This is a genomic window from Caulobacter sp. DWP3-1-3b2 (assembly GCF_049896325.1).
Lineage (GTDB): Bacteria > Pseudomonadota > Alphaproteobacteria > Caulobacterales > Caulobacteraceae > Caulobacter.
Genome location: NZ_JAFCUB010000012.1, coordinates 1 through 56748, shown reverse-complemented (window position 1 = coordinate 56748; position 56748 = coordinate 1). Strand labels below are relative to the sequence as shown.

At 67.6% G+C, this 56748-nt stretch carries 50 protein-coding genes; 35 read left to right on the top strand and 15 right to left on the bottom strand.

The features are described 5' to 3' along the window. Positions 1 to 46 precede the first annotated feature (46 nt). Together mutS and ACP7AG_RS10480 are read left to right on the top strand one after the other, a co-directional pair. A complete protein-coding gene (mutS, locus tag ACP7AG_RS10485) occupies positions 47 to 2746 on the top strand; it encodes a DNA mismatch repair protein MutS (RefSeq protein WP_426030760.1) in 2700 nt (899 codons plus the stop codon). A 79-nt stretch (positions 2747 to 2825) separates the two neighbouring features. Continuing rightward, a complete protein-coding gene (locus ACP7AG_RS10480; RefSeq protein ID WP_426010291.1) occupies positions 2826 to 5651 on the top strand; it encodes a [protein-PII] uridylyltransferase in 2826 nt (941 codons plus the stop codon). A 14-nt stretch (positions 5652 to 5665) separates the two neighbouring features. Here ACP7AG_RS10480 and ACP7AG_RS10475 read toward each other — a convergent pair whose 3' ends face one another. Continuing rightward, entirely contained in the window at positions 5666 to 6247 is a 582-nt protein-coding gene (locus ACP7AG_RS10475) for a DUF1176 domain-containing protein (RefSeq protein WP_426030759.1), read from the bottom strand. 1078 nt (positions 6248 to 7325) lie between these two features. Here ACP7AG_RS10475 and murJ point away from each other — a divergent pair. After that, on the top strand, positions 7326 to 8963 hold the full coding sequence (murJ, locus tag ACP7AG_RS10470; RefSeq protein ID WP_426030758.1) for a murein biosynthesis integral membrane protein MurJ: 1638 nt from the start codon (positions 7326 to 7328) through the stop codon (positions 8961 to 8963). A gap of 247 nt (positions 8964 to 9210) precedes the next feature. Then, a complete protein-coding gene (trpS, locus tag ACP7AG_RS10465; RefSeq protein WP_426030757.1) occupies positions 9211 to 10245 on the top strand; it encodes a tryptophan--tRNA ligase in 1035 nt (344 codons plus the stop codon). Between the two features lie 117 nt (positions 10246 to 10362). Here trpS and ACP7AG_RS10460 read toward each other — a convergent pair whose 3' ends face one another. Then, positions 10363 to 11628 (bottom strand): cytochrome P450, encoded by a 1266-nt coding sequence (locus ACP7AG_RS10460; RefSeq protein ID WP_426010285.1) that lies wholly within the window; start codon positions 11626 to 11628, stop codon positions 10363 to 10365. Between the two features lie 135 nt (positions 11629 to 11763). Here ACP7AG_RS10460 and ACP7AG_RS10455 point away from each other — a divergent pair, with 135 nt between their 5' ends. The 15 genes from ACP7AG_RS10455 (at position 11764) to trmB (ending at position 24063) form a co-directional block, all read left to right on the top strand. After that, positions 11764 to 12333, top strand: a complete 570-nt coding sequence (locus ACP7AG_RS10455; protein ID WP_426030756.1) for a NifU family protein — start codon at positions 11764 to 11766, stop codon at positions 12331 to 12333. A gap of 98 nt (positions 12334 to 12431) precedes the next feature. After that, positions 12432 to 13019, top strand: coding sequence for a malonic semialdehyde reductase (locus ACP7AG_RS10450; protein WP_426010281.1), 588 nt, complete (start codon positions 12432 to 12434; stop codon positions 13017 to 13019). 77 nt (positions 13020 to 13096) lie between these two features. Further along, positions 13097 to 13741, top strand: coding sequence for a DUF1131 family protein (locus ACP7AG_RS10445; RefSeq protein WP_426010279.1), 645 nt, complete (start codon positions 13097 to 13099; stop codon positions 13739 to 13741). A 4-nt stretch (positions 13742 to 13745) separates the two neighbouring features. After that, positions 13746 to 14408 carry a DUF1131 domain-containing protein gene (locus ACP7AG_RS10440; protein ID WP_426010278.1) on the top strand — a complete coding sequence of 221 codons (663 nt, stop codon included), beginning with the start codon at positions 13746 to 13748 and terminating at the stop codon, positions 14406 to 14408. Further along, on the top strand, positions 14405 to 15046 hold the full coding sequence (tsaB, locus tag ACP7AG_RS10435; RefSeq protein WP_426030755.1) for a tRNA (adenosine(37)-N6)-threonylcarbamoyltransferase complex dimerization subunit type 1 TsaB: 642 nt from the start codon (positions 14405 to 14407) through the stop codon (positions 15044 to 15046). The genes ACP7AG_RS10440 and tsaB overlap by 4 nt, the downstream gene beginning before the upstream one ends. Further along, positions 15043 to 15486: a ribosomal protein S18-alanine N-acetyltransferase gene (rimI, locus tag ACP7AG_RS10430; protein WP_426010275.1), complete on the top strand. Its 444-nt coding sequence runs from the start codon at positions 15043 to 15045 to the stop codon at positions 15484 to 15486. The genes tsaB and rimI overlap by 4 nt, the downstream gene beginning before the upstream one ends. A gap of 61 nt (positions 15487 to 15547) precedes the next feature. Next, entirely contained in the window at positions 15548 to 15955 is a 408-nt protein-coding gene (locus ACP7AG_RS10425; RefSeq protein ID WP_426010273.1) for a Fur family transcriptional regulator, read from the top strand. 184 nt (positions 15956 to 16139) lie between these two features. Further along, a complete protein-coding gene (gene miaB, locus ACP7AG_RS10420) occupies positions 16140 to 17492 on the top strand; it encodes a tRNA (N6-isopentenyl adenosine(37)-C2)-methylthiotransferase MiaB (RefSeq protein ID WP_426030754.1) in 1353 nt (450 codons plus the stop codon). Next, positions 17489 to 18433, top strand: coding sequence for a PhoH family protein (locus ACP7AG_RS10415; RefSeq protein ID WP_426030753.1), 945 nt, complete (start codon positions 17489 to 17491; stop codon positions 18431 to 18433). Before miaB ends, ACP7AG_RS10415 begins: the two co-directional genes overlap by 4 nt. Before the next feature lie 17 nt (positions 18434 to 18450). Further along, positions 18451 to 18915 carry an rRNA maturation RNase YbeY gene (gene ybeY / locus ACP7AG_RS10410; protein ID WP_426011281.1) on the top strand — a complete coding sequence of 155 codons (465 nt, stop codon included), beginning with the start codon at positions 18451 to 18453 and terminating at the stop codon, positions 18913 to 18915. Positions 18916 to 18927: 12 nt separating this feature from the next. Further along, positions 18928 to 19863, top strand: coding sequence for a hemolysin family protein (locus ACP7AG_RS10405; protein WP_426010269.1), 936 nt, complete (start codon positions 18928 to 18930; stop codon positions 19861 to 19863). Further along, positions 19860 to 21434 (top strand): apolipoprotein N-acyltransferase, encoded by a 1575-nt coding sequence (gene lnt, locus ACP7AG_RS10400; RefSeq protein ID WP_426030752.1) that lies wholly within the window; start codon positions 19860 to 19862, stop codon positions 21432 to 21434. The genes ACP7AG_RS10405 and lnt overlap by 4 nt, the downstream gene beginning before the upstream one ends. Before the next feature lie 45 nt (positions 21435 to 21479). Then, positions 21480 to 21914 (top strand): helix-turn-helix domain-containing protein, encoded by a 435-nt coding sequence (locus tag ACP7AG_RS10395; protein ID WP_426010265.1) that lies wholly within the window; start codon positions 21480 to 21482, stop codon positions 21912 to 21914. A 126-nt stretch (positions 21915 to 22040) separates the two neighbouring features. Beyond that, the gene (gene metK / locus ACP7AG_RS10390; RefSeq protein ID WP_426010263.1) at positions 22041 to 23264 is read left to right on the top strand and encodes a methionine adenosyltransferase; all 1224 of its coding nucleotides are present in this window, start codon (positions 22041 to 22043) and stop codon (positions 23262 to 23264) included. A gap of 118 nt (positions 23265 to 23382) precedes the next feature. Next, positions 23383 to 24063 carry a tRNA (guanosine(46)-N7)-methyltransferase TrmB gene (gene trmB / locus ACP7AG_RS10385; RefSeq protein WP_426030751.1) on the top strand — a complete coding sequence of 227 codons (681 nt, stop codon included), beginning with the start codon at positions 23383 to 23385 and terminating at the stop codon, positions 24061 to 24063. 53 nt (positions 24064 to 24116) lie between these two features. Here the strand turns inward: trmB and ACP7AG_RS10380 are convergent, their stop codons facing one another. From ACP7AG_RS10380 to dapB, 4 genes are all read right to left on the bottom strand, one after another. Continuing rightward, positions 24117 to 24476: a YdbL family protein gene (locus ACP7AG_RS10380; RefSeq protein WP_426030750.1), complete on the bottom strand. Its 360-nt coding sequence runs from the start codon at positions 24474 to 24476 to the stop codon at positions 24117 to 24119. Between the two features lie 13 nt (positions 24477 to 24489). After that, entirely contained in the window at positions 24490 to 24678 is a 189-nt protein-coding gene (locus ACP7AG_RS10375; RefSeq protein ID WP_426010257.1) for a YnbE family lipoprotein, read from the bottom strand. 31 nt (positions 24679 to 24709) lie between these two features. Continuing rightward, entirely contained in the window at positions 24710 to 27913 is a 3204-nt protein-coding gene (locus tag ACP7AG_RS10370) for an intermembrane phospholipid transport protein YdbH family protein (protein WP_426030749.1), read from the bottom strand. Positions 27914 to 28049: 136 nt separating this feature from the next. Beyond that, a complete protein-coding gene (gene dapB / locus ACP7AG_RS10365; RefSeq protein ID WP_426030748.1) occupies positions 28050 to 28841 on the bottom strand; it encodes a 4-hydroxy-tetrahydrodipicolinate reductase in 792 nt (263 codons plus the stop codon). Between the two features lie 253 nt (positions 28842 to 29094). On the opposite strand from dapB, the gene ACP7AG_RS10360 reads away from it, so the two are divergent. The 4 genes from ACP7AG_RS10360 (at position 29095) to ACP7AG_RS10345 (ending at position 36186) form a co-directional block, all read left to right on the top strand. Next, complete coding sequence (locus ACP7AG_RS10360; RefSeq protein ID WP_426030747.1) at positions 29095 to 31383, top strand: NADP-dependent malic enzyme; 2289 nt, start codon at positions 29095 to 29097, stop codon at positions 31381 to 31383. A gap of 894 nt (positions 31384 to 32277) precedes the next feature. Beyond that, complete coding sequence (gene ahpC, locus ACP7AG_RS10355) at positions 32278 to 32841, top strand: alkyl hydroperoxide reductase subunit C (protein ID WP_426010250.1); 564 nt, start codon at positions 32278 to 32280, stop codon at positions 32839 to 32841. Between the two features lie 109 nt (positions 32842 to 32950). Then, positions 32951 to 34555 (top strand): alkyl hydroperoxide reductase subunit F, encoded by a 1605-nt coding sequence (gene ahpF, locus ACP7AG_RS10350; RefSeq protein ID WP_426030746.1) that lies wholly within the window; start codon positions 32951 to 32953, stop codon positions 34553 to 34555. A gap of 242 nt (positions 34556 to 34797) precedes the next feature. Then, the gene (locus ACP7AG_RS10345; protein WP_426030745.1) at positions 34798 to 36186 is read left to right on the top strand and encodes an intermediate filament-like cell shape determinant CreS; all 1389 of its coding nucleotides are present in this window, start codon (positions 34798 to 34800) and stop codon (positions 36184 to 36186) included. A gap of 119 nt (positions 36187 to 36305) precedes the next feature. On the opposite strand, the gene ACP7AG_RS10340 is transcribed toward ACP7AG_RS10345, so the two are convergent. Further along, positions 36306 to 36827, bottom strand: a complete 522-nt coding sequence (locus ACP7AG_RS10340; protein ID WP_426030744.1) for an SRPBCC family protein — start codon at positions 36825 to 36827, stop codon at positions 36306 to 36308. 182 nt (positions 36828 to 37009) lie between these two features. Beyond that, entirely contained in the window at positions 37010 to 37861 is an 852-nt protein-coding gene (locus ACP7AG_RS10335) for a glutamate racemase (protein WP_426030743.1), read from the bottom strand. 123 nt (positions 37862 to 37984) lie between these two features. Between ACP7AG_RS10335 and ACP7AG_RS10330 the strand changes: the two genes are divergently transcribed. From ACP7AG_RS10330 to ACP7AG_RS10315, 4 genes are all read left to right on the top strand, one after another. Beyond that, on the top strand, positions 37985 to 40120 hold the full coding sequence (locus ACP7AG_RS10330) for a M3 family metallopeptidase (RefSeq protein WP_426030742.1): 2136 nt from the start codon (positions 37985 to 37987) through the stop codon (positions 40118 to 40120). Positions 40121 to 40259: 139 nt separating this feature from the next. Then, positions 40260 to 40832, top strand: coding sequence for a PadR family transcriptional regulator (locus ACP7AG_RS10325; RefSeq protein WP_426030741.1), 573 nt, complete (start codon positions 40260 to 40262; stop codon positions 40830 to 40832). Between the two features lie 2 nt (positions 40833 to 40834). Then, a complete protein-coding gene (locus tag ACP7AG_RS10320; RefSeq protein ID WP_426010241.1) occupies positions 40835 to 41173 on the top strand; it encodes a DUF2218 domain-containing protein in 339 nt (112 codons plus the stop codon). A gap of 131 nt (positions 41174 to 41304) precedes the next feature. Continuing rightward, entirely contained in the window at positions 41305 to 41445 is a 141-nt protein-coding gene (locus ACP7AG_RS10315) for a hypothetical protein (protein WP_426030740.1), read from the top strand. 139 nt (positions 41446 to 41584) lie between these two features. On the opposite strand, the gene ACP7AG_RS10310 is transcribed toward ACP7AG_RS10315, so the two are convergent. Together ACP7AG_RS10310 and ACP7AG_RS10305 are read right to left on the bottom strand one after the other, a co-directional pair. Next, positions 41585 to 42667 carry a GNAT family N-acetyltransferase gene (locus tag ACP7AG_RS10310; protein WP_426030739.1) on the bottom strand — a complete coding sequence of 361 codons (1083 nt, stop codon included), beginning with the start codon at positions 42665 to 42667 and terminating at the stop codon, positions 41585 to 41587. Between the two features lie 81 nt (positions 42668 to 42748). Then, entirely contained in the window at positions 42749 to 44902 is a 2154-nt protein-coding gene (locus ACP7AG_RS10305) for a prolyl oligopeptidase family serine peptidase (protein ID WP_426030738.1), read from the bottom strand. 171 nt (positions 44903 to 45073) lie between these two features. Here ACP7AG_RS10305 and dapF point away from each other — a divergent pair, with 171 nt between their 5' ends. From dapF to ACP7AG_RS10285, 4 genes are read left to right on the top strand one after another with little or no spacing between them, the layout of a single operon-like run. Next, a complete protein-coding gene (gene dapF / locus ACP7AG_RS10300) occupies positions 45074 to 45943 on the top strand; it encodes a diaminopimelate epimerase (protein WP_426030776.1) in 870 nt (289 codons plus the stop codon). After that, the gene (locus ACP7AG_RS10295) at positions 45856 to 46785 is read left to right on the top strand and encodes an SDR family NAD(P)-dependent oxidoreductase (protein ID WP_426010236.1); all 930 of its coding nucleotides are present in this window, start codon (positions 45856 to 45858) and stop codon (positions 46783 to 46785) included. The genes dapF and ACP7AG_RS10295 overlap by 88 nt, the downstream gene beginning before the upstream one ends. Then, the gene (gene mtaB / locus ACP7AG_RS10290) at positions 46782 to 48140 is read left to right on the top strand and encodes a tRNA (N(6)-L-threonylcarbamoyladenosine(37)-C(2))-methylthiotransferase MtaB (protein ID WP_426030737.1); all 1359 of its coding nucleotides are present in this window, start codon (positions 46782 to 46784) and stop codon (positions 48138 to 48140) included. The genes ACP7AG_RS10295 and mtaB overlap by 4 nt, the downstream gene beginning before the upstream one ends. Positions 48141 to 48151: 11 nt before the next feature. Further along, on the top strand, positions 48152 to 48595 hold the full coding sequence (locus ACP7AG_RS10285) for a GFA family protein (protein ID WP_426030736.1): 444 nt from the start codon (positions 48152 to 48154) through the stop codon (positions 48593 to 48595). A gap of 101 nt (positions 48596 to 48696) precedes the next feature. Here the strand turns inward: ACP7AG_RS10285 and ACP7AG_RS10280 are convergent, their stop codons facing one another. After that, positions 48697 to 48873 (bottom strand): hypothetical protein, encoded by a 177-nt coding sequence (locus ACP7AG_RS10280; RefSeq protein ID WP_426010230.1) that lies wholly within the window; start codon positions 48871 to 48873, stop codon positions 48697 to 48699. Further along, the gene (locus tag ACP7AG_RS10275; RefSeq protein WP_426010228.1) at positions 48870 to 49496 is read right to left on the bottom strand and encodes a trimeric intracellular cation channel family protein; all 627 of its coding nucleotides are present in this window, start codon (positions 49494 to 49496) and stop codon (positions 48870 to 48872) included. The genes ACP7AG_RS10280 and ACP7AG_RS10275 overlap by 4 nt, the downstream gene beginning before the upstream one ends. A 115-nt stretch (positions 49497 to 49611) precedes the next feature. Here ACP7AG_RS10275 and ftsY point away from each other — a divergent pair, with 115 nt between their 5' ends. The 4 genes from ftsY to ACP7AG_RS10255 all read left to right on the top strand — a co-directional run bounded on the left by ftsY (position 49612) and on the right by ACP7AG_RS10255 (position 52169). After that, positions 49612 to 50556 carry a signal recognition particle-docking protein FtsY gene (gene ftsY, locus ACP7AG_RS10270; RefSeq protein WP_426010226.1) on the top strand — a complete coding sequence of 315 codons (945 nt, stop codon included), beginning with the start codon at positions 49612 to 49614 and terminating at the stop codon, positions 50554 to 50556. Between the two features lie 2 nt (positions 50557 to 50558). Next, positions 50559 to 51221 (top strand): inner membrane-spanning protein YciB, encoded by a 663-nt coding sequence (locus ACP7AG_RS10265; RefSeq protein ID WP_426030735.1) that lies wholly within the window; start codon positions 50559 to 50561, stop codon positions 51219 to 51221. A gap of 95 nt (positions 51222 to 51316) precedes the next feature. After that, entirely contained in the window at positions 51317 to 51901 is a 585-nt protein-coding gene (locus ACP7AG_RS10260; RefSeq protein ID WP_426030734.1) for a MarR family winged helix-turn-helix transcriptional regulator, read from the top strand. A 157-nt stretch (positions 51902 to 52058) separates the two neighbouring features. Then, positions 52059 to 52169 (top strand): hypothetical protein, encoded by a 111-nt coding sequence (locus ACP7AG_RS10255; protein WP_426010221.1) that lies wholly within the window; start codon positions 52059 to 52061, stop codon positions 52167 to 52169. A gap of 18 nt (positions 52170 to 52187) precedes the next feature. Here the strand turns inward: ACP7AG_RS10255 and ACP7AG_RS10250 are convergent, their stop codons facing one another. The 3 genes from ACP7AG_RS10250 to addA form a co-directional block, all read right to left on the bottom strand. Next, entirely contained in the window at positions 52188 to 52475 is a 288-nt protein-coding gene (locus ACP7AG_RS10250; protein WP_426030775.1) for a YciI family protein, read from the bottom strand. A gap of 225 nt (positions 52476 to 52700) precedes the next feature. Continuing rightward, on the bottom strand, positions 52701 to 53036 hold the full coding sequence (gene trxA, locus ACP7AG_RS10245; protein ID WP_426030733.1) for a thioredoxin: 336 nt from the start codon (positions 53034 to 53036) through the stop codon (positions 52701 to 52703). 114 nt (positions 53037 to 53150) lie between these two features. Beyond that, positions 53151 to 56612, bottom strand: a complete 3462-nt coding sequence (gene addA, locus ACP7AG_RS10240) for a double-strand break repair helicase AddA (RefSeq protein WP_426030732.1) — start codon at positions 56610 to 56612, stop codon at positions 53151 to 53153. Positions 56613 to 56748 lie beyond the last annotated feature (136 nt).

Here is a 56748-nt window from a genome sequence, read left to right as displayed (position 1 = left end):
TACATCGCACTTCTGCGATTCAGCGGCAAACGTTAAGTCTTTGAGGATGAACGCCCCCGCCTCCACCACAATCCAGACCTATGACGCCACCGGCGCGACGCCGGTGATGCAGCAGTTCTTCGAGATGAAGGCGCGGCAGCCGGACGCCCTGATCTTCTTCCGGATGGGCGATTTCTACGAGATGTTCTTCGACGACGCCTACGCCGCCGCCGCGGCCCTCGGCATCTCTCAGACCTTTCGTGGAACGCACAATGGCCAGCCGATCCCGATGGCCGGGGTGCCGCAGCACGCGGCCGAGGCCTATCTGTCCAAGCTGATCCGCCTAGGCTTCAAGGTCGCCGTCTGCGAGCAGATGGAAGACCCGGCCGAGGCCAGGAAGCGTGGCTCCAAGTCGGTGGTTCGCCGCGACATCGTCCGGGTGGTGACGCCCGGCACCCTGACCGAGGACGGCCTGCTGGACGCGCGCGGCGCCAACCGCCTGGCCGCCGTGGCCATCCGGGCCGGTCAGGCGGCCGTAGCGGCCGTGGAGCTGTCGACCGGCGAGGTCGAGTGTTTCCTGGTGGCCCGCGACGCCGTGGGGACGATCCTCGCAGCCCTGGCCCCGTCCGAGACCCTGGTCGCCGACCGCCTGCTGGCCGACGACGACCTGGCCCAGACCCTGAAGATTTGCGGCGGCCTGGTTCAGCCGATGCCGTCAGCCCTGTCGGAGCCCCAGGCCTCGGAGACGCGGGTCAAGCGGCTGTATGGCGTCGACACCCTCGACGGGTTCGGCGGACTCTCGTCTGCCGAGATCGGCGCCCTGGGCTTGATCGCGGCCCATCTGGAAATGACCCAGGCTGGCAAGCTGCCCGCCCTGCGCGCGCCGCGCCGCGCCGCCGAGGCCGACGTGATGTCGATCGATCCGGCCACCCGCGCCAGCCTGGAGATCGACCGCACCCAGGGCGGCGACCGCAATGGCTCGCTGCTGGCGGTCATCGACCGCACCGTCACCGCCGCCGGCGCCCGCCTGCTGACCGCCCGCCTGGCCAGGCCGCTGCTTGACCCCCGCGCCATCGACGCACGCCTCGACGCCGTCGAATGGTTCATCGACCACCGACCCCTGCGCGAGCGTCTGCGCGAGGTGCTGAAAGGCGCCGGCGACATGGCCCGCGCCCTGTCGCGGCTGGCGCTGGGCCGGGGCGGCCCGCGCGACCTGGGTTGCCTCAAGGACGGCCTCAAGACCGGTGAGAAGCTGGCCGGCATGGTCGGCGGCTCGGGCGATCCGCTGTCGCCCCCGCCGGCCGAGCTGGAGCTGGCGCTGAAGGCCCTGACCCCAGCGCTGCACGACGGCCTGTCGCGCCTGCTCGATCAGCTGGAGATTGGCCTGGGCGCCGACCTGCCCGCCCTGGCCCGCGACGGGGGCTATGTGGCGTCCGGCGTCCGCCCCGAACTCGACCAGGCGCGAGGCCTGCGCGACGACAGCCGCCGTGTGGTCGCCGCCCTGGAGACCCGCCTCTGTCAGGACAGCGGCGTGCCGCTGAAGATCCGTCACAACGGCGTGCTGGGCTATTTCGTGGAGGCCACGGCCGGCAAGGCCGACCCGCTATTCCAACCGCCATTGAACGCTACCTTCATCCACCGTCAGACCCTGGCCAACCAGGTGCGGTTCACCACCGTCGAGCTGGCCGACCTTGACGCCCGCATCGCCCAGGCTGCCGAGCGCGCCCTGGCCATGGAGGTGGCGGCCTTCGAGGACTGGCGCGCCGAGGCCTGCCGCCTGGCCGAGCCGATCCTGCTGGCCGCCGAGGCCCTGGCGAAGCTGGACGTCGCCGCCGCGCTGGCCGAGTGGGCCGAGGACAGCGGCGCGGTGCGCCCCATGGTCGACAAGTCCCTGGTCTTCGAGGCCAAGGCCGCCCGCCACCCGGTGGTGGAGGCCGCCGTCAAGCGGGCCGGCGATCCCTATACGCCTAACGACTGCTGCCTGGACGCGGCGGGCGAGGCCGGGGCGCGGCTGTCGATCGTCACCGGTCCCAACATGGCCGGCAAATCGACCTTCCTGCGCCAGAACGCCCTGCTGGCGATCCTGGCCCAATCCGGCTGTTACGTGCCGGCCAAAAGCCTGCGCCTGGGCGTGGTCGATCGGCTGTTCAGCCGGGTCGGGGCTGGCGATGATTTGGCCCGCGGCCGTTCCACTTTCATGATGGAAATGGTCGAGACTGCGGCCATCCTGACCCAGGCCAGCCCACGCAGCCTGGTGATCCTCGACGAGATCGGTCGGGGCACGGCCACCTATGACGGCCTGGCCATCGCCTGGGCCTGCGCCGAGGCCCTGCACGACACCAACCGCTGTCGCGCCCTGTTCGCCACCCACTATCACGAACTGGCCACGCTGGAGACGCGTCTGGCCCATGTCTCCAACCTGTCGCTGCGGGCCAAGGAGTGGAACGGCGATCTCGTCTTCCTGCACGAGGCCGCAGCCGGTCCCGCTGACCGCTCCTATGGCGTCCAGGTGGCCAAGCTGGCAGGCGTGCCGCCGGCGGTGGTGGCACGGGCCAAGGAGGTGCTCGACCGCCTGGAAAGCAAGACCGAATCACCGGCCAGGCTGGACGACCTGCCGCTGTTCGCCGCCTTCGCCCCGGCTTCGGCGCCTGCGCAAGTGGCGCCCAGCCGCACCGATGCGGCGTTGCAGGACCTGGATGTCGATGGCATGAGCCCGCGCGAGGCGCTGGACGCGCTTTATCGTCTTAAGGCTCTGCTCAAGCCCTGACATCCTATAGTGAGAGCAGGCTGATCGCCGGTACCGGCTGTCTCTTCGCGATCACGCGCCTGGACACCATATAGCCCTCATGCCCCGCCGCCTTCGCCCCACGCCCCTGGAACATGTCGTCGACGGCCACGCCCTGCGCGCCCGGCTGTCGGCCGCCGCCCTCGACCTGATCGGCGACGAGGCCGCCCAGCGTACCCGCGCCATCGAGATCCTGAAACAGGCGCTGTTTCGCGGCCGGATGATCGCCAAGGAGCGGCTGGAGAACGGGGCCGGTGGCCTTGAAACGGCGCGCCTGCTCAGCGGCGTCACCGACGAGGTAATCACCGCGCTCTACGACTTCACCACCGTCCACGTGTTCCGGGCCCGCAACCCGACCGAGGGCGAGCGCCTGTGCCTGCTGGCCGTGGGCGGCTATGGCCGGCGCACCCTGGCGCCGTTCTCGGACATCGATCTGCTGTTCCTGCGGCCCTACAAGGTGACGCCGCACGTCGAGAGCGTCATCGAATATATGCTCTACGCGCTGTGGGACCTGGGCTTCAAGGTCGGCCATGCCTCGCGGACGGTGGAGGAGTGCGTGCGACTGTCGCGCGAGGACTTCACCATCCGCACCACCATACTGGAAGCGCGCCGCCTGACCGGCGACGAGCGCCTGGGCGATGACCTCAAGCGGCGCTTCCGCGACGACGTCATGAAGGGCACCGGCGCCCAGTTTGTGGCCGCCAAGCTCAAGGAGCGCGACGACCGCCAGGCCCGGGCCGGGGCCAGCCGCTACATGGTCGAGCCCAACGTCAAGGAGGGCAAGGGCGGCCTGCGCGACCTGCACACCCTGATGTGGATCGCCGAATACCTGCATCCGGTGGATCGTCCGGAAGATGTCTTCAAGCTGGAGGTGTTCGACCGCCGCGAGGCCAAGGGCTTCATCCGCGCCTTCGATTTCCTGCATGCGGTCCGCGCCCACCTGCACTTCACCACGGGTCGCCCCGAGGAACGCCTGACCTTCGATCTGCAGCCCGAGATCGCCCGCCGGATGGGCTATGGCGACCGAGGCGACGCGCCCGCTGTCGAGCGCTTCATGCGCCGCTATTTCCTGGTGGCCAAGGAGGTCGGGGCCCTGACCCGCGCCTTCTCGGCCAAGCTGGAGGCCGAGCACTTCAAGCACGAGCCCAAGGGCATTTCCCGCTTCCTGCCCGGCGGCGGCCGGCCCAAGCGCAAGGCGCTGGACGTGCCGGGCTTCTACGAGGACGGCGGCCGGCTCAACATCGCCGGCCCCGAGGTGTTCGAGAACGACCCGGTCAATCTGATCCGGCTGTTCAAGACCGCCGACGAACGCGACCTCGATTTGCATCCCGACGCCTTCACGGCGGTCACGCGCAATCTCAACCTGATCACCTCGAAGGTCCGGCGCGATTCCCACGCGACCAAGGCCTTCCTCGACCTGCTAGCGCGGGGCAAGCGGTCCTACCGCACCCTGACCCTGATGAACGACGCTGGCGTATTAGGCCGCTTCATCCCGGAATTTGGCCGTATCGTCGCCCAGATGCAGTTCAACATGTACCACTCCTACACGGTGGACGAGCACACCCTGCGGGCCGTCGGCCTGATCGGCGACATGGTCGCGGGGCGCCTGGTCGACGACCATCCGCTGGCCGTGTCGATCCTGCCGCTGATCGAGGATCGCGAGGCCCTGTTCCTGGCCATGCTGCTGCACGACACCGGCAAGGGCGGCGTAGGCGGCCAGGAAAAGGCCGGGGCCCGCAGCGCCCGCTCGGCGTGCGAGCGGCTGGGCGTCGACCGGCTGAAGGTCGAGCTGGTGGCGTGGCTGGTCGAGAACCACCTGGTGATGAGCGACTTCGCCCAGAAGCGCGACGTGGCCGATCCCAGCACCGTCGCCGCCTTCGCTCGCATCGTCGAGAATCCCGAGCGCCTGCGTCTGCTCCTCGTCATCACCGTCGCCGACATCCGCGCCGTGGGGCCGGGCGTCTGGAACGGCTGGAAGGGCCAGCTGCTGCGCGAGCTCTACAACGCCACCGAGGCCGTCTTCCGGGGCGGACGCGGCAGCGACGCCGCCGCCAGCGTCAAGCGCCACCAGGAAGCCGCCGCCGAGGCGGCCCGCGAAGCGTTGGTTGAGGCCGACCCGGCGTCCAAGGGCTGGGCCCAGGCCATGGAGGCCGCCTATTTCGGGGCCTTCTCGACCCAGGACCTGCTGGACCACGCCGCCCTGGCCCGCCGCGCCGCCATCCAGGGCGGGGCCGCCGCCGAGGGCCGGGTGCCGGTCGGCGCCAACGCCGCCGAGATCGTCATCGCCGCCCAGGACCGGCGCGGCCTGTTCGCCGACCTCGCTTTGGCCATCTCCGCCTTGGGGGGGAATGTGGTCGGGGCGCGGGTCTTCACCTCCCGCCAGGGCCAGGCGCTGGACGTCTTCCATGTGCAGGACGTCACCGGGGCGCCCCTGGGCTGCGAGAACCCCCGGGTCCTGCGCCGCCTGGCCGACGCCCTGGAGGCCGCAGGTCGCGGCGAGCCCCTGGTCATGGAGGCGAGGCGAGGCGGCGAGCAGTCGCGCACGGCGGCCTTTTCGATCGCCCCCACCGTGGTGGTCGACAACGAGGCCTCCAACGAGGCCACCGTCGTCGAAGCCTCGGGCCGCGACCGCCCCGGCCTGCTCCACGCCCTGGCCCACACCCTGGCCGAGAATGGCCTGTCCATCCAGTCGGCCCATATCGACGGCTATGGCGAGCGAGCGGTCGACGCCTTCTATGTCCAGACCGCCGAGGGCGGGAAGGTGGTCGACGCCAAGAAGGTCACGGTGCTGAAGGCCGATCTGCTGGCGGCGCTGGAGCAGAACGAGGCGGGCGCGCTGAGCGCGCGGCCAGGGCTGAAGCGGGCGCGGGCGAGCGTGGCGCGGTAGGGGGGTGGAAGGATCTACGGATCCACGACCCTGGCTTGATAGGTAACAGGCCAGTGTTCGTGTTTTAGGCCTCTTTTCAGGGTTTGGCCGAGGCTGGAACGCCGGGCGTATCGAAAACGCGAACCCTCCAACACCCATTCGCTACGTTCGCCAGAATCTCGCTGCGGCGTGTCATAAACGGTGGACGTCATTACGCGAGTAGTCGGATCAAAGGCGACGTTCGTTCGACTATCCGCACCCAGGGATCCTTCGATCTCAAGTTCTGAGGTGGGGATCTGATCGTCGTCGACCAGCTCGGCCGGTTTCTTTCCGCGCTCGTCTGTCAGGTAAAGGCGTGACAGCTTGTTGTAGTCGCTGGCACCGCATGTTCTGATCCAAAGCAGCCGGTCCTTGGCGAGGCGCGAGACGCTGACCGCTGGTTCTTCTTTTTCGTAGCGGTCACAGGGTTTCACAAACGGTGGCGGTCGCTTCGGTAGTCCGGCTTGGCTGATCCGCGGGGCTTTGTGGATAAACGATGATTGCGCTTCCGTGGAGATTGGTGTCGCCGCTAGCAGGATGCCGAAGCAGATCGTGGTCCATCTCCCACTTGCGTTCATAGCAGGTCGCCCTTTCATTTGGCGCAAGTCCGCATCCGCCCCGGATGAGGCCGCGCCTTAAAGCCTTGGTGGATCGGAGCTCTGGCGTCTGGCCGTGTCAAGGACGACGCGGAGCGTCGCCGCGACGCGGCCGCCAGAGGCGGTCCTTGACACGGCCAGACGCCAGAGCAGGCTCGCCATCAAGGTTTCAAGGCGCGGCCTCGCCGTTGGCGGGGTCGAGGGGAGGGGGTGTCGATCGCAAGATCCTCTCTCCTCCCCCGCGATGCGGGGGAGGAGAGCGTTTAGGGGGATCCAGCCGCCTCGATCCCCGTCAATCACCGAAAGAACTCCAACGATCTCAACGCCTTGCAAGAAAATCAGCGTCACATCCGCTGCGGCGGTCAGACCGCCCGCATACTGAACAGGTCCCCATCGCGGGGGAGGGCTCTTGGTACCGGCCCAAGCAGGCGATGGGGATGGAACCGAGCGGGGCCGCGCAGGGCCGCGTGCGAGGCAGGTTGAGGGTCTGTTCGTGGATAGATCCGGGACCTTCCGAAACCTCGCCGGGACTTGCGCGGGTTTACGGGGCTGGGATGTCAAACCGGCCTGTTCGAGGATCAGTCGGAGTCGCCGACGGCCCCTTCCGGGCGACTTTGATCCTGCCCGCCTGAGGGGAAACGTCGATCGGGATGAAACAGGCCCTCAATCGCCGTCCCTTGAGAAGAACGGTTTCGCGGAGCGGTCAGGTCTAGCCGAAACGCACATACAAAACCCACGGTCATCCGGGCTCAGCCCGGACCGCTCCGCGCCTCCCCACCCACTCACAGCCGATAGGCGTGGGATCACACCCACTTGCCCCCACCTGGCGGCTTCGCCGCCTGTCCGCCCCCATGGGGGGCGGAGCCTTCGCGTGGCGCTCGCCAGGAAGCTCTTCCCCCTCTGGGGGAAGACGACCGCGAAGCGGTCCGTAGGGGGCAAGGGGTTGCCGCACTGAAAATCCTTTGGAAATCCTTCCCCGACCGCCCCCGAACCGCGCCAACCTCTCGCCCGCCCCAAGCCCTAGCTTGACGCCCCCTCATCCAGCCCGCAGAAGCCCTTCGTGACCGACACCGCGCCCCCCGAACAAACCCCGACCGAAGCTGTCGCCGCCAAGAAGCCCGGCGGCCTGCTGCGCTCGTCGATGATCTATTCGGGCCTGACCCTGGTCAGCCGGTTCATGGGTTTCGCCCGCGACCTGGCGGTCTCGTATCGCATGGGCGCCAGCGCCACCCCGGCCGCCGACGCCTATCAGACCGCCCTGGCCTTCCCGAATCTGTTCCGCCGGTTCTTCGCCGAGGGCGCCTTCGCCGCCGCCTTTGTGCCCGCCTACACCAAGTCCCTGCAGGCCGACGGCGAGGAGGTTGCCGACATCCTGGCCGCCGACGCCATGGCCACCCTGGCGGCGGCAACCATCATCATCACCGTGATCTGCCAGCTGGCCATGCCCTGGCTGATGATGCTGATCAGCCCCGGCTTCGCCGCCGAGCCCGAGAAGTACAAGCTGGCGGTGCTGCTGACCCAGATCACCATGCCCTATCTGCCGTGCATGGCCATCGTCGCCCACCTGTCGGGCGTGCTGAACGCCCGCGACCGCTTCGTGCTGTCGGCGGGGGCGCCGGTGCTGCTGAACATCGCCACCCTGATCTTCATCCTGCCCCAGACCACCGCCGTCGATGCGGCCAAGTGGGGTTCGGTGGGGGTAATCGTCGCCGGCGTCGCCCAGGCGGCCCTGCTGACCTGGGGGGTCAACAAGTCCGGCGCCAAGGTCCATTGGCGCCTGCCGCGCCTGACGCCGGAGGTGAAGGCCCTGATCGGCAAGGCCATTCCCGGGGCCCTGGCGGCCAGCGCCACCCAGGTCAACATCTTCATCTCCGGCGCCCTGGCCAGCCATGTGCCGGGCGGCCGCTCGTGGCTGGCCACCGCCGATCGCCTGTACCAGCTGCCGCTGGGCCTGGTGGGCGTGGCGATCGGGGTGGCCCTGCTGCCGCGCCTGTCACGCGCCGTGCTGTCGAAGGACACCGCCGACGCCCAGGGCGCCATGGACCAGGCCATCACCCTGGCCATGGCCCTGACCCTTCCCGCCGCCGCCGCCCTGACTGCCATGCCCGGCTTCCTGTCGGACGCCCTCTATACCCGCGGCCAGTTCACGGCGTTCGACGCCAGCCAGACGGCCTCAGCCCTGTTCTTCTACGGCCTGGGCACCCCGGCCTTCGTGCTTCAGCAGCTCTATTCGCGGGCCTTCTTCGCGCGCGGCGACACCAAGAGCCCGATGCGGTTCGCGCTGATCTCGGTGGCCGTCAATGTGGGCGTCGGCATCGCCCTGTTCCACCTGGTGGGGGTGAAGGGCATAGCGGCGGCCACCGCCATCGCCTCGTGGCTGAACGTGGCGCAGATGGCCTTCGGCCTATCGCGCAAGGACCATTATAACCCCTCTCTGCAGACTTGGTCGCGGGTGGCGCGGATCCTGGCGGCCAGCCTCGTGATGGGGCTGGTCCTGGCGGCGGCCTCACATTGGCGGCCGCTGGTTGAGGTGCCGCTGGTGGCCCTGGGCCTGAAGGGCCATGTGATTGGGGCCAAGGAGGTCGCCTTGCTGCTGACCGTGCTGGTCGGCGCGGCGCTCTATCCGCCGCTGGTCTTCCTGTTCGGCGGGGTGACCCCGGCGGAGCTGAAGGGCGTGCTGAAGCGGGGCAAGGCCTAGAGGCTGTCTGTCCCCAAGTCTGGGCGCGGCGCTTGCCGACGGGGACACGCCGCAAGGGCATGTCCCCGGCTCGGGGCTTGCGGGTCTTGCCCTTGAACCCCCGGCCCGCTAACCAGCTTCCATGGCTTCGATCGGATCTTCCGCGCCGCGATGGCGCCGCTTCATCTGACCCCGATCGCCGTGCGGCGCGCACGGCCAGCGCATTTGCGCGTCCGCCCTATCCGTTACCCGTTCCAAGGCTGCAGCCATGACCGACCACACCCCCGTTCCCTACACGGGCGCCGCCCGCGTGCTCTCCGGCGTCCAGCCGTCGGGCGCCCTGCACCTGGGCAATTATCTCGGCGCCCTGGTGAAGTTCGCCAAGCTGCAGCACGAGATGGACACCTTCATCTTTGTGGCCGACCTGCACGCCATCACCGTCTGGCAGGCGCCCGAAGCCTTGGCCCAGCAGACCCGCGAGATCGCCGCCGCCTATCTGGCCGCCGGCCTCGATCCCATGAAGGCGACGATCTTTCCGCAGTCGGCGGTGCGCGAACATGCCGAGCTGGCCTGGATCTTCCAGTGCGTGGCCCGTCTCGGCTGGCTGGACCGCATGACCCAGTTCAAGGAGAAGAGCGGCAAGCACAAGGAGCGCTCCAGCGTCGGCCTCTACACCTATCCGGTGCTGCAGGCCGCCGACATTCTGGTCTACAAGGCTACCCACGTGCCGGTCGGCGAGGACCAGAAGCAGCACCTGGAACTGACCCGCGACATCGCCGCCAAGTTCAACCACGATTTCGGTGTGCAGGGCTTCTTCCCGCAGCCCGAGCCGCTGATCCAGGGGCCCGGCGCGCGGGTCATGAGTTTGCGCGACGGCTCGGCCAAGATGAGCAAGTCCGACCCGTCGGACTATTCGCGCATCAACCTGACCGACGACGCCGACACCATCGCCGGCAAGGTTCGCAAGGCCCGCACCGATCCCGAGCCGCTGCCCGAAACCCTCGAAGAGCTGGCGACCCGCCCCGAGGCCGACAACCTGGTCGGCATTTTCGCGGCCTTGTCGGGGACGACCAAGGCGCAGGTGTTGGCCGACTATGCCGGCAAGGGCTTCGGAACCTTCAAGCCAGCTCTGGCCGACCTGGCGGTCGAGAAACTGGCCCCGGTCGGCGAGACCATGCGCCGCTTCCTGGCCGACCCGACGGAGATCGACCGGATCCTGAAGGCCGGAGCCGAACGGGCGAGCGAGGTCGCCGCGCCGACGGTGGCTGAGGTCAAGAAGCTGGTCGGGTTCTGGGGGGCTTAGGCGCCCTGCGTCCTTCGAGGCTCGGCTTCGCCTCGCACCTCAGGATGAGGAATTCAGAGCAACTAAGCTCCTCATCCTGAGGCGCCCACGGAGTGGGCCTCGAAGGACGCACCGCATTTACAGCCGGCTCGGGATCCGCACCGGCAGGGTCTCATACCCCTTCACGAAGCTGGAATAGACCCGCTTCGGCTCGCCCATCACCTCGATTTTCGGGAACCTGGCGAGGATTTCCTCCCAGATGATCTTCAGCTGCAGTTCGGCCAGGCGATTGCCGACGCAGCGGTGGATGCCGAAGCCGAACGACAGGTGGCGGCGGGCCTGGGGGCGGTCGATCAGGAAGGCGTTCGGATTGTCGATCGCGGTCTCGTCGCGATTGCCCGAGACGTACCACATGACGACCTTGTCGCCCTTCTTGATGGTCTTGCCCGACAGTTCGAAGTCCTCCAGCGCGGTGCGGCGCATATAGGCCAGGGGCGTCTGCCAGCGGATGATCTCGGAAACCATGTTGGGGATCAGGCTGGGGTCGGCGCGCAGTTTGGCCTCTTCCGCCGGGTTCTGGCTGAGGGCCAGCAGGCCGCCGGTGATCGAGTTGCGGGTCGTGTCATTGCCGCCGACGATCAGCAGGATGATGTTACCCAGATATTCCAGCGGCGGCATGTTCCGCGTCGCCTCGCCATGGGCCAGCATCGAGATCAGGTCGGAGCCCGGCTCGGTGGCATTGACCCGCTCGTTCCAGAGATTGGTGAAATAGGCCAGGCACTCCATCAGCTCCTCCCGGCGCTGCTCCTCGGTGTCGACGATTCCGGCGCCGGGCACCGCGGTCGAGACGTCGGACCAGCGGGTCAGCTTGCGGCGTTCCTCCCAGGGGAAGTCGAACAGGGTGGCCAGCATCTGGGTGGTCAGCTCGATCGACACCTTGTCGACCCAGTCGAAGGTCTCGCCGATCGGCAGGCCGTCGAGAATCTCGCCCACTCTTTCACGAATAGTGCCCTCCAGGGCCGCCAGGTTCGCCGGCGAGACGATCGGGCTGACGGTCTTGCGCTGGATATCGTGCTTGGGCGGGTCCATGGCGATGAACATCGGCAGGACGAAGTCCTCGTCGAAGTTGCGGATCGTGATGCCGCCCAGGCTGCTGTCGGACGAGAACACCTGGTGGGTGGTGTCGACCGTCATGATGTCGGCATAGCGGGTGATCGACCAATAGGGCCCGTGCTCGCTGTTGGCGCAGTAATGGACGGGATCCTCGGCCCGCAGCCGCTCGAACCAGGGCCAGTGGGCGTCGGCCTGGAACAGGGCCGGATCGGCGACGTCAAACTGGTCGAGCGGCGTGGCATAGGCCTTGGCCCGCGCATCACCGGATAGATCGATTGCCCCGTCGCTCATGGCGCGCTCCTTAAAACACTTGTTTTGATCATGGAGCCACAACGCCGATCGTTTGTCACGATGACGTAAGCGGCAGCCAATCTTCCTGAATAGGGGGCTCTTGTCGCGAGGCTCTTGCGGGTCCATTTCTCCGTCATGTTCATCCAGACCGAAACCACCCCCAATCCCGAGGTCCTGAAGTTCCTGCCCGGCCGCGACGTGCTGGGTGAGGGCGCGCGGGAGTTCAAGACGGAGGAGGAGGGCGACGCCTCACCCCTGGCCGAGGCTCTTTTCCGGCTGGGCGACGTCAACCGGGTGTTCTTCGGTCCCGATTTCCTGACCGTGACCAAGGCGGAGCACGCCGAGTGGCCGCATCTGAAGGCGCCGATCCTGGCGGCCATCATGGACCACTTCACCAGCGGCCGGCCGTTGTTGCTTGATGCGGCCGAGAGCGGTCACGACAATGACGGCGTCTATGACGAGGAAACGACCCAGATCGTCGCCGAGATCAAGGAGCTGCTCGACACCCGCATCCGCCCGGCCGTGGCCCAGGACGGCGGCGACATCGTCTTCAACCGGTTCGAGCCGGCCACCGGCGTGGTGTGGCTGCACATGCGCGGAGCCTGCTCGGGCTGCCCGTCCTCGTCGGCCACGCTGAAGTCCGGGGTCGAGAACATGCTCAAGCACTATGTGCCGGAAGTGACCCGGGTCGAGCAGACGCTCTAGCGACCCAGAAAAACTTCGCGGCTTCGCGCTTGCGAGCGCGCGCGCGAGTGCATACTGTAACTACAGAAGTTGCTGATAGCGCACTTGAGGACTGTCCCATGGCCAAGCTCGACACCGCCGCCCTTTCCCAGCTGTTCACCGAGGCGCGGACGCGGAACGGCTGGAAGCCCGACGCCATCCCCGAGGCGCTTCTGCGCGAGCTGTACGACTTGGTGAAGTTTGGCCCGACTGCGGCCAACACCACGCCGGCAAGGTTCATTTTCGTTCAGACCCCGGAAGCCAAGGCCAAGCTGGCGGCGCTGTCTTCGGGCTCCAATGGCCCGAAGATCCTGGCCGCCCCGGTCACCGTCATCGTCGGCTACGACCTGGACTTTCCCGAAACCCTCGACAAGCTGTTCCCCAATGCGCCGGGCGCGAAAAACTGGTTCGGCGACCCGGCGGCCAAGGAAGTCGGCGCGCTGCGCAACAGCTCGCTGCAGGGCGGCTATTTCATCCTCGCCGCCCGGGCCCTGGGCCTGGACGTCGGGCCGATGTCGGGCTTTGACAATGCCGGGGTCGACGCGGCCTTCTTCGCGGGGACCAATATCAAGTCCAACTTCCTCGCCTCGATCGGTTACGGTACCGACGAAGGCCTGTTCCCGCGCAATCCGCGCCTCGACTTCGAGGAAGCCGCGCAGATCATCTGATCTTCTCAGGCCCGTCTCCGGCTTCGCCGGGAAGACGGGCTTGGGTGCGGATCGAACCCAGTGCTAAAAGACGCGCCATGACCCAGCGCCTCGCTCAGATCGCCGCCCCGCTCCTGCTGCTCGCCGCCTGCGGCCCCGCCAAGCAAGCGCAGACCACCGCCCCGCCGCCCTCGGCCGAGACGCCGAAATCCGGCCCGGTGGCCGTCGCCACCGTCCCCTATAATGGCGGTCCGCTTGAAGTGCGCGCCGACGGCGTCGGTCCGATCACCGGCGCCACGGCCTTCGACATGCCGACCATCGCGGCCCTGTTTCCCAAGGCGGTGGTCAAGAGCGCCTTCATCCACACCGGCGAAGGGCCTCCCGGCCCGATCATCACCGTCGAGCAGGACAATGTCCCGCTGATGGAGATCGGCAAGGGCCCCGACGGCGGCATTGGCGAGATCCGATTGGCCGGCGGGCCGGTCCGGGGTCCGAAGGGCGAAGCCCTTCTCGGAAAATGGGCCGACCTGTCCTTCGACATCGCCCAGTGCCGAGCCGGCGAGGGCCGCACCGTCAACCAGACCGTCTGCGTGCGTCCCGAGGCGCCGAGCGTCGCCTACGTGTTCGGCGCGCCGGGCTGGACCAAGGGCGGCCTGCCGCCGGTAGAGACCCTGAAGGCCAAGGGCCAACTCAACGAGTTCGTCTGGCGCCCGGCCGACAACGCCGCCGTCGGCGCGGCCTGAGGTCATGGCGCCGCGATACGCTCTGCTGGCCGCGACCCTGCTGGCGCTGGCCGCCTGCGGGCCGGCCAAGAAGAGCGGAACCGCCCCAACCAAAGCCCCCGCGGCGGCGGCCGAGGCCCCCGCCCTGGTGACGCGCAAGACCGCTGACGGCCGGATCGACCGCTTCATGCCCCATGTCGGCGGACCGTTGGCGCTGGACGAATTTTCCGTCGGTCCGCTCATGGCCCAGACCGAGTTTTCGATGGAGGCGGTAAAGCCGCGATTCCCAAAGGCCACGGTCCAAGGCGTCTTCATGCGGCAAGATGGAGCGCCCTCGACGCTGATGGGGATCACCGTCACCCAAGGCGGCGGCGTCATCGAGATCCAGGGCAACCCGGGGACCGTGCTGGTGGGCGACATCCGCGTTACGGGCGGGACCCCGGTCGGTCCGCGCGGCGAGACTCTGAGGATGAAGTTCGCCGACGCCGACATGGATTACGAGCGTTGCCGGATGGGCGAGGGCCGCGATCGCCATACGGTGATTTGCTTCCAGCCCGGCGAGGCCGTGCTGCGCTACGTGTTCGACGTGCCGGGCTGGACCACCGATGTCCTGCCGCCCCTCGACGCCCTGCGCCAGAAGGCCTTGCTGAGCGGGTTCATCTGGAAGGGCGGGGCGCCCGCCATATGATCCTCGCCGTCGATACCTGCCTCGGCGCCAGTTCGATCGCCGTGCTGGAGGGCGATGTCGTTCGCGCCGCCCGCAGCGAGCCGATGACTCGCGGTCATCAGGAGCGCATCGCCGTCCTGGCGCGCGAGGTGATGGCCGAAGCCGGCGTCAAGTTCCCCGACCTGACCCGCATCGCCGTCACCGTGGGCCCTGGCTCGTTCACCGGGCTGCGGGTCGGACTGTCCTTCGCCAAGGGCCTCGCCACGGCCCTCTCGATCCCCTGCGTCGGCATCAACAGCCTGGAGGCCCTGGCCGCCACGACCGGCGCGACAGGCTTCGTAGCCGCCGCGCTCGACGCCAGGATGGGGCAGGTCTATCTGCAGATCTTCGACAGCGGCAAGGCCCTGATGGCGCCCGACGCCCTGGAGGTCACGGTCGCCATCGCCCGCCTGGCCGAGCTCTATTCCGGCGGTCCCGCCACCCTGATCGGCTCGGGCGCGCCCATGATCGCCGACGTCCTGCCGGACGCCACCGTCCTGATTTCGGCCTTCGCCGACCCTGTCGCCATCGCCTGCCTGGCCGCAACCCGGCCGGCGCCGAGCCACTCGCCCCGGCCGCTCTATCTGCGCGCGCCCTACGCCGTGGCGCCCGCCGCATGATCCTGCGTCCCGTCGGGCTGGAAGCCTGTTTTACCTTGGCCGACCTGCACGACCGGGCCTTTCCGAGGCCGTGGAGCGCCGAGGAATTCGAGACGCTGCTCAACGGCCCTGGCGCCTTCGCGGTGCTGGGTGAGGGTGACGATCCAAAAGGCTTCATCCTCTGCCGGGCCGTGGCGGGCGAGGCCGAGATCCTGACCGTGGCGGTCGATCCCGCCGCCCGCCGCCGCGGCTGGGGCTCGGCCCTGGTCGAGATGGCGGCCGGCGTCGCGAAGGAAGCCGGCGCCTCCGAGATGTTCCTGGAAGTGGCGGCCGACAATCTCGCGGCGATCAGGCTCTACGAAACCACGGGTTTCGACCGCGTCGGCCTGCGAAAAGGCTATTATCCCCATCTGGATGGCGCCAAGGACGCGTTGGTGATGCGCCGGGTGCTTAACACCTAGCCGCCGAGCGCCTATCCTGGCCCCGAATCCCGCCTTGATTCATCTTTCCGGAGACGCCGCCTTGGACCGCCTCGAAAAGCTCTGCATCGAAAAGGGCATGCGCATGACCGATCAGCGCCGGGTCATCGCCCGCGTGCTGTCGGGCGCTGTTGATCATCCAGACGTCGAAGAACTGCACCGCCGCGCCCACGCCGTGGACCCGCACATCTCGATCGCCACGGTCTATCGCACCGTGCGGCTGTTCGAGGAGAGCGGCATCATCGAGCGCCACGACTTCCGCGACGGTCGATCGCGCTATGAAGAGACTCCCGACCACCACCACGACCACCTGATCGACATGAAGACTGGCAAGGTCGTCGAGTTCGTGGACGAGGAGATCGAGGCCCTGCAGAACGCCATCGCCCAGCGGCTGGGCTACAAGCTGATCGACCACCGGCTGGAGCTTTATGGGGTCCCGCTGGAGGAGTGATCGGGTTTTTCAGGCCCCCCCCTGTGGGGGAGGCGGCCCGAATGGGCCGGTGGGGGGAGCAGGCCCACTCTGGCAAACTCCCCTCTCCGTCGGCTTCGCCGACACCTCTCCCACGGGGAGAGGACTTTCTGGGTGTGTCCCCCGCGTCCTTGCGCCAGCGCCCCCTCGCGCTCATAACGCCCCGATGAGCGAGACCCCGCAAAAGCGCCTCTATATCAAGACCTACGGCTGTCAGATGAACGTCTATGACAGCGAGCGCATGGCCGATGTCCTGCGGCCGCTGGGCTATGGGATTGTCAGCGAGCCCGAGGGCGCCGACCTGGTGGTGCTCAACACCTGCCATATCCGCGAGAAGGCCACCGAGAAGGTCTATTCGGAGCTGGGCTACATCAAGCAGATGAAGGCCCGTCGGGCCGAGGCCGGCGGGACCATGACCATCGCCGTGGCCGGCTGCGTGGCCCAGGCCGAGGGCCAGGAGATCATGCGGCGACAGCCGGCCGTCGATCTTGTGGTCGGGCCCCAGGCCTATCATCAGCTGCCCGAGCTGATCGCCCGCGTTCACCGGGCGACCGGCGAGCGCCTCAGCGCCGACTTCGCCGCCGACGAAAAGTTCGACGCCTTGCCGGCCGAGCGCCAGGTCAATGGCGTGACCGCCTTCCTGACCGTGCAGGAGGGCTGCGACAAGTTCTGCACATTCTGCGTGGTGCCCTATACCCGCGGCGGCGAGTGGTCGCGGCCGCCCGGGCAGATCGAGGACGAGGCCAAGCGCCTGGCCGACCAAGGCGTGCGCGAAGTCACACTGCTGGGCCAGAACGTCAACGCCTATGACGGCGGCGGCTATACCCTGGCCAAGCTAGTGCGGCGTCTGGCGAAGATTCCCGGTCTGGATCGCATCCGCTACACCACCAGCCACCCGCGCGACATGGGCGACGACCTGATCGAGGCCCATGCCGAACTGCCGGAGCTGATGCCCTATCTGCACCTGCCGGTGCAGGCCGGATCGGACAAGATCCTCAAGGCCATGAACCGCGACCACACGGCCGAGAGCTATGTGCGGCTGATCGAGAAGATCCGCGCCGGCCGGCCCGACATCGCCATGAGCGGCGACTTCATCGTCGGCTTCCCCGGCGAGCGCGACGGCGATTTCGACAAGACCCTGGAGCTGATCCGCGAGGTCGGCTTCGCCTCGGCCTTCTCGTTCAAATATTCGCGCCGGCCCGGCACGCCCGCCTCGGCCATGCCCGGCCAGGTGGACGAGGCGGTCAAGGGCGAGCGGCTCGAGCGGCTTAACATCCTGCTCGACGAACAGCAGAAAGCGTTCAACGCCGTGCAGGTCGGCAAGACCATGCCGGTGCTGTTCGAGAAAAAAGGCCGCAACCCCGGTCAAATCATCGGCCGCAGTCCCTATCTTCAGTCGGTCCATGCGTTAGGTCCTGACAGCCTGCTGGGCCAGATCGTCCCCGTCCGTATCGAGTCGTCGGCCAAGATGAGCCTGGGCGGCGTGCTCGAGAGCCAACCTCTGCTGGAGTCCGCTTGAGCCGTACGCCTGAGTTCCTGCCTCTGTCCGACACCGCCGTCCGCGCCGTTTCCGGCCCCGGCGGGCGTCACGCCGCCCTGATCGAGGACGCCTTCAAGGTGTTGATCGAGACGCCGGGCGGCGGCATCACCCTCACCGGCGACGTCAAGGGCCGCACGGGCGCCAAGCGGGCGTTGCGCGACGTTTCGGAGCGGGCCGACGCCGGCGAGGACATCGTCGAAGCCGACATCCGCGTCGCCGTGGGCGAAGCCCAGAGCACCGGCGGTCAAGCCTCGCCCCGCAATGTGCGCAAGGGCTCGGTAGCGCCCAAGACCAAGGCCCAGGCCCGCTACATGGAAGCCATGGGCAGCCATCCGCTATCGTTCGGCCTTGGCCCGGCCGGCACCGGCAAGACCTTCCTGGCGGTCGCCCATGGCGCGGGCATGCTGCTGCGCGGCGAGGTCGACCGGCTGATCGTCACCCGTCCCGCCGTCGAGGCCGGCGAAAAGCTCGGCTTTCTTCCGGGCGACCTGAACGAGAAGGTCGATCCCTACATGGCCCCGGTCTGGGAGGCCCTGACCGACATCATGGGCGCCGAGCAACTGCGACGCCGCCGCGAGAAGCTGGAGATCGAGGTCGCCCCGATCGCCTTCATGCGCGGCCGCACGCTGGCCCATGCGTTCGTCATCGTCGACGAGGCCCAGAACTGCTCGCGCCTGCAGATGAAGATGGTCCTGACCCGTCTGGGCGAGAACGCGCGGATGGTGGTGACCGGCGACCCGACCCAGGTCGATCTGCTGAACCCTCGCGATTCCGGCCTGGCCCATGCGGTGTCGATCCTCGAGGGCGTCGAGGGCGTGGCGGTGTCGCGCTTTACTTCGGCCGACGTCGTGCGCCACCCGCTGGTCGAGCGGATCGTCAAGGCCTACGACGCCGACGCCCTGCAGAGTACGCCGCGCTGATGACCCTCACGGTCGACATCGAGATCGAGGACGAAGCCTGGCTCGCCGCCGAGCCCGAGGCCGAGGCCCTGGTCTGGCGCGCCGCCCAGGCGGTGCTCGACGCCCATCAGGACATTGAGGGCCACGGCATCGTCATCCTGCTGGCCGACGACGACAGCGTCCAGGTGCTGAACCGCGACTTCCGCCAGAAGGACTATCCGACCAACGTCCTGTCCTTCCCGGCGCCGACGGAAGGCAATCCGGAAGGACTGATCGGCGACATCGCCCTGGCGTTCGGGGTCTGCCAGCGCGAAGCGGCCGAGCAAGGCAAGCCACTTGCGCACCACTTGCAACATCTGGTGGCGCACGGGGTGCTTCATCTCTTAGGATATGACCACGAGAGCGACGACCAGGCCCAGGCCATGGAGGCGTTCGAACGCGAGATCCTCGCCGGATTGGACGTTCCGGACCCCTATGCCGAGCCGCCGTCTCCACAGGGATAACCAAGACCGGGCATGCCCAGCGACGACCAGAGTTCCACGCCCGCCGGTCCAGCTCGCTTGAGCCGGGGCGTGCGGGCGTTCTTCCGCAAGATGCGCAAGGACCTGGCGGGGCGCGGCGTGCCTGGCCTGGCCGAGGTCTCGCGCCCGGCCGACCCGGCCCTGGTCCACGAGGTCGACATGGTCGACCAGGCCGAGGCCTTTCAGAGCCTGCGGGTCGCCGACGTCATGACCCCGCGCGCCGACATCGTGGCCGTCGAGGTCTCTGCCCCCTTTGACGCCGTGGTGGCCCAGTTCACCGAGGCCGAGCACTCGCGGATGCCGATCTATCGCGAGACGCTGGATGACCCGGTCGGCGTGATCCACGTCAAGGACGTGTTCCGCCTGCTCGCCAACGAGGACAAGCGTCCGGCCCCCAGCGACCAGGTCCTGCACCGGCTGCGCCGAGAAGCGCTCTATGTGCCCGCCTCGATGCGGGCGGCCGACCTGCTGCTGCGCATGCGCACCAGCCGCATCCACATGGCCCTGGTCATCGACGAGTTCGGCGGCACCGACGGCTTGGTGACCATGGAAGACTTGATCGAGGCGGTGGTCGGGGAGATCGACGACGAGCATGACGACGCCCAGGTTTCCAGCATCGTCGCCCGGCCGGGCGGCCTGTTCGAGGTCGACGCCCGCGCGCCGCTGGAAGATTTGGAAGCCGTCCTCGACCGCGACCTGGCCCCGCCGGACATGGAAGAGGACATCGACACCGTCGCGGGTCTTGTCGTCGCCCTGGCCGGCCGCGTGCCCCAGCGCGGTGAGGTGATCGCCCATCCGGCCGGCTTCGACCTGGAAGTCGTGGAAGCCGATCCGCGCCGGGTGCGCCGCGTGCGGGTGCGCCCTGCGGTAAGTCTCGATCAGGCCGCCGGGAACGCCGCGGCCGAACCTGGCCGCGTGGCCGCTTCGTGAACCTGCCGGCCTGTCCGAGGCTGACGCCGTGGCGAGCGCGGGGCCTGGCCCTGCTCGCGGGCCTGGCCGCCGCCTTGGCCCATCCGCCGTTCGGGGTCTTGCCGGGGGTCCTGGGCTACGCCGTTCTGCTCTGGCTGCTCGACGCCATCGAGGGACCTCGACCGTTGCGCGCGGCTTTTTTTCGCGGCTGGTTGATGGGGCTGAGTTATTTCGGCCTAGGCACCTGGTGGATCGCCGAGGCCTTCATGGTCGACGCCGCGAACCAAGGCTGGATGGCGCCGTTCGCCGTGGCGGCGATGGCGGCTGGGATGGCCCTGTTCTGGGGTCTGGCGGCGGTGCTCCACCGCTGGCTGGCGCCGGCCGGCGTGCGGCGGGTGCTGGTGTTCGCCGGAGCCTTCGCGGCCCTGGAATGGACTCGAGGCCACATCCTGACCGGCTTTCCCTGGAACCTGCCGGGCGAGACCTGGAAGGCGGGTTCGGCCTTATCCCAGTTCGCGTCCGTGGTCGGCGCCTACGGCTTGACCTGGATCACACTGGCGATCGCCGCCGCCCCGGCGGTGTGGCGCGAGGGTCGGCGCGGACGCCTGGCCGTCGGGAGCGCCGCCGCTGTGCTGGCGGCGCTCTGGCTCTATGGCCTGGCAGCCATTTCGGCCACGCTGATACCGACGGCCCACCCCAGCGTCCGCATCGTCCAGGCCGACATTGAGCAGGAGGCCAAGTGGGACGCCGGGCGCTTCGCCCAGATCGTTCAGGCCTATGTCGCGCTAACCGCCAAGCCCTATGGCGGCAGGCCCGCCGACATCGTGGTCTGGCCCGAGGGGGCTCTGCCGGCCGCCATCAACGACTACATGGCGCCTGGGAGCTGGGTGCGGCAGGCCATCGTCGATGCGCTGAAGCCGGGCCAGCTCCTGTTGATCGGCGGCTATCGCTATGACGGACCGCCAGACAAGCCCGTCTACTTCAACAGCCTGGTCGCCCTGCGCCGTGAGGCCAGCGACGTTGTGGTGGTCGGGATCTACGACAAGCACCGCCTGGTGCCGTTCGGCGAGTACCTGCCGGCCGATGCTCTGATGACCCGGCTGGGCGTCAAGAGCATGGCCCATCTGGGCGACGGCTTCGCCACCGGCCCTCGGCCGGCGCCCTTGCGGATCGCGCCCGACCTGCTGATCCAACCGCTGATCTGCTACGAAAGCCTGTTCCCGCTCCTGGCCAAGCCGGCTCCCGGCGTCCGCGCCATCGTCAATGTGTCGAACGACGCCTGGTTCGGCGTAACCTCTGGCCCCCGTCAGCATTTAAACCTGGCGAGCTATCGCGCCATAGAAACCGGCGTTCCCATCATCCGCGCCACCCCGACGGGCGTATCTGCGTTGATCGATGCGCGCGGCCGCGTGGTCGGCCAACGCCTCAACCTGGGAGAAACCGGCGTTATCGACGGCCTTTTGCCGGAAAAACTTCGCTCGACCCCGTTCTCAAAGTTCGGGCACTGGTCCTTCGCTTTGCTACTTTTGCTTTCGTTGGTGAACGTTGTTCCCCTGAGAGCAGGTCTGGGCTTGGAAAAGTCGCCGAACTGAAACAGACAGGGTTATCAAACCGTAACTTCAGTGATTGACGACGGCATGAACACGACTCCTGATCAAGAACGCCTCCCCAATCCGGTCGACCTGCACGTCGGCGCTCGCATCCGCATGCGCCGCAAGATCCTCGGCGTAAGCCAGGAGCGTCTGGCCGACGACCTGGGCCTGACCTTCCAGCAGGTCCAGAAATACGAGCGTGGCGCCAACCGCGTCAGCGCCAGCAAGCTGTACGAGATCGCCAAGAGCCTGCAGTCGTCGGTGTCGTACTTCTTCGAGGGCCTGGCCGATCCGACCGACGTGGAAGGTTTCCAGGAAAACGGCTCTGAGCAGTTCGTGCACGATTTCCTGATGACTCCCGAAGGCCTGGAACTGGCCGCGCTGTTCCCGCGGATTAGCAAGTCCCGGGTTCGTCGGCGCATCTTGGACCTCGTGCGTTCGATGGCCGAGGATCCGGTCGAGGAAGACGCCGGAGCCTGATCGGCGCGCTGTTCCGCGCGAAACCTCTCGCGGCCGCTTGCGGACATAAACATATCTTTATATGTTCCTGGCTCAGTCCGCCGGACAGACCGTCCGCGCGGGCGGCGTCATGTCCGGAGCTGACCCTTGAGCCGTTCTTCCTACATCTTCACCAGTGAAAGCGTTTCCGAAGGCCATCCGGACAAGGTCGCCGATCGGATCAGCGACACTGTCGTCGACGCCTTCCTGACCGCCGATCCCGAGGCGCGCGTCGCCTGCGAGACTCTGGTCACCACCAACCGCATCGTGCTGGCTGGCGAAGTCCGGGCCGGCAAGCCGGGCGGCGACAAGTCCGCCAACAAGGCCCTGACCAAGGATATCCTGGGTTCGCTGGAGTCCAAGGTCCGCGCTGCGGTCAAGGACATCGGCTACGAGCAAAAGGGCTTTCACTGGCAGAAGGCGAAATTCGCCAACTATCTGCACGGTCAGTCGGCCCACATCGCCCAAGGCGTGGACGCTTCAGACAAGAAGGACGAAGGCGCCGGCGACCAGGGCATCATGTTCGGCTATGCCAGCACAGAGACGCCGGAGCTGATGCCGGCCACCCTGCAATACAGCCACAACATCCTCAGCCGCCTGGCCCAGCTGCGCCATTCCGGCGAGCTGTCGGAGCTCGAGCCGGACGCCAAGAGCCAGATCACCCTGGAATATGACGCCACCGGCAAACCGGTCCGCGTCGTCTCGATCGTCGTGTCGCACCAGCACAAGAAGAAGATCGACGGCAAGGCCGCCACGTCCAAGCGCGTGCTCGACCTGATCAAGCCGCACATTCTGCCGATCTTCCCGGACGGCCTGATTACCAAGAAGACCCAGTGGCTGGTCAACCCGACCGGCCGCTTCGAGATCGGCGGGCCCGACGGCGACGCCGGCGTCACCGGCCGCAAGATCATCGTCGACACCTACGGCGGCGCGGCCCCGCACGGCGGCGGCGCCTTTTCGGGCAAGGATCCGACCAAGGTCGACCGCTCGGCCGCCTATGCCTGCCGCTACCTGGCCAAGAATGTGGTCGCGGCCGGCCTCGCCGAGCGCTGCACCATCCAGATCGCCTACGCGATCGGCGTGGCCCAGCCCGTCTCGTTCCACGTCGATCTGCACGGCACGGGCAAGGTTGATCCCGAGGTTCTGGAAAAGCTGCTGCCGCAACTGATCGGGGGCGCGACCCCGCGCTCGATCCGCGAGCACCTGCAGTTGAACAAGCCGATCTACGCCCGCACCGCCGCCTACGGCCATTTCGGCCGCACGCCGGACAACGAAGGCGGCTTCTCCTGGGAGAAGACCGACCTGGTGTCGGAACTGAAGGGCCTGGCTTAAGGCTTCGACCCAACGTGGGGACAGGCGCATGCGTCTGTCCCCAACCGTATCAGCGGGCCCCGATCATCCGATCGGGGCCCGTTTCATTTGCGCGCTCATTTCGGCTAAGACCCCGCCCATGACCAACCCCATCCAGCCCCACGGGCCGCTGCGCTCGTTCGGCCGCCTCAAGTCGCGACCGGTGAAGCCGCGCCAGCAGGCCCTGCTCGACACCCTGCTGCCGACCCTGACCATCCCGACCGCGCCGTTCCTGCCCCGCGACCTGATGCCGGAGGTCACGCAAGTCTGGCTGGAGATCGGTTTTGGCGGCGGCGAGCACATGGCCGCCCAGGCCGGCCGCCGCCCCGACGTGCTGGTGATCGGCGCCGAGCCCTTCGTCAACGGCGTGGCCAGCGCGGTGCGGCATGTCGAGGAGCAGGGGCTGAGCAATGTCCGCATCCACGAGGGCGACGCCCGCGACGTGCTGTCCTGGTTGCCCGACGCCAGCCTGGACCGGCTGTTCGTGCTGTTCCCCGACCCCTGGCACAAGGCGCGGCACAACAAGCGCCGGCTGATCCAGCCGGCGGTGGTGGCGGAACTGGCGCGGGTGCTGAAGCCGGGCGCGGCCTTCCGCTTCGCCACCGACTGGGCCGACTATGCCGAGTGGACGGTCGAGCGGGTGCTGGCCGACCCGGCCTTCCGCTACGCCGACGTTTCAGCCGACCGCAACGCCCCGCCCGTCGACCACGTCACCACGCGGTACGAGGAAAAAAAGCTGGGCGACTGCCCGCCGCTGTTCCTTGATTTCGTAAGGGTCTGACGCGCTATTTCCTCCCCCTGCGGGCCCTTGCGGGCCCCACAGGGGGAGGATTGCTACTTCTTCGTCCAGCCGCCATCCAACGGCTTCCAGTACTGGCCCGGCGCCAGGCGGGCATAGAGCTGCTTGGCTGTGGCCTGGCCGGCGGCTTCGGCGGTGACTCCCGTCTTCGCGGCGGTGTCCTTGTAGACAGCGGCGCGGCCGGTGTTGATCTCGACCACAGCGGCGCGCTGAGCCGCGTCGCCGCCCGACACCACGGCAAGGAAACCGTCGGCCTGTTCGCCCACGGTCCCGGCGGCCTTGCCGGCGTCTACGGTGGCCTTGGCCGTTTGGGCGAAGGCGGGGAGGGCCCCGAAGCCCACGGCGGCGCCGAGCGAGGCGGCCAGAGCCAAAACCGTCATTGTCTTGCGGATCATGTCGGCGCCTTTCTTAGAACAGGTTGGGGTTTTGCTGGATGGCGGTCTGGACTTCCTTGTCCAGTTGCACACGCACATTGGCGTCCAGCTTAGCGTAGATGTTGATCGGATCGACCTTGACGTGGATCGTCGGCGCGCAGGCCGCGACAGAGGCCGCCAGGGCGCCCGTCGCGATCAGGGCCGATATCAGGCGCTTGGTCATGCGTGTCTCCATTCGGGTGAAATCTGCGGCTTCACGGGTGAACCGGGTCTGAACGGGGCGACGCCTGGACCGGGGTTTGGACCGGGGGTGTCGGAGTCCGGGCCTGGGCTTGCTCCCAGGTACGCTTCCATGACGCCAGAAGCTCGTCAAAGTTCAAAGAGGTGTCGAGCGTCAGATCGACCGGGGTCTTGGCCGGCAGCGGGATCCGGCGCTGGAAGGCCGTGCCCCGCAGCAGCTCCAGCAGGCCGATCTTGGCCTTTTCGGCGACCTTGGGGTCGTGCTCGCCCTTGATGTGAAACAGTATGCCCAGCTGACCCGTGTTGGTGCTGTTGACCCCCGCTTCCAGCGTCTCGAAGTGGAGGTTTTCCATGGCCTGATAGGCGAAGTCCTGGATGGCGTTGACCGGTGCGGGCTTGGCCGCCGTCAACGGATCCTTCGCATCCACGCCGCTGGTATTGGCCGAGATATCGCCCAGGGCCTCGCGGGCGATCGAGATCCGGCCCGGCTGGATGGCGTAGACCTTGCCGTCCAGGAACTTGAAGCCGGCCGGTCCCAGTTCGAACGGCAGCCGGCCGTCAACGACGGCGTCGATCTTGACCTTGTCGGCCAGGGACGAGCCGGCGACCAGCTCACCCAGGTCCAGGTGCGCGATGTTGATGACGCCCTTCATTGTGCCCTTGCCGTCCAGCGGCACATCCATTGGCTCGACCGAGATCGCGCCCTTGGCCGCTTCGAAACGGGCCGATTGCAGGCGCAGGGCCTCGGCGCCCAGGGTGAAGACCGCGCCCAGCGCCTCTAGCGGCACGATGGCGTCGACATGGTCGATCTTCAGGGTCTGGTCGGGCGCGCTGATCAGCGGCGCCAGGCTGGTGAAGGCGATGTCGGCCCGCATGGAGGTCGCCAGGCCCAGCGGGCTCTTGAAGTTCAGGCCCGGGGTCGAGACCCGCCCCTGGCTGGTCATCACGTCGCCCGCCCACGCGAAGCGGCCGGTGAAGGCGACCGGGCCTTCGGCTTCGCGGGTCACGGAAGCCAGGGGCGTCAGGCCCAGGGGCTGCAGGCCGCCCTTGGCGAACACAAGGTTAGAGGCGTCGATCCGGGCCTCGCCGCGACCGCTGACCACGTCGTGGCGAAGGTCGATACGGGCCAGGGGGTGGCCGTCCAGGGTCTTGGCGTCGAAACCGCCCAGCCACTGGCCGCGCGCCAGATTGACCGCCCCCGTCGCCGCGAGGGTCTCGAAACGCTTGGCCTCGGCGGCCTCGACTATCCGGCCAGCCGTGATCCGCACCTGGGCCTCGTCGAAACCGCCGTGACCGCCGCCTTCGAAGGTCGCGGCCACCTCCTCAACCCGCGCCTGGGCGACGGTGACCAGGGCCTGGCCATGCTCGACCCGCGCCGAGGCATGCCAGGCGCCGCCCGCCGACTGGATCAGCGGCCGGGCCGTGGGGCAAAGGTCGAGCTTGAGGGCGGTGATCGGCGGCTCGCCCATCTCCACCGTCCTGGCGGTCAGGGGTGTGCAGCGCCCCAGGCGCAGGCTGAAGTCGTCGCCGACCAGCCGGGCCTGGCCGGCCAGGGTTCCCGACAGGCCCCTCAGTGGCGGCGTGTCGAAGGTCCCGGCCAGGATCAGGTCGCTGGCCATGCCGTCGGGGCCGAACCGCCAGTTCGGGACCTTGAGGCTGACCTCGGGCAGGCCGCCGCCGCTTAAGGCCAGGCTCAGGCGGCCCGACGCCACGCCGCCCGCCGCCGCGACCAGGGGTCCGCCGGACGCGGCCAAGGTCGCCCGCCCGCCGCCGGCGCTGGTCACCGCGACTGGCCGTGGCAGGTAGAGGCTGGTCAGGCCGTCCTTCATCGTCAGCTTGAGGGCCGGGGCCGCGACCTCGAAGCGGGACAAGGCCTTGAAGGCGGCGGTGACATAGTCGGGATTGGGCAAGGCCGCCGTTAGCCGCTGGGCGTCGGGGCCGGAGACCGCGCCGTCCGCGCCAGCCTGACCGACCAGCGCCAGGCTGACACCGTCGGTCCTGGCCGAGAACCGGCCCTGGCCGTCGGCGGCCAGGCTGGACAGCACCACCCCGCCCACGGCGACGCGGCCCCCGCCCAGATTGACGCCAACCGGTCCGCTCAGCGACTGGCGATCGGCGTCGGAGACGAGGGTCAGGCTGTCGGACTTGAGTTCGATCGACGATCGCGACAGGGCCGCGCCGCCGGCGATCGCCTTCTCGGCCATGGCCGCCAGGCGCGTCTTGGCCGAGCCTCGCGCGCCGCCTGGATCATAGGTCAGGGCCAGGTTGGACAGCGACAGGTCGCCAACCACCTCGCGGGCGTCGAGGTTCTGGGCCGCCAGGCGCTCGCCCCGCGCGTGCAAGGTCGAGTGGCCGGTGAAGCCGCCGCGCTTGAAGCCGCCGCTGAGCACGCCGGCCACCGCCAGATTGGCCTCGACATCGCCGGCCGCCGCCGACTGGACGTCCACCGCCCGCGCCTTCAAGGCCAGCCGCAGATCCGCCGGCCCGGCCATCGACAGGGTCTTGAGGTCGGGATAGGCCAGATCGGCCTTGAGGGTCCCCTGCGCCTCGGTCAGGTCCAGCGCGCCGGCGCTGAGGGCGCGGATGTCCAGGTCGATGTCGAGGGTCAGGCGGTCGCCGCGCTTGCGGGCCTTGACCAGCAGGCCGGCCGTGTCGAACGACAGGTCAGACGTGGCGTAGTGCAGCGGGGCCAGGCGACCGTCGAAGCGCAGCAGCTTGCCGTCGTCCAGGCTGGCGTCGCCGGTCAGCCTTGCCGGGCCGCCGGGCGTCGAGAGGCTGACCCGCGCGTCCTCGACCAGGATCGCTGGGCCGGGAGCGGTCGAGGCCGGCGCCTTCAGGGCCTCGTCGACCATGGGCTGCAACACCCCGAAATTCAGACCGTCCGCGTCGATCCGGGCGTTGAGGCGCGGCCGAACCAGGCGGATGGCCCGGGTGTTGAGCGCGAACTTGCCGCCGCTCCACGGCGTCAGCAGGTCATAGGCCACCTCGATCCGCTCGGCCGAGAACACTGGCGCGCTCTTGGGACCCAGGCGGATCGTGCCGGCGAAGCCCGTGGCGTCCAGGTCCTCGAGATCGAGCGCCGCCTCGACGCCCTTGTCCTCCAGCCAGGCCAGGGCCAGCTCGCGGCTGATCTCGCGGCGGCCGGCATAGGCGGTGAATCCGATGGCGATGAAGGCCAGGGCCGCCAGCGACATCACTTCCAGACCGGCGTCGACCATCACCGCGCGCCGGGCGCGGCTAGCGGAGGGGGACGGCGCGGCGTCAGGCTTGGGGTCGCCTAGAGGGGGATTGGACGGGGGTTGCGCCATCGGGGTCACCATGCCGCAAGCCGCGACGATTGTGAGGCCCTAGTTTTCAAAATCCCAGCACGTCCTGCATGTCATACAGCCCCGGCGGGCGCCCTCGAACCCACAAGGCGGCCGCCACCGCGCCACGCGCAAAGAGCCCTCGGTCGGTGGCCGAGTGCGAGAGGGTCAACACCTCCTCCTCGCCGGCGAAGATCACGCTGTGCTCGCCGATGATCCCGCCGCCGCGCACCACGGAAAAGCCGATGGCGCCCTCGACGCGCGGGCCGGTCACCCCGTCGCGCGCCCGGTCGGAAACCTGGCCAAGGTCCACGCCGCGCCCGTCAGCCGCCGCCTGGCCCAGCATCAGGGCGGTGCCGGACGGCGCGTCGATCTTGCGCCTGTGGTGGGCCTCGAAGACCTCGATGTCCCAGTCGGACGCCGGCAAGGCGGCGGCGGCCTGCTTCACCAGGCCCAGCAGCATGTTGACGCCCAGCGAATAGTTACCGGACTTGACGATGGCGATCCTCTCCGCCGCCGCCGCGATCCGGGCGTTCTGAGCGTCGCTGAAGCCCGTTGAGCCGATGACCAGCGCCGGTCCGCCGTTCGCCGCGCAGGCCTCGGCCAGGGCCGTGGAGGCCTCGGGAACGGTGAAGTCGATGACCACCTCGGCCGCCGCCAGGGCCACGTCGCGCTCGACCAGGCCCTCGCCTTGCGCGCCCGGACGATCGAACCGCGCCGCCACCACCGCCTCGCTTCGGCCGACGAGCGTCCGCGCCACGGCGAGGCCCATCCGCCCCGAGGCGCCGGCCAGGGCGATGTTAACGCTACCACGCGGGGCGGCTAAGTCGTTCTGGCTCAAGGCGATCTCCAGGCGATGACGCGCGGGGTAGTCTCCCGACCCGACCCCCCAGGTCAAGGGCGCGCGCGGCGAAATGACAACGTTGGACAACGGGCCTCCAGGGCGCAATGCCAAGCGGAACAAGCGTTTGCGTCGAAAAACTCCACGCCGCAAAGGTTGTGACCCGCCGGCCCCCTCGTTACGGTGACGCCAAATAAGGCCGCGTCGCATCGTTCGACGCGTCTCCAGCACGTGCGCAGCGGGACCGGGAAACATGAGCGACAGCGAGAAGAAGACCTTCACCGACGAAGAAGCGCTGAACTTCCACCGCTATCCGACCCCCGGCAAGATCGGCGTCGTCGCCACCAAGCCCATGGCCACCCAGCGCGACCTCAGCCTGGCCTATTCGCCCGGCGTCGCCGTGCCGGTGCTGGCGATCGCCAAGGATCCCGACCTCGCCTACGAATATACCTCCAAGGGCAACCTGGTGGCGGTAATCAGCAACGGCACCGCGATCCTGGGCCTCGGCGACCTGGGCGCCCTGGCCTCCAAGCCGGTGATGGAGGGCAAGAGCGTGCTCTTCAAGCGGTTCGGCGACGTCGACTCCATCGACATCGAGATCACCAGCAAGGACGCCGACGAGATCATCACGGTGATCAAGAACATCGGTGTCACCTTCGGTGGCATCAATCTGGAGGACATCAAGAGCCCCGAATGCTTCCGCATCGAGACCGAGCTGCAGGAGCTGCTCGACATCCCGGTGTTCCACGACGACCAGCACGGCACGGCGATCATCTGCGCCGCCGGCCTGATCAACGCCTGCCACATCACCGGCAAGAACCTGGCCGACATCAAGGTGGTGCTCAACGGCCCCGGCGCGGCCGGCATCGCCTCGATGGAGCTGATCAAGGCCATGGGCGTGCGGCCCGAAAACGTCATCGCCGTCGACAGCAAGGGCGTGCTCTATCGCGGCCGCACCGACGGCATGAACCAGTGGAAGAGCGCCCACGCGGTCGACACTCCGCTGCGCACCCTGGCCGAGGCCGTGGTTGGCGCGGACGTGCTGCTGGGTCTCTCGGCCAAGGGCGCCTTCACGCCGGAGATGATCGCCAGCATGGCCCCCAATCCGGTGATCTTCGCCATGGCCAATCCCGATCCGGAGATCACCCCAGAGGAGGTCCACGCCGTGCGCAAGGACGCCATCATGGGCACCGGCCGCAGCGACTATCCCAATCAGGTCAATAACGTCCTGGGCTTCCCCTACATCTTCCGCGGCGCCCTGGACGTGCGGGCCCGCCGCGTCAATCACGAGATGAAGATCGCCTGCGCCAACGCTCTGGCCATGCTGGCCCGCGAGGACGTGCCCGACGAGGTCGCCGCCGCCTATCACGGCCGCCAGCTGAAGTTCGGACCGCAATATATCATCCCCTCGGCCTTCGACCCGCGGCTGATCTGGTACGTGCCGCCCTTCGTCGCCCAGGCGGCCATGGACACCGGCGTGGCCCGCAAGCCGATCGAGGACATGGACGCCTATCGCGCGGGCCTGGCCCAGCGCCTGGACCCCACCGCCGGCTTCCTGCAGAAAATCAGCGGCGCCGTTTTGTCGAACCCGAAGACGATCGTTTTCGCGGAAGGCGAGGACCCGTCGGTGATCCGCGCCGCCTATGCCTACCAGACCGGCGGCTTCGGCAAGGCCATCCTGTGCGGCCGCGAGAACCTGGTCGAGGACAATATGCGGGTCGTCGGCCTGGACCCGGCCACCGCCGGCCTCGAGATCATCAACGCCCGGCTCAGCGACCGCAATCCGGACTATGTGGACGCTCTCTACAAGCGCCTGCAGCGCCAGGGCTACCTCAAGCGCGACGTCCAGCGGCTGATCAATCAGGACCGCAACAGCTTCGCCGCCTCGATGGTGGTGCTGGGCGAGGCCGACGGCATGGTCACCGGCGTCACCCGCAGCTTCGACCAGGCCCTGGAAGACATCCTGCGCGTCGTCGACCCGGCCCCCGGCGGCCGGATCATGGGCATGTCGGTGGTGCTGGCCAAGGGCCGTACGGTCTTCGTGGCCGACACCAATGTCACCGAGTTGCCCGAGGCCGACGAACTGGTCGAGATCGCCCTGGAAGCCGCCCGCGCCGTCGCCCGCCTGGGCTTCAAGCCGCGCGTGGCCTTCATGAGCTATTCCACCTTCGGCAACCCGATGGGCGAGCGCTCGGAAAAGGTGCGCGAGGCCGTGGCCATGCTCGACGAGATGGACATCGACTTCGAATATGAGGGCGAAATGCCGCCCGAACTGGCGCTCGACCCCGAGCGGCGCGCGAACTACCCGTTCATGCGCCTGACCGACAGCGCCAACATCCTGATCATGCCGGCCATCCACGCGGCCTCGATCTCGACGAAGCTGGTGCAGAGCCTGGGCGGGGCGACCGTGATCGGGCCGGTGCTGTTGGGGTTGAGCAAGCCGGTGCAGATCGCGCCGTTGTCGGCGTCGGTGTCGAAGATTTTGAATATGGCGATGATGGCGGCCTATGAGGCGCCGGGGGATGGGGGCGGGGAGGGGTAGGAGCGCCACCGGTTCAGTTTTCTGAACTTGGTCACAGTCCTTGCATAGGAGCCGCTGATTGGGAGCGTCTTGGGCTCTTGGATCGGGATTTTCCCCTAGCCGCATATGACCAGTTGCCGAAGTTTTCCTAAGCTATCGGGCCCGCCGCTGGGGCGGCCGGCGGGGCGGCCGGCGGGGCGAAGGGGTGGGCTTCCATGCCGTTGGGGCGTCGTAATTAGCCTCTGCTCTCTGGGAGAAAGTTCAAGAAACTAGCCTCCATGCTCTGCGAATAGCCGGTAGACCCTAGCGTTTTCAAGGTACTAGAACTTTTCAATCTAATTGATCCTCCCCCTCCAGATCACCGCCATACTGGTCCTACCCAAGAGCACGGGAAGGGCGCACGTACGGCGACCGAGGCGGCTCTTGGGGGTGGTCGAGCGGGAAGGCTTGTCCGCCGTGTCTTCTTCGGAAGACGCCCCAGGTCGGTTCGGAGCAGGTTCACCCCCGTGGTGACGAAACTCCGGCGCTCGGGGTAGGCGGACAGGCTGGCAGGTGCGGGCTGAAATCGCCCGCACGGTCCGGAAGGGTTAGCCGCCCTTCCGCCCGCCGGGGGCCAACTTCGGAAGCGGGTTAAGACCCCGCGCTCTGATGGCTCCCGTCTGAAGGCCACGCGAGGCGCTCGTCTTCGTCGAAACGGTACATAAAACGCAAAACCTCCGGGCGGAGCCCGGGCGCTTCGCATCCCTCCCATCCCATCGCAGCCTCCGGGCGCGTGAGGGCGAAGCGGCGTCCAAAGTCGCGCACCGGCCGCCGAAGCGAATAGATTATGTCTATCTCCAATGATGAATTAATCGATTAGCCCTATCGCACCCTCCCCTGTATGGGTGGCCTCGCAATTTCCTGCAGGAGCACTCCATGTCCTTGATCAACACGGCCATCAAACCCTTCACCGCCGAAGCCCTGAAGGACGGCAAGTTCATCACCGTCAGCGACGCCGACTTGAAGGGCAAGTGGTCGGTCGTGTTCTTCTATCCCGCCGATTTCACCTTCGTCTGCCCGACCGAACTCGAGGACCTGGCCGACAACTACGCCGAGTTCCAGAAGCTGGGCGTGGAGATCTATTCAGTCTCGACCGACACCCACTTCGCCCACAAGGCCTGGCATGACACCTCGGAAGCCGTGGGCAAGATCGAATACACCATGGTCGGCGACCCGACCGGCACGATCACCCGCAACTTCGACGTGATGATCGAGGAGGTCGGCCTGGCCGATCGCGGCACCTTCGTCGTCGATCCGGACGGCAAGATCCAGATCGTCGAGATCACCGCCGGCGGCATCGGCCGCGACGCCCTCGAACTGCTGCGCAAGGTCAAGGCCGCCCAGTATGTCGCCGCCCACCCGGGCGAAGTTTGCCCCGCCAAGTGGGAAGAGGGCGAAGCCACCCTGAAGCCTTCGCTGGACCTGGTCGGCAAGATCTAGGTTCGCGATCGCGTCACCCCTTTCGCCAGCCCGCGAACGGGGTGACGCACCCTCGTTGAAATTCGCGCCGCATCCTCCCCCGAGGCGACGCCACGCATTGGAGCACGTCATGTTGGACGCCGGTCTCAAGGATCAACTGAAGGCCTATCTGGGCAATCTGCGCCAGCCGATCGAGCTGGTCGCCTCGCTGGGCGAGGGCCAGGGCTCCAAGGACATGCTGGCCCTGCTCGAGGACGTGGCCGCGGCCTCCGACAAGGTCAGCCTGAATCTGGCCGGCGACGACGCTCGCAAGCCGTCCTTCGCCATCGAGCGCGACGCCAAGGATTCCCCCCAAGACAAGGTTGGCGTCCGCTTCGCGGGCCTGCCCCTGGGCCACGAGTTCACCTCGCTGGTGCTCGCTTTGCTGCACGTCGGCGGTCACCCGCCGAAGTTCGACGCCGAGGTGCTGGACCAGGTCCGCGCCCTGGAAGGCCCGTTCCGCTTCGAGACCTATTTCTCGCAGAGCTGCCAGAACTGCCCGGACGTGGTCCAGGCGCTGAACACCATGGCCGCCCTGAACCCCAACATCACCCATGTCGCCATCGACGGAGCGCTCTTCCAGCAAGAAGTCGAAGCGCGCCAGGTCATGGCCGTACCGACGGTGTTGCTGAACGGCCAGCCGTTCGGCCAGGGCCGGATGAGCCTGGAGCAGATCGTGGCCAAGCTCGACACGGGCGCCGTGGCCCGCGAGGCCGAGAAGATCAAGGCCAAGGACGCCTTCGAGGTGCTGATCGTCGGCGGCGGTCCGGCCGGCGCGGCGGCGGCGATCTATGCGGCCCGCAAGGGCATCCGGGTGGGCGTGGCGGCCGAACGCTTCGGCGGCCAGGTGCTCGACACCATGGCCATCGAGAACTTCATCTCGGTGTCGCACACCGAAGGCCCCCGCCTGGTCGCGGGCCTGGAGCAGCACGTCAAGGACTACGACGCCGACATCATGAACCTGCAGAAGGCAGTCGGCCTCGTGCCGGCTCAAACTCCGGGCGGCCTGATCGAGATCAAGCTGGAGAACGGGGCTAGCCTGACCTCGCGCAGCGTGATCCTGGCCACCGGCGCCCGCTGGCGCAATGTCAACGTGCCCGGCGAGGCCGAGTACAAGAACAAGGGCGTGGCCTATTGCCCGCACTGCGACGGCCCGTTGTTCAAGGGCAAGCGCGTGGCGGTGATCGGCGGCGGCAACAGCGGCGTCGAGGCGGCCATCGACCTGGCCGGCATCGTCGCCCACGTGACCCTGATCGAGTTCGACAGCCAGCTGCGGGCCGACGCCGTCCTGCAGCGAAAGCTGGCCAGCCTGCCCAATGTCAAGATCGTCACCTCGGCCATGACCACCGAGATTCACGGCGACGGGACCCGCGTCAGCGGCCTGACCTACAAGGACCGCAACCACGACAGCGCCCATCGCGTCGACCTGGAAGGCGTATTCGTGCAGATCGGCCTGGTGCCCAACACCGAGTGGCTGAAGGACAGCGGCGTGGCGCTGAGCAATCGGGGCGAGATCGAGGTGGACTATCGCGGCGAGACCTCGTTGCCCGGGGTGTTCGCCGCCGGCGACGCGACGACCACGCCCTACAAGCAGATCGTCATCGCCATGGGCGAGGGCAGCAAGTCGGCCCTGTCGGCCTTCGACTACCTGATCCGTCTGGAACCGGCCGTCCCGGCGCAGTCGGCCGCCGCCTAGGGCGAAACGCCCTCATCGTCACGGTTCTGGAAGCCGCCGCGTTCGCCGTTCAAGGCCGACGCGGCGGCTTTCGTCGGTTTGGCGCTGCGGCAATGCGCCTCTCGCCGGACACGCGATCTACGCCTCGACATCAATCTTGGCCCCGGGCATCTTGTTAACGAATGAGCAAATGATTCTGCGCGGCCGACGGGCCGATTCGACGCGATGGGCGTCGTTACGCGGGTCGTTAAAAGGTGGGCAAGATGCGGCTGCTGTCGAAGAACGATCGCAACACCAAGAGCGGCGTCAAGCCGGTGATGCTGGCGACCGAGAACGACCGTCCTGAGTCCACGGAGACGTCCGACCGTCTGATCGAGGCCACCCAGGCGATCGGCGTCCGCTACGAAACCATCCATGGCGGCCTCGACAGCATCAGCCGCGTGGTCGAGCACCTGCGGGCCATCGAGCCCCTGCTCTCTGAAATTCGCGGTCCGGTCGCCGAGGAGTTTGAAGCCCGTCGTAGCGAGCACGCCGAGCTGATCTCGCTGCGCGCAGCCTTCGACACCGCCGCTCGTCAACTGGCCGCCGTCCAGGGCGAGGAGCGCGAGCTCTCCGCGAAGCTGGCCGCCTCCGACGCCGGCCTGGTCGAGTCTGACGCACGACGCCAGGCCCTCGACGTGGCCCTGGAAGACGGGGCGCTCGAGATCGATCGGCTGCGCAACGGCCTGCTGCAGTCCGACCTGAAGGTCGGCGGGCTGGAAGCCGCCCTGCGAGACGCCGCCGCACGCGGCGAGCACCTGGCCCAGGACGTCGACACCCTGCGCCTGCAGACCCAGGACATCGACACCCGTCGCGGCGAGGCCGAATCGGCCCTGGCGCGCTCGAACCAGCAGACCGCCCTGCTGGTCGAGGAGTCTGGCACGCTGAAGAAGCGCCTCGAACAGGCCGGTTCCGACGTGGCCCGCCTGTCGCGCATCGAGACCGAGCTGGAAGGCCAGGTCGCCGCCGAGCGCGCGCGCCTGCTGGCCTCCGACAACGCCCTGACCACCTTCCAGTCCGACAGCGCCCGCACGATCCGTGGCCTTGAGGCCCAGGTCGAGGCCGGCCGCACCGAGGTGTCGGCCCTGCAGACCCGCCTGGAGACCGCCACCGGTCGTGCCGACAAGCTTGAAGAGATGAACGGCCAGATCTCGGCCAAGCTGAACGAAAGCAGCGCCCAGCAGCAGGCCGTCGAGCGCCGGGCCGGCGATCTCAATGTCGCCTTGGAGCGCGCCCTGGAACGGGTTCGCAATCTGGAGGACGAGGTCGAGGACCTGCGCGGCCGTCACGCCGGCGTCGACACCGCCCGCGCCGCCGCCATCGAGCGCGCCGACCAGTTGGCCAAGACCGTCGTCGCCAACGAAAAGGCGCTCAAGCGGGCCGAGGAACGCGCGGCCCAGTTGCGCACCCGCTTCGACGTCATGCAGACCGCCCAGGACGACATCCGTCGCCAGCACGACGACAAGGTCGCCGAAATGCAGACCGAGATCGAGCGCATCCGCTCGGAAGCCGCCTTGGCCGAAGGCGCTCTGGAATCGGCCCGTCGCGACCGTTCGCGTCTGCAGATGGCTCTGCTCGGCGCCACCAGCGACGACCTGGCGGCGGCGGGGTAGTTTTAAGCCCTCCCCCTGTGGGGGAGGCGGCCGAAGGCCGGTGGGGGGATTGGGCGGCGAACGCCCTGCCACTCCCTCCTTCGGTCGCTACGTGATCACCTGCCCCAGAGGGGGAGGATTTATTTTTCCGTCTCTACATAGACCTTGAGCCGGTCGAACTGGTCGCTGAGCACGCGATCGACGGCCGGCGCGATCCTGTCCAGGCCGCCCTTCATGTAGCCGCCGACGTCATAGGTCTGGGTCAGGGTGGTCCTGCCGTCTTGCTCGGACAGGGTCCAATTCAAGTGACCGCTGGCGCCGCTCATCTGCAACGGACCTAGGCCGCCGAACAGCCGCAGGCCCTGGCCGGGCTGGGCATAGACCACGGTCATGTGCACCACCGAGCCGCCATTGGGCAGCTTCTCGCAGAGACAGCCGCCCGACATCGCCGCCATCGACAGATTGGCCGATGAACCCGACCAGGTATGATCCTTGTTCCACCAGGCCGAAGGCTGGGTCAGGGCGGCATAGACCTTGTCGACCGGCGCGTTGATCACAGCCTCGCGCTTGACCTCGAACCCGTTGGGCTGGGAGTCGACGACTTCGCCGTGGGCGCTGGCGGCGGTGAGCGCCAAGGTCGCGGCGATGAGCAGGTGTTTCATGGGGGCGTTCCTGATGTTGGACTGAGGTTGACGCCTCACCCATAAGCGTCAAGTCAGCACTTGCCCCCACCTGACCGCTTCGCGGTCTGTCGCGGCGAGCGGGCGGAGCCTCGGACACTTGGAGCTCTTCCCCTATGGGCGAAGACGACCGCGAAGCGGTCCGTAGGGGGCAAGTCCGTGACCTAAGCCGCCTCGAACCGCAGCGGGCCACCCCAGAAGGTCTGGACCAGCGCATTCTGAGGTCCCGGCTCGCCGGTGGTCAGGAACACCCGGCCGCCGCCCGTCCCAGGGTCCAGCTCCGGATGACGCTCGAAATAACGCTCCAGCGCGTCGGCCGTGGCGGCCGGCTGCTGGATCATCGGGGTGCCAGCCGGCAGGGCGGCGCGGAAGATGTCGGCGATGATCTCGTAATGGGTGCAGCCCAGCACCGCCCGGTCGGGATAGCGCCCGATGCGGGTCTTCAGCGCCTGGACATAGCCCTCTACGGCCTTGGCCAGGTCCACGGCCCCGGCGTCGGCCTCGATCATCGGCACAAGGTCCGGACAAGCCTGCGAGAACACCGCGATGTCTTGCTTGCGTTTGTCGATCTCGATCTCGTAGACGCGAGAATTGGTGGTGCCCTGGGTGGAGAACACCCCCTGCACGTCCAGCTGCTCGACCTTGTCGCCGCGCCGCTCGGCCTCGTGTTCCCAGGGCAGGCCGGTGGCCGCCTCGATGGTCGGCACGATGATTCCCAGCACATTGACCGGCCGGCCCAGCGCCTTGCGATAGCCCGGCAGCCAGGTCTGTTGCAGGCGGCGCAGGGCGATGGCCGAGGCGGTGTTGCAGGCCAGGACGACGACGCTGGCCCCGGCGTCGAACAGGCGCTCGCACCCGGCCCGCGTCAGATTGACGACCTCCTCGCCCGGCCGCCCGCCATAGGGCGCATTGGCCTGGTCGGCCAGATAGATGAAGTCCGCCTGGGGCAGACGGTTCACGAGGGCGCGGTGGACCGTGAGGCCGCCCACGCCGGAGTCGAAGACGCCGATGGACATGGGACGACACTTAGCTTTCGTCGCCGCGCCCGTCCACGGTGGTGAAGGGTCACAGCGGTGTCATGTGACGGCGCTTTTCGCGTGGCCTAGGCTGATCTTCAAACGTTGTCCCGGAGACACCCCTTGAAGCGTCGTTCGTTCCTCGCCGCCGCCAGCGCCACGGTCCTCATGCCCGCCATCAGTGAAGCCGCCGACCCCGCGACCCCAGCCAATCCCCTGCTCGCACCCTGGACGGGTCCGCATGGCGGCGTCCCGCCCTTCGACAAGGTCAAGCCTGATCTGTTCGCCTCGGCCTATGACGTCGCGATGGCCGAGCAGCGCCAGAAGCTCTTTGCCCTGACCGCCAAGCGTTCGGCGCCGAGCTTCGAAAGCATCATCGCCGAATACGAGGATTCCGGGCGGGCAATGAGCCGGGTCAACGGGCTGTTTGGCGTGTTCACCTCGACGATGAACGACGCGGTCATGCAGAAGGTCGAGGCCGCCACCACGCCCAGGCTGGCGGCCTTCACCGACGAGATCATCCAGAACGAACAGCTCTTCGCCCGGATCAAGGCTGTCTACGACGCTCGCGAGACGGCCGGCCTGACGCCCGAGCAGAAGCGCCTGACCTGGGTGACCTACAACAACTTTGCCCGCCAGGGCGCGGCGCTGGATGGCGTCAAGAAGGCCCGGCTGGGCCAGATCAACCAGGCCCTGGCCGGCCTCTACACCAAGTTCAGCCAGAACGAGCTGGCCGACGAGGAAGGCTACAGCCTGGTGCTGGAAAGCCAGGCCGATCTGGTGGGCCTGCCGGACTCGATCCGGGCCGGAGCGGCGGCGGCGGCCGAGGAAAAAGGCCAGAAGGGGAAGTGGCTGATCACCAACACCCGCTCGTCGATGGAGCCGTTCCTGGTCTATTCCGACCGCCGCGACCTGCGTGAGAAGGGCTGGAAGCTGTGGATCTCGCGCGGCGACAATGGCGACGCTCATGACAACAAGGCGGTGATCACCGAAATCCTCAAGCTGCGGGCCGAAAAGGCCCAGCTGCTGGGCTTCCCGAGCTACGCCCACTGGATCACGGCCGACAACATGGCCAAGACCCCGGACGCGGCCATGGACCTGATGACGCAGGTCTGGAAGCCGGCCGTGGCGCGCGTCCATGAAGAAGTGGCCGACATGCAGAAGGTCGCCGCCGCCGAGGGCGCGACCTTCAAAATCGCGCCCTGGGACTATCGCCACTATGCCGAGAAGGTCCGCAAGGCGCGCTATGATCTCGATCAGAACGCGGTGAAGCCCTACCTGCAGCTGGAGAAGCTGCGCGAGGCGATCCACTGGGCGGCCGGTCAACTGTACGGCTTCACCTTCACCCAGATCACCGACGTGCCGGTCTGCCACCCCGACGTCCGCGTCTGGGAGGTTACAGGGAGCGGTCAGCGCGTGGGCCTATGGTACTTCGACCCCTACGCCCGGGCCGGCAAGCAGTCGGGCGCCTGGATGAGCGAATACCGCACCCAGGAGACATTCCGCGGGGTGGTGACGCCGATCGTCTCCAACAACTGCAACTTCGTGAAGGGCCAGCCCGGCGAGCCGGTGCTGATCTCCTGGGACGACGCGGTCACCCTGTTCCACGAGTTCGGCCACGCCCTGCACGGCCTCAACTCGGACGTAAGCTATCCCACCCTGGCCGGCACCAACGTAGCCCGCGACTTCGTCGAGTTCCCCAGTCAGCTCAACGAGCACTGGTTGCCGACCAAGCCGGTGCTGGAGAGGTTCGCCGTGCACTACCAGACCGGCAAGCCGATCCCCGCCGAGCTCGTGGCCAAGATCGAGAAGGCCCACACCTTCAACCAGGGCTTCTCGACCGTCGAATATCTGTCCTCGGCGATCTACGACATGAAGATCCATCTGGCGGCCCAGGGTCAGGTCATCGATCCGGAAGCCTTCGAGACGGCGACGATGGCGCAGATCGGCATGCCGTCGGAGATCGTCATGCGCCACCGACCCACCCACTTTGGCCACATCTTCTCCGGCGACGGCTACTCGGCGGGCTACTACGACTACATCTGGGCCGACACCCTGACCGCCGACGCCGCCGAGGCCTTCGCCGAGGCGCCCGGCGGCTTCTACGACAAGGCCGTCGCCAAGCGTTTGCACGACGACATCATGAGCGTGGGCAACACCCTTGACGCCGGCGAGGCCTTCCGCCGCTTTCGCGGCCGTGACGTGAAGATCGGCGCCCTGATGCGCAATCGCGGCTTCCCGGTTCCGCCGGGAGCCTAGGCTGGTCTACGAATGGGGACATGCGCATGAGCATGTCCCCAGCACCTTCCCGGCATGATCAGATATATCTAAAAGCACTCTTGCCCCAGTCCAATTTCGATATATCTATAACTTCGATGTAACGAAACAGGATCTAAAAATGTTTGGACGTCATCACCATCCCGAAGGCCGCATGGGTCACCATGGGGGCCATCACAGCCGTCATCCGTTCGGCTTCCACGGCCATGAAGGCCATCATCGTCGCGGCGGCCGCATGGGCCGGTTCTTCGACCACGGCGATCTGCGCCTGGTCGTGCTCAAGCTGATCGCCGACAAGCCCAGCCACGGCTACGAACTGATCAAGGCCGTCGAAACCTCGGCCGGCGGCGCCTATACCCCCAGCCCCGGCGTGATCTATCCCACCCTGACCTTGCTGGAAGAGCTGGGCTACGTCACGGCGGCAGACGCCGGCGGTGGCAAGAAGCTCTACACGATCACCGACGAAGGCCAGGCCTTCCTGGAAAGCAATCGCCAGCCCGTGCACGGGCTGTTCGCCCGGATGGCCGAGGCCGCCGCCCAGAGCGCCGCCTTCTCGCCGCAGATCATGCGGGCTCGCGAGAACATCAAGACGGCGCTCCGCCTCAAACTGACCGCCGGCCGGCTGACACCCGAGCAGATCGCCGCAATCGCCAAGGTGCTGGACGACGCGGCCGCCGCCATCGAGGGGGTGTAGCGATGCAGAGCCATGCCCGTCTGAACACCGACAAGGCCGCGCGCTACATGACCCAACTGGCCAAGCACTGGAGCCACAGGTTCGAGGTGGCGTTCGACGCCACCTCGGCCCGGATTCCGCTGCCGGTCGGGACCTGCGTCCTGCTAGCCGAACCCGATGGCTTGAACATCACCGTCGAGGCGCCGCTGCTCGAGAACCTCACGAAACTGGAGGACGTGGTCGCCGACCACTTGCTGCGCTTCGCCTTCCGCGAATCGGTCGAGCGCCTGGCCTGGACCCGCGCCTGGGAAGCTGGGCGAATTGACCCACCCGCCCTACGCGTCAATCACGTCGGTCTCTAAGGCAAAACCCTGGTCACAATGTCGGGATAGCGACGTTTACCCGTGGGACAGGCAGTCAACTGCCCTTGCGTGAACCCATTAACCATCGTTTGCTCGGCGGCAAGTCCCGGCAGAGGACTATGGAGGAAACCATGAGTCATGTGGCTCGCGACGTCGTATTTCGCCCGCGGATGGATGGTCGCCAAGGCCGTCTCCGCTGGCTTTTAGCCATCGCGGCGTTCAACATCGTGCTGTGGAGTGGGCTGATCGCCTTGATCAGCCATACGGCCTAAGGGCGTCGCAGGACGTCGCAGCCTATCGGGACAGCGCTAGAGCATTTCCCGACCTGACTGCGTCAGGCCGTGAGCCCTAACCTTCTGTTTAACGAAGTTTTCTTCACGCGAACCGGAACCACTTCGCTCGAAAAATGCTCTAGCGCAGGCCGCGAAGCACGTCGATCCGCCGCATCGCCTTGCCCGGTAGGGCCGACACCCGGCCCAGCGGCAGGGATTCGGCCATCTCGCGCACGCGATAGGCGGTCTTGCGCGCCAAGGTCGAAACCGACGGGGCGCCCAGGAAGCCGAAAGCCACCATCTGCTGATGGTTAGACAGATCGCGCTTGAAGCGATAATCGCCCGCGCCCAGGTCGAGCCGGCGATAGGGGCTGTGGTCCAGGCTCTTCAGGATGTCTTGAAACAGCAGCAAGCCCGGCGAGTAGCGCTCGAATTTAGGATCGTGGGCGATCAGCCAGCCGTGGATCGTACCGCCGCCGCGCAGGTGGAAATGCGCCGCCGCCAGCTCGTCGCCCAGGTAGAGGGTGTAGAGGCCGCCCCCGAACGCCGGGTCGCGATCCTCGAACAGGGCCTCGATCAGCCGCATGACCCAGGGTGTCTTGAAAAGGTCGGTCTGGCCTGTGGCGGCAAGCTGGGCGCGCTTCCAGGCGATGAGCTGGGTGAAGTCCTCGCGCGATTCCGATAGGGCGGTGAACCGGGCGGCGCCCGTCTCACGCTCGGCCTTGCGACGCTTCTTGTCGATGTCCTTGAGCGCTCCGATCCCCGCCGCCTTGCGCTCGGCCTCGTAGGCGGCGTAGCCGTCGGCGACGTCGATGATCCAGGAGGTGCTTTCGCCTCGTCCCTGCCCACGAAAGGCCGGGTCACCGGCCTGCATGTGGCAAAAGTCGAAGCGGGAAACGCCCATGGCCCGAAGCATGGCGCGCGGATCCGGCCGGAAACCGCCATGGGTCACAAGGGCCTGGTAGTCCGACATCGGCGCCCCGACCGGCATGGCGATGTCGCCACGCTTGCGCACTGGCAGGAAGGCCGCGGGCTGGCCGGCCGTATCATGCTGGATCGCCACTTGGACGCCGCTGTCGGGGCCTTGAGCCCGCGCAACGGCCGAAACCCACTGCGGCGACAGGAACGGGCTGTCGAAACGCGGCTCGGCCGCCTGGGCGGCCGACCAGCGCGCGCTGACCTCCGGCGGCAGTTCCAAGGCGGGGACGACGTCGATCTTCAAGGCAACCTCGATCCGACCTGAACGAGCAGCCGGAATTCTTGGCGATCTTGCTCTGGATAGATTGAATGAGGGTTTACAGCCTCAGTCCACCAGCTTCTTCGACAGATAGACATATTCCAGGGCCTGGCGGCGCGCGGTTTCGGCCAGGTTGGCGCTGGCCGCGTGGCCGCCGTCGACATTTTCGTAATAGAGCACTGGATAGCCCAGTTCTTCCAGCCTCGCGGCGGCCTTGCGGGCGTGGGCCGGGTGGACCCGGTCATCCTTGGTCGAGGTCTCGATGAACACCTCGGGATATTTCTGGCCGACCTTGAGGTTGGTATAGGGGTCATACTTGGCGATTACCGCCCGCTCCGACGGTATGGCCGGGTCGCCATACTCGCCGATCCACGAGGCGCCGGCCCCGATCTGGCTGTAGCGGATCATGTCGAACAGCGGCACCTGCACGACGACGGCGTTGTAGAGCTCGGGCCGCTGGGTCAGGGCCACGCCCATCAGCAGGCCGCCATTGCTGCCGCCCATGATCCCCAGATGGCGCGGCGAGGTGATCTTGCGGTCGATCAGGTCCTGGGACACGGCGAAGAAGTCGTCATAGACCTTCTGGCGGTTCTCCTTGAGCCCGGCATTGTGCCAGGCCGGGCCGAACTCGCCGCCGCCGCGGATATTGGCCACCACATAGGTGCCCCCGCGCTCCAGCCACAGCTTGCCCATCACGCCCGAATAGCCGGGCGTCATCGACACCTGGAAGCCGCCATAGGCGTAGAGCAGGGTCGGCGCCTGGCCATCCATGGCGAGGGTCTTGGGATGGATGACGAAATAGGGGATCCTGGTCCCGTCTGTGCTGGTCGCCTCGAACTGTTCGACCACGTGGGCCCCGGCGTCGAAACGGGCCGGCGAGGCCTTGATCTGCTCCAGCTTCAACGAGCTGGCGTCGGCCAGCCAGAAGGTGGAGGGCGTCAGATAGCCGGTGACGCTGAAGAACAAGCGGTCGTCCTTCGACGAGGCCGAGCCCAAACCGATCGTCGAATTGGCCGGGAGGTCGAACTTCTTTTTCGTCCAGCCCAGGGGCCCGTGATTATAGGCGAAGGCCACGCCGGTGACGTTGTCCAACAGGCCGACGATCAGCCTGCCGCGGGTGCTGGTCACCGACTCGACCGACTGCTTGGCGGTGGGGCGCAGCACCAGGGTTGCCTGGGCCTTGGCCGGATCAGCCTTGACCGCCCTGAGGCTGAAGCTGATCAGGTCGCCGGTCTTGAAGCCCTCCTCGGCCCAATCCTGCTCCAGAGACACCACCATCTGGCCATCGACATAGCCCTGGATCGAGCTCTTCACGGGCAGGTTCAGCCGCACGGGAGCCGCGTCGGTCAGCAGGTATTTTTCGCTCTCGAAGAAGCTGGTGGCGCGATTGGCCATCACCGCCTGGACCACGCCGTCGGCGTCGCGCAGCGTGTAGCCGCTGACCGAGACGTCATCGACCGTGCCGCGAAACACCTCCCTGGCCGAGGCCAGGGGGGTTCCGCGCTTCCAGGTCTTCAGCACATAGGCGTAGCCCGACTTGGTCACTTGGCCCGGCTCCCATTCGTGGGCGACCATCAGGGTGTCCTTGTCGATCCAGTCATAGTCCTGCTTGCCCTCGGGCAGCACGAAGCCGTCCTCTACGAAGGCGCGGGTCATCGTGTCGAACTCCCGGACGGTGACGGCGTCCTTGCCGCCGTCCGACAGGGTGACCAGGCACAGGGTCTCGTCAGGGGCCAGGCAATTGGCGCCCTTGAACACCCAGTTGGCGCCCTCGGCCTTCGACAGGGCGTCGATGTCGAGGAGGGTCTCCCATTGTGGCGCGGGCGTCCGGTAGCTGTCCAAGGTCGTGCGGCGCCACAGGCCGCGCACGTGATCGACGTCCTGCCAGAAGTTGCGCAATGACCCGTCGCCGGCGAACGACACGCCCGGTACCCGGTCCCTGGCGTTGAGGATCGCCAGGGCCTTGGCCTCAAGGTCGGCATAGCGCGGATCACCCTGCAGCTTGGGCAGGCTGCGAGCGTTCTGGGTCTTGGCCCAGTCCAGGGCGCGGGCTCCCTCGATCTCTTCCATCCATTTGTAGGGATCGTTCTGACCCAACTGGTCCAGGGGCGTGCGCGCCTCGGTATCGGCGGAAGCCGGGACGGGCTGGGCGGCTTGGGCGGTGTTCGAAAGGGTCATGAGGCTCGTGGAGGCGAGGAGAACGAGAAACAGTCTGCGCATCTAGTGATCCAGGGCTGTCGCGACAGGTGGCCGGGCGACGGTAACGAAAATCACGGATGGCGCCAGAGTGGCCGAAAACACGCGGGTCAATCGTCTAAAGCCGCGCTAAGAACGCCGCACTTGGGCCTGACCTCTGACTCGGCCGAGGTTTTCCACTATATAACCCGCACCATGAGCCGCACCTTTCTCAAGATGAACGGGCTGGGCAACGACTTCGTCGTGCTTGAGACCGCCTCCCAGCCCTTCCATCCGACGGCGGAGGACATCCGCGCCATCGCCAGACGGCCCGGCAAGGATGGGGGCGAGGGCGGAATTGGCTGCGACCAGGTGATCGCCATCGATCCGCCCAGGGCGCAGGGCGCGAGCGCCTATGTGCGGTTCTGGAATTCGGATGGCGAGGAGACCGGGGCCTGCGGCAACGGTACGCGCTGCGTGGCGTGGCTGCTGATGCAGTCGTCGGACAAGACCGCCGTGGCCTTCGACACCGTGGCCGGCCGGCTGACCGGCCAGATGGCCGGCGACAAGCTGGTCACCGTCGACATGGGCCCACCGGGCCTAACCTGGGACCAGATCCCGCTGTCCGAGGAGATGGACACCACCGGCATCGAGCTGCAGGTCGGCCCGATCGACGCCCCCGACCTGCACACGCCGGGCTGCGTCTCGATGGGCAATCCGCATGTGGTGTTCTTTGTCGATACGCCGGCCACCGATGAGCTGGCGCGCGGCACGGGGTCGCTGATCGAACACCACCCGCTGTTCCCGCAGGGCGTCAATGTCGGCTTCGCCAACGTCGTTGAGCGCGACCACATCAGGCTCAAGGTCTGGGAGCGCGGCGCGGGCCTGACCGCCGCCTGCGGCACCGGCGCCTGCGCGGCCCAGGTGGCCGCCGTCCGCAAGGGCCTGACCAACCGCGTCGCCAGGGTCGAGTTCGAGAGCGGGTCCCTGACCATCGAATGGCGGGCCAGCGACAGCCACGTGATCATGACCGGTCCCGTGACGATGGAATTCAGCGGCAAACTGCCCGAGAAGGTCGCGGCATGAGCGTCCATACCGCCCCCATCCACCCGGCGATTGGTCCAGGCAAGACGGCCGTGATCACCGGCGCGGCCGACGGCATCGGCCTGGCCGCCGCCCAGACCTTCGCCGGTCTGGGCATGAACGTGGTCATGGCCGACATCATGGGCCGCGCCCTGGCCAAGGCCGCCGACTCCATCGGCGAGCGCGCCCTGGCCGTGCCCACCGACGTCGCCGACCGCGCCGCGGTCCAGACCCTGCGCGACGCAGCGGTCGATCGATTCGGCGCTGTCGACGTGCTGATGAACAACGCCGGGGTTGGCGGCGGAGGCGACGCCTTCTCGGGCGAGGACCCGTGGAAGCGCATCCTCGACGTCAACCTGTGGGGCGTGATCAATGGCGTTCAAGTGATCGGCGAGGAGATGGCCGCCAGCGGCCGCCCCGGCTTGATCATCAACACGGGCTCCAAGCAAGGCATTACCCAGCCGCCGGGCAACACGGCCTATAATGTGTCGAAATCGGCGGTGAAGTCGCTGACTGAGGGGCTGGCCCACACCCTGCGCGAGATCGTCGATTGCCAGGTCGACGCTCGCCTGCTGATCCCCGGCTTCGTCCACACCGGCATGACCCGGCGCGGCGGCGACAAGCCCGCCGCCGCCTGGACCCCGCAACAGACCGTCGACTTCATGCTGGAAAGCATCCAGCGCGGCGACTTCTACATCCTGTGCCCCGACAACGACGTGCCCCGCGCCGTCGACGAAAAGCGCATGGCCTGGGCCATCGGCGACATCATCGAAAACCGCCCAGCCCTGTCGCGCTGGCGCCCCGACTGGAAGGACGCCTTCGCGGCGTTCGTCGATAAGCCGTGACCACCTACACCCTCATCTCCCGGCCGCCGAAGCCGGCCCCCACCTCCCAACATGAGAATGGGGGCGAGGAGGGCGGCCCGGCCGTCGTCTCCAACGGTCCCGACGACGTGGCGATCGTCACCTTCGGCTGCCGGCTGAACGCCTATGAGTCGGAAGCCATCCGGGCCCGCGCGGCCGCCGATGGCTTGACCGACGCGGTGGTGTTCAACACCTGCGCGGTAACCAACGAGGCCGTGCGTCAGGCCCGGCAGGCGATCCGCAAGGCGCGTCGCGAGCGGCCGGACGCCCGGCTGATCGTCACCGGCTGCGCCGCCCAGATCGATCCCGCCGCCTTCGCCGCCATGCCGGAGGTCGACCTCGTGCTCGGCAACGCCGAAAAGGCCGCGCCTGGCGCGTTGATGGACACCTCTACCCGTGTTCGGGTCAATGACATCATGTCGATCAGGGAGACCGCCGGTCACCTGATCGCCGGTCTCAAGGACCGCGCCCGGGCCTATGTCGAGGTCCAGAACGGCTGCGACCACCGCTGCACCTTCTGCATCATCCCCTATGGCCGGGGAAACTCGCGCTCGGCCCCGGCCGGCGAGGTGGTCGACCAGGTCCGCCGGCTCTCGGACGAGGGCTATAACGAGGTGGTGTTGACCGGCGTCGATGTGACGTCGTGGGGCGCCGACCTGCCCGGCCAACCGACCCTGGGCCAGCTGGTGGGGCGAATCCTGAAGCTGGTTCCTGGCCTGCCGCGCCTACGGCTGTCGTCGATCGACGCCGCCGAGATCGACGTCGACCTGTTTCGGCTGCTGGAGACCGAGCCCCGGCTGATGCCCTATCTGCACCTGTCCTTGCAGGCCGGCGACAACCTGGTGCTCAAGCGCATGAAGCGTCGCCACAGTCGCGAGGACGCCCTGAAGCTGGTGGCCAGCGTCCGCGCCGTGCGCCCCGACACAGCCTTCGGCGCCGACCTGATCGCCGGTTTCCCCACTGAGAGCGACGAGGCCTTCGAAAACACTCTGAGGCTGGTCGAGGAGGCGGGCCTGGCCTTCCTGCACGTCTTCCCCTACAGCGCTCGCCCCGGCACGCCCGCCGCGCGGATGCCGGCGGTCAAGGGCGGAGTGATCAAGGACCGCGCCCGCCGCCTGCGGGAAGCTGGCCAGGCTGGGCTTGAACGCCACCTCCAGCGCCAGGTGGGCCGCGTTCTATCGGGCCTGGTCGAGCGCGAAGGCGTGGCCCGCGCCGAGGATTTCACCGAGATCGCCTTCGATCCCGCCTTGGGGGGTGCCGCGCCCCAGGGCCGGATCGTTGCCTTTCGCGTCACCGGCCACGACGGCGTGAGGGTGATCGCCGAGCTCACCGCCTAGGGAGGTTTCCCATGTCCGATACGACCGCGCTGACCGGCGGCTGCCAATGCGGCGCGGTGCGCTTCAGCGTCGACCGCGCGCCTGGCCGCGCCTCGATCTGCCATTGCCGAATGTGCCAGAAGGCCTTCGCCGGAGCGTTCGGGGCCTTGGTCACCGTCTCGGTCGTCGACCTGATCTGGACGCGCGGCGCTCCGGCCCATTTCCAGAGCTCCGACCAGGTGAAGCGCGGCTTCTGCGCCGCCTGCGGCACGCCGCTAACCTTTGAATGGAGCGCCGAGCGGATCGACTTGGCGGTCTTTGCCTTCGACGATCCCTCGCGGGTCGAGCCGGCGGTGCAATTGGCCGTCGAGGGTCGTCCGGCCTGGATGGATCATCTGGCCGATATGCCGGTTCGCCCGCCGACGGGGCCGCCGGGTGTAGTAGTCAGCCGGCAGCATCCCGATCACGACACCTGATCCTTCTCCCTTTGAGGGAAAATGTGGGCTCGCTGAGCGATGTCGGATGAGGGGTTGACAGGAGGATCAGCCGCAAGCGGCGGGCGGGTTGATGCGATCCCTCATTCGTCGGCTGCGCCGCCACCTTCTCCCGCTAGGGGAAGGGAGAGAGGGTGTAGACGCTTCACCGACAGCGCCAGATAGGCCACACCCATGACGGTCCAGACGATGTCTTCGGCGCGCCGACCTTGAATGACGATCATCGTCTCACCCTCGAAGCGCGGCTTGCGTCCGTTCACGCCTTCTCCTCTCCGCCTGCAAACCCCGGCAGGCTCCAGCCCAGCTTGAGCGCACAGGCCCGCAAGCCGAAGGCGGCCACAAATCCGGCGATCCCCGCCGGCCAGAAACCCGCGTGCAGCAGGCTCAGCACCGCGAACACCGACGCCCCCAGCAGGGCGGCGGTGATGTAGATCTCGCGGCGCAGCAGCAGGTTCGGCTCCCCGGCCAGCACATCCCGGAGGATCCCGCCGAAGGCGGTCGTCAGCACGCCCATCATCACCGCCGTGAACGGATGGACGCCCAGGCTTAGCGCCTTGGCCGTGCCGACCACGCAATAGGCGGCCATGCCCAGGGCGTCGAGCCACAGCAGGGCTCGGAACCGCCAGCCGCGCTTCCCCAGCATCCAGACGATCACCGCCGCCCCCAGGCAGGCCAGGACATAGCCGGGCCGCTGGATCCAGAACACCGGCGCGCCGATCAGCAGATCGCGGAGGGTTCCGCCGCCAACTCCGGTGATGGCTGCGAAAAAGCCGAAGGTGATGATGTCGTGCTTGCGATGGGCGGCGGCCAGCGCCCCGGTCGCGCCGAACACGGCGACGGCGGCGTAATCCAGCCAGAACAGTGTGGTCGAAAGCGCGTCCATTGGCGTTTCATGCCACGGCCGATAGAGCCTGTCCCAGGCTCTATCCCCTTTGATTGGAGCGTGGCGGGCGCTGAAACCGCTCACACTTTCAGCTGCCACGCTCTAAAGGAACGCCATGAGCGAAAAGCCCGAGCAGAAAAAAGGCTGGTTCCAGCGCCTGACGTCGGGCCTGGCCCGGTCGTCCCAGCAGATGACCGACCAGGTCACCGGCGTCTTCGTCAAGAAGCCCCTGGACCAGGAACAGCTGGATCAGCTGGAAGAGATGCTGATCGAGGCGGACCTTGGTCCCCAGATCGCCGCCCGCATCGCCGACGCCTTCGGCAAGGCGCGGTTTGGCAAGTCCTCGACCGAGATCGAGGTCAAGGAAGCCCTGGCCGACTTGGTCGCCGCCGAATTGACCGACCGCGAGGGGGTATTCGACCCGCTGTCGGGTCCCAAGCCCTATGTGGTGCTGTTCATCGGCGTCAATGGGTCGGGCAAGACCACCACCCTGGGCAAGATCGCCTCCGACCTGACCCTCAACAAGGGCGCCAAGGTGCTGATCGCCGCCGGCGACACCTTCCGCGCCGCCGCCGTGGAGCAGTTGAAGGTCTGGGCCGACCGGGCAGGGGCCGATTTCATGAGCCGTCCGCCCGGTTCCGACGCCGCCGCCCTGGCCTATGAGGCCGTCGAACGCGCCAAGCTCGAAGGCCATGATGTCGTGCTGATCGATACCGCCGGCCGGCTGCAGAACAAGCAAGGCCTGATGGACGAACTGCTCAAGGTCATTCGGGTGCTCAAGAAGGTCGATCCCGACGCCCCGCACGAGACCCTGCTGGTGCTGGACGCCACGGTGGGCCGCAACGCCCTGGCCCAGGAGAAGATCTTCGGCAACCAGGTCGGCGTCTCCGGGATTGTGATGACCAAGCTGGATGGCACGGCGCGCGGCGGGGTGCTGGTGCCGGTGGCCCGGGCCTCGGACAGCCCGATCAAGCTGATCGGCGTCGGCGAAGGCGTCGATGATCTACAACCGTTCGACGCGCGTGCCTTCTCGCGCTCGCTGGTGGGGCTTGAGGACTAGACATGACCGAGATTCCTCCCCCCGAGCCGGCGCCCGCACTGGCCACTCAGCCCGACAAGAAGAAGAACGCCGCCTGGGTGCGCACTGCCGTCGACTACGGCGCACCGGTGGCCTTCGCCGTGGCCTTCTTCGCCACCAAGAACTTCCAGACCGCCACCTGGGTGCTGGTCGTCGCCTCGGCCCTGGCCCTGGCGCTCGGCTATGCCGTCGAGCGCCGTGTGGCCCTGCTGCCGCTGTTTTCCGGCGTCATGGCCCTGATCTTCGGCGCCCTGGGCCTGGTGTTCCACAGCGACGTGTTCGTGAAGATCAAGGTGACCGTGGTGAACGGCGCCCTGGCCCTGTTCATGATCGGCGGAACGCTGATGGGCCGCGCGCCGCTCAAGGCGCTGATCGGCGAGGCCGTGCGCCTGCCCGACGCCGCCTGGCGCACACTCACCCTGCGTTATGGCGGCTATTTCACCTTCGCGGCGGTCGCCAATCAGGTGGTCATCGCCATCACCAACGGCATGCCTGCGGTGCAGGGCAACGACCTGTGGGTAAAGTTCCGCATCGCCCTGCTGCCCCTGGCCATCGTCTTCTCCCTGACCCAGGTGCCCTTCCTGATGAAGCACATGGCCAAGGGCGACGAGGCCAAGACACCCGAACCGCCGGACGCCGGCTTCTAGGTTGGCAACCGACAGCCCACGGACCATCTGTCGTCAAATCGACGTGTAACCGTGGTACCTGAAGGTCCGTCGACGGAAACGAGGGACGACGGATTATGGCCAAGATCAAGGGCGACAAGGGCGACGGCAGGTCCGTCGGGGCGGATCACGGCGGGGCCCTGACGCGGTCGCCCAGCCACCTGCTGCACCGTGTCCTGCAACTGGCCCTCGACATCTATGCCGAGGAGAGCGGCGCCGGCGGCGTCACCCAGCGGCAGTTCGCGGTTCTGGCGGCGGTGGCCGAGAACGAGGGCGTCACCCAGACGGGCCTGGTGCGCGCCACCGGCATCGACCGTTCCACCCTGGCCGACATGGTCGCCCGGATGATCACCAAGGGCCATTTGGAGCGCCATCGCTCCGACCTGGACGCCCGCGCCAACACCGTCAGCCTGACATCGGCCGGCGCCGCCGTGCTGGAGGAAAGCCGTCCCAAGGTGGCCATGGCCGACGCTCGCATCCTGGCCCTGCTCAAGCCCAGCAAGCGTGCGGGCTTCCTTGAGTTGCTCGCCGACATGGCTGTGTCCGACGTCCACGGCGAGCCGGAGGTCAAGGTCAAGAAGACCAAGGCTCCCAAGGCTGAGAAGGTCGCCAAGAAGGACAAGAAGCCCAAGAAGGAAAAGGCCGCCAAGAAGGCGGCCTGAGGGCCCAGCCGGGGACACGCACAAGCGCATGTTCCCCGGCGCTTCCGCCGAAAGCCTTAGGCGGGCGTCCGTCGAAGCCCTAAAGTCGTCTCAAGCCGATAGGACGGCTCGGCCTGCTGGACATCCCGGCGCGCGAGCGCCCTGGCAGGGAGCGCGCATGGCCAAGGGTCAGAAAAAGTCCAACAAGGAAGTCCGCAAACCGAAGGCCGACAAGAAGGCCGCGCCAGCCGCCGCGTCGCCGTTCATCGTCACGTCCGGGAAAAAGTAGGGCGCTCCGCAAGGGGGCCTACGCCGTCTTCGTGCGACTGGCGTCTTCGGCGAACGCCCCGAACAACGGGTCCCACTCCACGATCGTCAGGTCGTCGATCAAGCCCTCGACTGCGAAGGGATCCTCGGCGACCAGCCGTTCGACCGCCTCGCGGGTGTCCACGGTCGCGATGATGAAGCCGGCCCGCTTACCCAGGCCTGTGACGGGCCCGGAGGCGCGTATCAGCCCTGCATCGATCAGGCAGCGCAGATAGTTGACGTGGGAAATGACGTGCTGGCCCCAGCCGTCGCCGCCGGGGTGCGTCATGGTCACGAGGAAAAACGCCGTGCGGAAGGCTCCCATTCAAACTCGGGTCGGCCGCTAGAGCATTTCCCGACCTGACTGCGTCAGGCCGTGAGCTCTAATCTTCTGTTTTGACGCATTTTTCTTCACGCGAACCGGAACCACTTCGCTCGAAAAATGCTTTAAAGGCGAACCGCCCACCTCGCGTCGGCGGGGCAGGCGGCTGTGGTTAGCCTGAGCGGCGAACGCCTAGGCCGGCTGTTTGACGCCGGCTTCGTTCAGCCATTCGAGGATCTTGGCCTTGGGCATGGCGCCGACCTTCATCGACGCCATCTGGCCGCCGCGGAACAGCATCATGGTCGGGATGCCGCGCACGCCGTAGCGCGAGGGGGTCGTGGGGCTGTCTTCGATATTGACCTTGGCTACGGTGACGAAGTCGGCCAGTTCCTCGGAAATCTGCTCCAGGGCCGGGGCGATCTGCTTACAGGGACCGCACCATTCGGCCCAGAAATCGACGAGCACGGGCTTGTCGGCCTGCAGCACGTCGCGTTCGAAGGATTCGTCGGTCACCGCTACGGTGCTCATCGGTTGGCTCCATCTGCGCCTCGGGGGCGGGCGCGCTAGAAAAACGTCAGGGTCGGGGATTCGCCGCCCATCTTGCAGCAAGATTTAGGGGCCCGCGCCCCTCACGGCAATGATCTAGAACAGCCTGGCCAAGGCGTCGGCCATAACCTTTTCTGGAACCGCCATGAGTTTGGGGCCGTCGGTCCAGACGATCGCCGCCTCGATCGGTCGATCGGGGAACACCTCGGCCAGCACGGCGGCATAGATGGCCATCTGCGACAGATGGGCCGGATCGGCCTCCTCGATGCGGGCCGGCGACGGGCGGTTGGTCTTGTAGTCGACCACCAGCACCCGGTCGGGCGTCACGATCAACCGATCGACGCGACCTGAAATCTTCAGGTCGGGCGGCAGGCGCGCGGCGCCCCCCGCGAGCGCGACCTCGGCCCGCGAACCGGGGCCGAACACCCGGGCGAACCGGTCGTCCTCCAGCACCCCGAAGGCGGCGCCCGCCATCTCCTGGCGCTGATCGTCGGTCAGGTCGCGCTCGGCCTGGAGCAGACGCGTCGCGGCGGCCCGCCGCCCCTCGGGCTCCAGATCAGGCAGCAGCTGCAGCAGCCGGTGGATGATCTCGCCGCGTCGATAACGGCCGAGGCCTTCGACGGCCGCCAGGGGAGACGGCGCACTGCCCTTGGCCTCGTCCTCCAGGGTCGAGGGCGCGGCATAGCGGGCGGCGGGCGTTTCGGGCGTCGCGGGGGCCAGGGTCCAGGGTGGGGTCGGGATGACGGTGGGCGCGGCGATCGCGGCCGTGGCTTCGGCCCGCATGGGATCGGGACCAAATCTCCGTCGCCCCTCATCACCGATCTCCCGCACCTGGGGTTCGATGTCGGAATGGGCGAAGGCGGCCTGGGCGGCGGCGTACCAACCCCCGACGTTCTCGTCCTTGGTCCGCGCGTCGATCCGGCCGCAGAGGACAAGCCGATCCCGCGCCCGGGTCAGGGCCACGTAGTAGAGGCGAAGAGCTTCCTCGGCGTCCTTCTTCTCGCGGCGCTCGCGGGCCATGGCCGAGGGTTCGCAGTCATTGGCCTTGCTGGCGCACCACAGGAAGCCGCCGTCCTGGGTGGCCATCAGCGGCGAGCCCCGCGCCCCGCCCTTCATTGTAGTTTCGGGCAGGAAGACGATCGGCGCCTCCAGCCCCTTGGCGCCGTGGGCGGTCATCACTCGCACCTCCCGGCGCGCCCCCTCCATCTCGCGCTTGACCACGATGTCGAGGCTGGCGAAGTCAGCGACCAGGGCCTCCAGGTCGCGCACCCCGCGCTGCTCGGCGGCCAACACCTGGGCTAGGAACTCGTCCAGCGCCTCGGCGGCCTCCTGACCCAGGCGCGTCAACACCTTGGCGCGGTTGGAGCGCACGCTCTCGTCCACCTTGCCCAGCAGCAGGGCGTAAAACTCGAACGGCTGCTTGCGGCGGGATTCGATCAGGGCCCAGCGCAGCAGGTCGCGCGCAGCGGCCCAGACCGGCTGCTCGGCGGCCCGTCGCTCCAACGCCCGCCAAAGCGTGTCCGGCGAGCGCCCCTTGGCCAGAGCGTAGAGGTCCTCGTCGGACAGGCCACAGAACGGGCTCTTTAGCAGGGCCGCCAGGGTCAGGTCGTCGTCCGGGAACAGGCAGAACCGGCCCAGGGCCAGCAGGTCGTCGAACACGATATGGGCCGACAGCGACAGGCGATCGGCGCCGGCCACCGGCACGCCGCGCCGCTTCAGCGCCCGTAGCACTTCCTCGAACAACGCCTTGCGCCGGCGAACCAGCACGATGACATCGCCCGGATGAGCCGGCCGCCAGACCTTGTCTTCCTTGTCGAAGACGGCGTCGCCGCGGGCGATCAGCGCCGCGATTTCGATGGCGATCTTCTCGGCCAGGCGGCGGTTGGCGCCATGCTCGCTCTCGGCGTCGAGCGGCGCCGCCCAGGCTTCGCGCTCCTCGCCCGGCGCCTCGCGCTCCAGCGGCCACAGGTCGACGCAGCCCTTGTGATTGATACGGTGCGGCTGGTGGCGAACCACGTCCTCGCCGGCCGGGGCCGGCACGCCCGAGCGGGTCTCCGGCGCCGAGAACAGAGCGTCGACGAAGCTCAGCACCTCCACCGTCGAACGGTAGGAGGTGGTCAGAGGCACGGCCTTTCCCACCCGGTCGGCGGCGGTGATCTGGGCGATATATTGCTGCGTTTCTGCCAGCAGGCGCTGCGGGTCGGCGCCCTGGAACGAGTAGATCGACTGCTTCTCGTCGCCAACCACGAACAGGGTCCGGGTGTCCTCCCCCGCCCTCCACCGCGCAGCGCCCTCGCCGGCGAAGAAGTCGGAGGTCAGGGCCCGCAGGATCGCCCATTGGTCGGGGGCGGTGTCCTGGGCCTCGTCCAGCAGGATGTGGTCGATGCCGCCGTCCAGCTTATAGAGCACCCAGGCCGCATCGACCTTCTCGGTGAGCAACACGCGGGTGCGGTCGATCAGGTCGGCGAAGTCCAACGCGCCGCGCGCCGCCTTCTCGACCTGGTGCGAGGAAATGTAGAGGCCGGCCAGGCGCAGGGCATCACTGCTGTCCTCGGCCACCCGGGCGGCGCGCAGCCATTCGCGGGCCTCGTCAAGACGCTCCTGTTCGGCCATCAGGCGGGCACGAAGATCCTCGCGGGACTTCAGGCCCGAGGTCTTGGCCGGCCAGGTCATTGGCGTGCCGACGCCCTTCTCGGTGAACAGCGCCGCGAGGGCCTGGTCGAGATCGGCGTGCGGATCGCCGGCGATCTGGGCCATCAGGCCGGCGCACTTGATGTCGGTCTTCGTCCCGTTCAGCAGCACGTCAGCGACCGAGCCCCACAGGTCGCGGTCCAGCTCGGCCATGGCCTCGGCGACCACCCGCTCGACGCTGCTGGGGCCGTAGTGGAAGCCGCAGGCCTTCCAGACATCCTCGATCGCGCCCGACGGCCCGCCCTGGGCCTCGAGATAGGCGCCGATCGCCCCGCGCTGGCTCTCGAAGGTGGCGAACATCGCCTCGAAGGCCGCGAAGTCCAGGGCCACCGAGAACCGGGCATAGGCCAGGGCGTAGGGATCGTCATGGTCGGTGACCCAGGTCGCCACCTGCCGCAGCGCGCCCTGGGCGATGGCGGCCGAGGCGCTGTCGTCCATCACTGTGAAGCCGGGCGACACCCCGGCCTCCAGCGGAAAGCGCCGCAGCAGTTTCTCACAGAAGGCGTGGATGGTCTGGATCTTCAGCCCGCCGGGGGTTTCCAGCGCCTTGGCGAACAGGCCCCGAGCCTTGGATAGCTCGCGGTGGCCGAAACTGGCGGGATCCCGACCCTCCAGCGCCCCCAGTTGCTCGCGCAGCCTGGCGTCGGGCGTCACGCACCATTCGCCTAGCCGCTCGAAAAGCCGGCGCTGCATCTCAGCGGCGGCGGCCTTGGTGTAGGTGACGCAGAGGATGGCTTCGGGCGTGGAGCCGGCCAGCAGCAGGCGCGCGACCCGGTCGATCAGGGTCTTGGTCTTGCCCGAGCCGGCATTGGCGGTGACGAAGGCCGAGATGGTCGGATCGGCGGCGATGCGTTGGGGGTCGATCATGAAAATCCTCCCCCTGTGGGCTAGCAGATTCACACATGTCTGAGGGTGGCCTGTAAGTTAGCCAGGGTCCAGCCGCATTTGCGGTCCTGGAGGCTGCGCCAACCGCGTAGCATGACGATGGGGCCGGGCTTGCCGT

What these genes read in the sequence shown, in the direction of transcription:
- mutS (WP_426030760.1), top strand. Translation starts at nt 47, where the DNA reads ATGAACGCCCCCGCCTCCACCACAATCCAGACCTATGACGCCACCGGC.
- ACP7AG_RS10480 (WP_426010291.1), top strand. Translation starts at nt 2,826, where the DNA reads ATGCCCCGCCGCCTTCGCCCCACGCCCCTGGAACATGTCGTCGACGGC.
- ACP7AG_RS10475 (WP_426030759.1), bottom strand. Translation starts at nt 6,247, where the DNA reads ATGAACGCAAGTGGGAGATGGACCACGATCTGCTTCGGCATCCTGCTA.
- trpS (WP_426030757.1), top strand. Translation starts at nt 9,211, where the DNA reads ATGACCGACCACACCCCCGTTCCCTACACGGGCGCCGCCCGCGTGCTC.
- ACP7AG_RS10460 (WP_426010285.1), bottom strand. Translation starts at nt 11,628, where the DNA reads ATGAGCGACGGGGCAATCGATCTATCCGGTGATGCGCGGGCCAAGGCC.
- ACP7AG_RS10455 (WP_426030756.1), top strand. Translation starts at nt 11,764, where the DNA reads ATGTTCATCCAGACCGAAACCACCCCCAATCCCGAGGTCCTGAAGTTC.
- ACP7AG_RS10450 (WP_426010281.1), top strand. Translation starts at nt 12,432, where the DNA reads ATGGCCAAGCTCGACACCGCCGCCCTTTCCCAGCTGTTCACCGAGGCG.
- ACP7AG_RS10445 (WP_426010279.1), top strand. Translation starts at nt 13,097, where the DNA reads ATGACCCAGCGCCTCGCTCAGATCGCCGCCCCGCTCCTGCTGCTCGCC.
- ACP7AG_RS10440 (WP_426010278.1), top strand. Translation starts at nt 13,746, where the DNA reads ATGGCGCCGCGATACGCTCTGCTGGCCGCGACCCTGCTGGCGCTGGCC.
- tsaB (WP_426030755.1), top strand. Translation starts at nt 14,405, where the DNA reads ATGATCCTCGCCGTCGATACCTGCCTCGGCGCCAGTTCGATCGCCGTG.
- rimI (WP_426010275.1), top strand. Translation starts at nt 15,043, where the DNA reads ATGATCCTGCGTCCCGTCGGGCTGGAAGCCTGTTTTACCTTGGCCGAC.
- miaB (WP_426030754.1), top strand. Translation starts at nt 16,140, where the DNA reads ATGAGCGAGACCCCGCAAAAGCGCCTCTATATCAAGACCTACGGCTGT.
- ACP7AG_RS10405 (WP_426010269.1), top strand. Translation starts at nt 18,928, where the DNA reads ATGCCCAGCGACGACCAGAGTTCCACGCCCGCCGGTCCAGCTCGCTTG.
- ACP7AG_RS10395 (WP_426010265.1), top strand. Translation starts at nt 21,480, where the DNA reads ATGAACACGACTCCTGATCAAGAACGCCTCCCCAATCCGGTCGACCTG.
- trmB (WP_426030751.1), top strand. Translation starts at nt 23,383, where the DNA reads ATGACCAACCCCATCCAGCCCCACGGGCCGCTGCGCTCGTTCGGCCGC.
- ACP7AG_RS10380 (WP_426030750.1), bottom strand. Translation starts at nt 24,476, where the DNA reads ATGATCCGCAAGACAATGACGGTTTTGGCTCTGGCCGCCTCGCTCGGC.
- ACP7AG_RS10375 (WP_426010257.1), bottom strand. Translation starts at nt 24,678, where the DNA reads ATGACCAAGCGCCTGATATCGGCCCTGATCGCGACGGGCGCCCTGGCG.
- ACP7AG_RS10370 (WP_426030749.1), bottom strand. Translation starts at nt 27,913, where the DNA reads ATGGTCGACGCCGGTCTGGAAGTGATGTCGCTGGCGGCCCTGGCCTTC.
- ACP7AG_RS10360 (WP_426030747.1), top strand. Translation starts at nt 29,095, where the DNA reads ATGAGCGACAGCGAGAAGAAGACCTTCACCGACGAAGAAGCGCTGAAC.
- ahpC (WP_426010250.1), top strand. Translation starts at nt 32,278, where the DNA reads ATGTCCTTGATCAACACGGCCATCAAACCCTTCACCGCCGAAGCCCTG.
- ahpF (WP_426030746.1), top strand. Translation starts at nt 32,951, where the DNA reads ATGTTGGACGCCGGTCTCAAGGATCAACTGAAGGCCTATCTGGGCAAT.
- ACP7AG_RS10345 (WP_426030745.1), top strand. Translation starts at nt 34,798, where the DNA reads ATGCGGCTGCTGTCGAAGAACGATCGCAACACCAAGAGCGGCGTCAAG.
- ACP7AG_RS10340 (WP_426030744.1), bottom strand. Translation starts at nt 36,827, where the DNA reads ATGAAACACCTGCTCATCGCCGCGACCTTGGCGCTCACCGCCGCCAGC.
- ACP7AG_RS10335 (WP_426030743.1), bottom strand. Translation starts at nt 37,861, where the DNA reads ATGTCCATCGGCGTCTTCGACTCCGGCGTGGGCGGCCTCACGGTCCAC.
- ACP7AG_RS10325 (WP_426030741.1), top strand. Translation starts at nt 40,260, where the DNA reads ATGTTTGGACGTCATCACCATCCCGAAGGCCGCATGGGTCACCATGGG.
- ACP7AG_RS10320 (WP_426010241.1), top strand. Translation starts at nt 40,835, where the DNA reads ATGCAGAGCCATGCCCGTCTGAACACCGACAAGGCCGCGCGCTACATG.
- ACP7AG_RS10315 (WP_426030740.1), top strand. Translation starts at nt 41,305, where the DNA reads ATGAGTCATGTGGCTCGCGACGTCGTATTTCGCCCGCGGATGGATGGT.
- ACP7AG_RS10305 (WP_426030738.1), bottom strand. Translation starts at nt 44,902, where the DNA reads ATGCGCAGACTGTTTCTCGTTCTCCTCGCCTCCACGAGCCTCATGACC.
- dapF (WP_426030776.1), top strand. Translation starts at nt 45,074, where the DNA reads ATGAGCCGCACCTTTCTCAAGATGAACGGGCTGGGCAACGACTTCGTC.
- ACP7AG_RS10295 (WP_426010236.1), top strand. Translation starts at nt 45,856, where the DNA reads ATGGCGGGCCAGCGACAGCCACGTGATCATGACCGGTCCCGTGACGAT.
- ACP7AG_RS10285 (WP_426030736.1), top strand. Translation starts at nt 48,152, where the DNA reads ATGTCCGATACGACCGCGCTGACCGGCGGCTGCCAATGCGGCGCGGTG.
- ACP7AG_RS10275 (WP_426010228.1), bottom strand. Translation starts at nt 49,496, where the DNA reads ATGGACGCGCTTTCGACCACACTGTTCTGGCTGGATTACGCCGCCGTC.
- ftsY (WP_426010226.1), top strand. Translation starts at nt 49,612, where the DNA reads ATGAGCGAAAAGCCCGAGCAGAAAAAAGGCTGGTTCCAGCGCCTGACG.
- ACP7AG_RS10265 (WP_426030735.1), top strand. Translation starts at nt 50,559, where the DNA reads ATGACCGAGATTCCTCCCCCCGAGCCGGCGCCCGCACTGGCCACTCAG.
- ACP7AG_RS10260 (WP_426030734.1), top strand. Translation starts at nt 51,317, where the DNA reads ATGGCCAAGATCAAGGGCGACAAGGGCGACGGCAGGTCCGTCGGGGCG.
- ACP7AG_RS10255 (WP_426010221.1), top strand. Translation starts at nt 52,059, where the DNA reads ATGGCCAAGGGTCAGAAAAAGTCCAACAAGGAAGTCCGCAAACCGAAG.
- ACP7AG_RS10250 (WP_426030775.1), bottom strand. Translation starts at nt 52,475, where the DNA reads ATGACGCACCCCGGCGGCGACGGCTGGGGCCAGCACGTCATTTCCCAC.
- trxA (WP_426030733.1), bottom strand. Translation starts at nt 53,036, where the DNA reads ATGAGCACCGTAGCGGTGACCGACGAATCCTTCGAACGCGACGTGCTG.
- addA (WP_426030732.1), bottom strand. Translation starts at nt 56,612, where the DNA reads ATGATCGACCCCCAACGCATCGCCGCCGATCCGACCATCTCGGCCTTC.